The organism is Thauera sp. K11, from assembly GCF_002354895.1.
Lineage (GTDB): Bacteria > Pseudomonadota > Gammaproteobacteria > Burkholderiales > Rhodocyclaceae > Thauera > Thauera sinica.
In genome coordinates this window covers 3,768,971-3,824,309 of the sequence record NZ_CP023439.1, presented here as the reverse complement: position 1 = coordinate 3,824,309, position 55,339 = coordinate 3,768,971, and the positions used below count along the sequence as shown (strand labels likewise).

The 55,339-nt window shown below is 69.5% G+C and carries 54 protein-coding genes and 1 tRNA gene (1 of these 55 only partly in view); 34 read left to right on the top strand and 21 right to left on the bottom strand.

Annotated features, from left to right (window positions below; all coding sequences use genetic code 11):
* The first annotated feature begins 157 nt into the window (after positions 1–157).
* A complete protein-coding gene (locus tag CCZ27_RS16665) occupies positions 158–1,339 on the top strand; it encodes an isovaleryl-CoA dehydrogenase (RefSeq protein ID WP_096450034.1) in 1,182 nt (393 codons plus the stop codon).
* Positions 1,340–1,386: 47 nt separating this feature from the next.
* Here the strand turns inward: CCZ27_RS16665 and CCZ27_RS16660 are convergent, their stop codons facing one another.
* The 3 genes from CCZ27_RS16660 to CCZ27_RS16650 all read right to left on the bottom strand — a co-directional run bounded on the left by CCZ27_RS16660 (position 1,387) and on the right by CCZ27_RS16650 (position 2,567).
* Positions 1,387–1,812, bottom strand: coding sequence for a type II toxin-antitoxin system VapC family toxin (locus tag CCZ27_RS16660; protein ID WP_096450032.1), 426 nt, complete (start codon positions 1,810–1,812; stop codon positions 1,387–1,389).
* A gap of 5 nt (positions 1,813–1,817) precedes the next feature.
* Positions 1,818–2,075, bottom strand: a complete 258-nt coding sequence (locus CCZ27_RS16655; protein ID WP_096452704.1) for a type II toxin-antitoxin system Phd/YefM family antitoxin — start codon at positions 2,073–2,075, stop codon at positions 1,818–1,820.
* 123 nt (positions 2,076–2,198) lie between these two features.
* Positions 2,199–2,567 carry a VOC family protein gene (locus tag CCZ27_RS16650; protein ID WP_096450030.1) on the bottom strand — a complete coding sequence of 123 codons (369 nt, stop codon included), beginning with the start codon at positions 2,565–2,567 and terminating at the stop codon, positions 2,199–2,201.
* A 147-nt stretch (positions 2,568–2,714) separates the two neighbouring features.
* On the opposite strand from CCZ27_RS16650, the gene CCZ27_RS16645 reads away from it, so the two are divergent.
* Positions 2,715–3,431: a helix-turn-helix transcriptional regulator gene (locus CCZ27_RS16645; protein ID WP_096450028.1), complete on the top strand. Its 717-nt coding sequence runs from the start codon at positions 2,715–2,717 to the stop codon at positions 3,429–3,431.
* A 90-nt stretch (positions 3,432–3,521) separates the two neighbouring features.
* Here the strand turns inward: CCZ27_RS16645 and CCZ27_RS16640 are convergent, their stop codons facing one another.
* Complete coding sequence (locus CCZ27_RS16640) at positions 3,522–4,439, bottom strand: LysR family transcriptional regulator (protein WP_096450026.1); 918 nt, start codon at positions 4,437–4,439, stop codon at positions 3,522–3,524.
* A 101-nt stretch (positions 4,440–4,540) separates the two neighbouring features.
* Here CCZ27_RS16640 and CCZ27_RS16635 point away from each other — a divergent pair, with 101 nt between their 5' ends.
* The 3 genes from CCZ27_RS16635 (at position 4,541) to CCZ27_RS16625 (ending at position 7,808) form a co-directional block, all read left to right on the top strand.
* Positions 4,541–5,692 (top strand): ABC transporter substrate-binding protein, encoded by a 1,152-nt coding sequence (locus CCZ27_RS16635; RefSeq protein WP_096450024.1) that lies wholly within the window; start codon positions 4,541–4,543, stop codon positions 5,690–5,692.
* Between the two features lie 128 nt (positions 5,693–5,820).
* On the top strand, positions 5,821–6,843 hold the full coding sequence (locus CCZ27_RS16630; protein WP_096450022.1) for an aromatic ring-hydroxylating dioxygenase subunit alpha: 1,023 nt from the start codon (positions 5,821–5,823) through the stop codon (positions 6,841–6,843).
* The gene (locus tag CCZ27_RS16625; RefSeq protein ID WP_096450020.1) at positions 6,840–7,808 is read left to right on the top strand and encodes a PDR/VanB family oxidoreductase; all 969 of its coding nucleotides are present in this window, start codon (positions 6,840–6,842) and stop codon (positions 7,806–7,808) included. Before CCZ27_RS16630 ends, CCZ27_RS16625 begins: the two co-directional genes overlap by 4 nt.
* A gap of 31 nt (positions 7,809–7,839) precedes the next feature.
* On the opposite strand, the gene CCZ27_RS16620 is transcribed toward CCZ27_RS16625, so the two are convergent.
* Entirely contained in the window at positions 7,840–8,412 is a 573-nt protein-coding gene (locus CCZ27_RS16620; RefSeq protein WP_096450018.1) for a PAS and helix-turn-helix domain-containing protein, read from the bottom strand.
* A 126-nt stretch (positions 8,413–8,538) separates the two neighbouring features.
* On the opposite strand from CCZ27_RS16620, the gene CCZ27_RS16615 reads away from it, so the two are divergent.
* From CCZ27_RS16615 to CCZ27_RS16510, 22 genes are all read left to right on the top strand, one after another.
* Entirely contained in the window at positions 8,539–9,705 is a 1,167-nt protein-coding gene (locus tag CCZ27_RS16615) for an acetyl-CoA acetyltransferase (RefSeq protein ID WP_096450016.1), read from the top strand.
* Positions 9,702–11,228, top strand: coding sequence for a class I adenylate-forming enzyme family protein (locus CCZ27_RS16610; RefSeq protein WP_096450014.1), 1,527 nt, complete (start codon positions 9,702–9,704; stop codon positions 11,226–11,228). The genes CCZ27_RS16615 and CCZ27_RS16610 overlap by 4 nt, the downstream gene beginning before the upstream one ends.
* A gap of 90 nt (positions 11,229–11,318) precedes the next feature.
* Entirely contained in the window at positions 11,319–12,347 is a 1,029-nt protein-coding gene (locus tag CCZ27_RS16605; protein WP_096450012.1) for a TRAP transporter substrate-binding protein, read from the top strand.
* Positions 12,348–12,424: 77 nt separating this feature from the next.
* On the top strand, positions 12,425–14,092 hold the full coding sequence (locus CCZ27_RS16600) for an FAD-dependent oxidoreductase (protein ID WP_096450010.1): 1,668 nt from the start codon (positions 12,425–12,427) through the stop codon (positions 14,090–14,092).
* Positions 14,093–14,103: 11 nt separating this feature from the next.
* A complete protein-coding gene (locus CCZ27_RS16595; RefSeq protein WP_096450008.1) occupies positions 14,104–14,328 on the top strand; it encodes a DUF2783 domain-containing protein in 225 nt (74 codons plus the stop codon).
* 56 nt (positions 14,329–14,384) lie between these two features.
* Positions 14,385–14,930 (top strand): VOC family protein, encoded by a 546-nt coding sequence (locus CCZ27_RS16590; protein ID WP_096450006.1) that lies wholly within the window; start codon positions 14,385–14,387, stop codon positions 14,928–14,930.
* A gap of 63 nt (positions 14,931–14,993) precedes the next feature.
* On the top strand, positions 14,994–16,379 hold the full coding sequence (locus CCZ27_RS16585; protein WP_096450004.1) for an MmgE/PrpD family protein: 1,386 nt from the start codon (positions 14,994–14,996) through the stop codon (positions 16,377–16,379).
* 13 nt (positions 16,380–16,392) lie between these two features.
* Complete coding sequence (locus tag CCZ27_RS16580) at positions 16,393–17,433, top strand: fumarylacetoacetate hydrolase family protein (protein ID WP_096450002.1); 1,041 nt, start codon at positions 16,393–16,395, stop codon at positions 17,431–17,433.
* Complete coding sequence (locus CCZ27_RS16575; RefSeq protein ID WP_096450000.1) at positions 17,426–17,950, top strand: TRAP transporter small permease; 525 nt, start codon at positions 17,426–17,428, stop codon at positions 17,948–17,950. Before CCZ27_RS16580 ends, CCZ27_RS16575 begins: the two co-directional genes overlap by 8 nt.
* The gene (locus CCZ27_RS16570) at positions 17,947–19,272 is read left to right on the top strand and encodes a TRAP transporter large permease (protein ID WP_096449998.1); all 1,326 of its coding nucleotides are present in this window, start codon (positions 17,947–17,949) and stop codon (positions 19,270–19,272) included. Before CCZ27_RS16575 ends, CCZ27_RS16570 begins: the two co-directional genes overlap by 4 nt.
* A gap of 474 nt (positions 19,273–19,746) precedes the next feature.
* Positions 19,747–21,354 (top strand): carboxyl transferase domain-containing protein, encoded by a 1,608-nt coding sequence (locus tag CCZ27_RS16565; RefSeq protein ID WP_096449996.1) that lies wholly within the window; start codon positions 19,747–19,749, stop codon positions 21,352–21,354.
* A gap of 19 nt (positions 21,355–21,373) precedes the next feature.
* A complete protein-coding gene (locus CCZ27_RS16560; protein WP_096449994.1) occupies positions 21,374–22,165 on the top strand; it encodes an enoyl-CoA hydratase/isomerase family protein in 792 nt (263 codons plus the stop codon).
* A 134-nt stretch (positions 22,166–22,299) separates the two neighbouring features.
* Positions 22,300–22,965: a DUF4126 domain-containing protein gene (locus tag CCZ27_RS16555; protein ID WP_096449992.1), complete on the top strand. Its 666-nt coding sequence runs from the start codon at positions 22,300–22,302 to the stop codon at positions 22,963–22,965.
* 24 nt (positions 22,966–22,989) lie between these two features.
* A complete protein-coding gene (locus tag CCZ27_RS16550; RefSeq protein WP_096449990.1) occupies positions 22,990–24,990 on the top strand; it encodes an acetyl/propionyl/methylcrotonyl-CoA carboxylase subunit alpha in 2,001 nt (666 codons plus the stop codon).
* 64 nt (positions 24,991–25,054) lie between these two features.
* Positions 25,055–26,743 carry an AMP-binding protein gene (locus CCZ27_RS16545; protein WP_096449988.1) on the top strand — a complete coding sequence of 563 codons (1,689 nt, stop codon included), beginning with the start codon at positions 25,055–25,057 and terminating at the stop codon, positions 26,741–26,743.
* A 59-nt stretch (positions 26,744–26,802) separates the two neighbouring features.
* The gene (locus CCZ27_RS16540; protein ID WP_096449986.1) at positions 26,803–27,741 is read left to right on the top strand and encodes a hydroxymethylglutaryl-CoA lyase; all 939 of its coding nucleotides are present in this window, start codon (positions 26,803–26,805) and stop codon (positions 27,739–27,741) included.
* Positions 27,742–28,091: 350 nt separating this feature from the next.
* Positions 28,092–28,295 carry a DUF1289 domain-containing protein gene (locus CCZ27_RS16535; protein WP_096449984.1) on the top strand — a complete coding sequence of 68 codons (204 nt, stop codon included), beginning with the start codon at positions 28,092–28,094 and terminating at the stop codon, positions 28,293–28,295.
* Positions 28,292–28,477 carry a DUF1289 domain-containing protein gene (locus tag CCZ27_RS16530; protein ID WP_096449982.1) on the top strand — a complete coding sequence of 62 codons (186 nt, stop codon included), beginning with the start codon at positions 28,292–28,294 and terminating at the stop codon, positions 28,475–28,477. Before CCZ27_RS16535 ends, CCZ27_RS16530 begins: the two co-directional genes overlap by 4 nt.
* On the top strand, positions 28,474–29,454 hold the full coding sequence (locus CCZ27_RS16525; RefSeq protein ID WP_096449980.1) for an MBL fold metallo-hydrolase: 981 nt from the start codon (positions 28,474–28,476) through the stop codon (positions 29,452–29,454). The genes CCZ27_RS16530 and CCZ27_RS16525 overlap by 4 nt, the downstream gene beginning before the upstream one ends.
* A gap of 252 nt (positions 29,455–29,706) precedes the next feature.
* Entirely contained in the window at positions 29,707–30,579 is an 873-nt protein-coding gene (gene rapZ / locus CCZ27_RS16520; protein ID WP_096449978.1) for an RNase adapter RapZ, read from the top strand.
* A gap of 2 nt (positions 30,580–30,581) precedes the next feature.
* Positions 30,582–30,965, top strand: coding sequence for a NusG domain II-containing protein (locus CCZ27_RS16515; protein ID WP_096449976.1), 384 nt, complete (start codon positions 30,582–30,584; stop codon positions 30,963–30,965).
* Positions 30,946–31,491, top strand: coding sequence for a Gx transporter family protein (locus CCZ27_RS16510; RefSeq protein ID WP_198363158.1), 546 nt, complete (start codon positions 30,946–30,948; stop codon positions 31,489–31,491). The genes CCZ27_RS16515 and CCZ27_RS16510 overlap by 20 nt, the downstream gene beginning before the upstream one ends.
* 7 nt (positions 31,492–31,498) lie before the next feature.
* On the opposite strand, the gene CCZ27_RS16505 is transcribed toward CCZ27_RS16510, so the two are convergent.
* On the bottom strand, positions 31,499–32,380 hold the full coding sequence (locus tag CCZ27_RS16505) for a dienelactone hydrolase family protein (RefSeq protein ID WP_096449974.1): 882 nt from the start codon (positions 32,378–32,380) through the stop codon (positions 31,499–31,501).
* A gap of 186 nt (positions 32,381–32,566) precedes the next feature.
* On the opposite strand from CCZ27_RS16505, the gene CCZ27_RS16500 reads away from it, so the two are divergent.
* The 6 genes from CCZ27_RS16500 to CCZ27_RS16475 all read left to right on the top strand — a co-directional run bounded on the left by CCZ27_RS16500 (position 32,567) and on the right by CCZ27_RS16475 (position 42,795).
* Positions 32,567–33,148 (top strand): peroxidase-related enzyme, encoded by a 582-nt coding sequence (locus CCZ27_RS16500; RefSeq protein ID WP_096449972.1) that lies wholly within the window; start codon positions 32,567–32,569, stop codon positions 33,146–33,148.
* A 10-nt stretch (positions 33,149–33,158) separates the two neighbouring features.
* Positions 33,159–35,951 (top strand): AMP-binding protein, encoded by a 2,793-nt coding sequence (locus tag CCZ27_RS16495; protein ID WP_096449970.1) that lies wholly within the window; start codon positions 33,159–33,161, stop codon positions 35,949–35,951.
* A 187-nt stretch (positions 35,952–36,138) separates the two neighbouring features.
* Positions 36,139–37,104: an ABC transporter substrate-binding protein gene (locus CCZ27_RS16490; RefSeq protein WP_198363157.1), complete on the top strand. Its 966-nt coding sequence runs from the start codon at positions 36,139–36,141 to the stop codon at positions 37,102–37,104.
* The gene (locus CCZ27_RS16485; RefSeq protein ID WP_198363156.1) at positions 37,101–38,981 is read left to right on the top strand and encodes an ATP-binding protein; all 1,881 of its coding nucleotides are present in this window, start codon (positions 37,101–37,103) and stop codon (positions 38,979–38,981) included. Before CCZ27_RS16490 ends, CCZ27_RS16485 begins: the two co-directional genes overlap by 4 nt.
* Entirely contained in the window at positions 38,978–39,412 is a 435-nt protein-coding gene (locus CCZ27_RS16480) for a response regulator (protein WP_096449966.1), read from the top strand. The genes CCZ27_RS16485 and CCZ27_RS16480 overlap by 4 nt, the downstream gene beginning before the upstream one ends.
* Positions 39,409–42,795, top strand: coding sequence for an EAL domain-containing protein (locus tag CCZ27_RS16475; protein ID WP_232516449.1), 3,387 nt, complete (start codon positions 39,409–39,411; stop codon positions 42,793–42,795). Before CCZ27_RS16480 ends, CCZ27_RS16475 begins: the two co-directional genes overlap by 4 nt.
* Positions 42,796–42,840: 45 nt before the next feature.
* Here the strand turns inward: CCZ27_RS16475 and CCZ27_RS16470 are convergent, their stop codons facing one another.
* The 15 genes from CCZ27_RS16470 to ybgC form a co-directional block, all read right to left on the bottom strand.
* On the bottom strand, positions 42,841–44,277 hold the full coding sequence (locus CCZ27_RS16470; protein ID WP_096449964.1) for an NAD-dependent succinate-semialdehyde dehydrogenase: 1,437 nt from the start codon (positions 44,275–44,277) through the stop codon (positions 42,841–42,843).
* Positions 44,278–44,375: 98 nt separating this feature from the next.
* Positions 44,376–45,569, bottom strand: a complete 1,194-nt coding sequence (locus CCZ27_RS16465) for an MFS transporter (protein ID WP_096449962.1) — start codon at positions 45,567–45,569, stop codon at positions 44,376–44,378.
* A 44-nt stretch (positions 45,570–45,613) separates the two neighbouring features.
* Positions 45,614–45,883 carry a translation initiation factor IF-1 gene (infA, locus tag CCZ27_RS16460; RefSeq protein ID WP_096449960.1) on the bottom strand — a complete coding sequence of 90 codons (270 nt, stop codon included), beginning with the start codon at positions 45,881–45,883 and terminating at the stop codon, positions 45,614–45,616.
* A 454-nt stretch (positions 45,884–46,337) separates the two neighbouring features.
* Complete coding sequence (locus CCZ27_RS16455) at positions 46,338–46,745, bottom strand: 2Fe-2S iron-sulfur cluster-binding protein (RefSeq protein WP_096449958.1); 408 nt, start codon at positions 46,743–46,745, stop codon at positions 46,338–46,340.
* Between the two features lie 306 nt (positions 46,746–47,051).
* Positions 47,052–47,127, bottom strand: a tRNA-Lys gene (locus CCZ27_RS16450).
* A gap of 76 nt (positions 47,128–47,203) precedes the next feature.
* The gene (locus tag CCZ27_RS16445; protein WP_096449956.1) at positions 47,204–48,310 is read right to left on the bottom strand and encodes a YeeE/YedE family protein; all 1,107 of its coding nucleotides are present in this window, start codon (positions 48,308–48,310) and stop codon (positions 47,204–47,206) included.
* A gap of 40 nt (positions 48,311–48,350) precedes the next feature.
* Positions 48,351–49,031 carry a 7-cyano-7-deazaguanine synthase QueC gene (queC, locus tag CCZ27_RS16440; protein ID WP_096452696.1) on the bottom strand — a complete coding sequence of 227 codons (681 nt, stop codon included), beginning with the start codon at positions 49,029–49,031 and terminating at the stop codon, positions 48,351–48,353.
* 135 nt (positions 49,032–49,166) lie between these two features.
* Positions 49,167–49,865, bottom strand: coding sequence for a 7-carboxy-7-deazaguanine synthase QueE (queE, locus tag CCZ27_RS16435; RefSeq protein WP_096449954.1), 699 nt, complete (start codon positions 49,863–49,865; stop codon positions 49,167–49,169).
* 4 nt (positions 49,866–49,869) lie between these two features.
* Complete coding sequence (ybgF, locus tag CCZ27_RS16430) at positions 49,870–50,622, bottom strand: tol-pal system protein YbgF (protein ID WP_096449951.1); 753 nt, start codon at positions 50,620–50,622, stop codon at positions 49,870–49,872.
* Position 50,623: 1 nt separating this feature from the next.
* Positions 50,624–51,148 (bottom strand): peptidoglycan-associated lipoprotein Pal, encoded by a 525-nt coding sequence (pal, locus tag CCZ27_RS16425; protein WP_096449949.1) that lies wholly within the window; start codon positions 51,146–51,148, stop codon positions 50,624–50,626.
* Positions 51,149–51,197: 49 nt separating this feature from the next.
* Positions 51,198–52,493, bottom strand: a complete 1,296-nt coding sequence (gene tolB / locus CCZ27_RS16420; protein ID WP_096449947.1) for a Tol-Pal system beta propeller repeat protein TolB — start codon at positions 52,491–52,493, stop codon at positions 51,198–51,200.
* 32 nt (positions 52,494–52,525) lie between these two features.
* Positions 52,526–52,849, bottom strand: a complete 324-nt coding sequence (locus tag CCZ27_RS24640) for an energy transducer TonB (RefSeq protein ID WP_232516448.1) — start codon at positions 52,847–52,849, stop codon at positions 52,526–52,528.
* A 505-nt stretch (positions 52,850–53,354) separates the two neighbouring features.
* Positions 53,355–53,768 carry a protein TolR gene (gene tolR, locus CCZ27_RS16410; protein ID WP_096449945.1) on the bottom strand — a complete coding sequence of 138 codons (414 nt, stop codon included), beginning with the start codon at positions 53,766–53,768 and terminating at the stop codon, positions 53,355–53,357.
* Positions 53,769–53,784: 16 nt separating this feature from the next.
* Entirely contained in the window at positions 53,785–54,459 is a 675-nt protein-coding gene (gene tolQ / locus CCZ27_RS16405) for a protein TolQ (RefSeq protein ID WP_096449943.1), read from the bottom strand.
* The gene (ybgC, locus tag CCZ27_RS16400; protein WP_385961350.1) at positions 54,456–54,854 is read right to left on the bottom strand and encodes a tol-pal system-associated acyl-CoA thioesterase; all 399 of its coding nucleotides are present in this window, start codon (positions 54,852–54,854) and stop codon (positions 54,456–54,458) included. Before ybgC ends, tolQ begins: the two co-directional genes overlap by 4 nt.
* Positions 54,855–55,098: 244 nt before the next feature.
* On the opposite strand from ybgC, the gene CCZ27_RS16395 reads away from it, so the two are divergent.
* A protein-coding gene (locus CCZ27_RS16395; RefSeq protein WP_096449939.1) for an STAS domain-containing protein crosses the window boundary here: on the top strand, positions 55,099–55,339 show its start. It continues 941 nt past the right edge of the window; only the first 241 of its 1,182 coding nucleotides appear in the window; the start codon lies at positions 55,099–55,101; the stop codon falls past the right edge of the window.

Sequence of the window (55,339 nt, the reverse complement as noted above, 5' to 3'; positions counted from 1 at the left end):
CCGGAATCCTAGGCCGCGTGGCAGGATTTGCAACTCCGTTGGCACTCGCCGCGCGCAGGTCCCGGCTAATCTGCGCCCATCCGCCGGCATGCGCCGTCCATAATCGTGATGCGCGCCCGGCCATCGCGCCAAGACAAACTGAAGAAGGAGACAAGCCATGAACGTTCCCAGCCTGGACTTCAATCTCGGCGAAACCATCGATGCCCTGCGCGACACGCTGCAGGCTTTCTGCGCGGCGGAGATCGCGCCGCGCGCCGCCGGGATCGACCGTGCGAACGAGTTTCCCGCGGACCTGTGGAAGAAGCTGGGCGATCTCGGCGTTCATGGCATGACGGTGGAGGAGGAGTACGGCGGCACCGCGATGGGCTACCTGGCCCACATCGTGGCGATGGAGGAGATCTCGCGGGCGTCGGCGTCGGTGGGGCTGTCGTATGGCGCCCACTCCAACCTGTGCATCAACCAGATCCGCCGCAACGGCACCGGGGCGCAGAAGCAGAAGTACCTGCCCAAGCTGATCTCGGGCGAGCACGTCGGCGCGCTGGCGATGTCCGAGCCCAACGCCGGGTCGGACGTGGTGAGCATGAAGCTGCGCGCCGACCGCAAGGGTGAGCGCTTCATCCTCAACGGCAGCAAGATGTGGATCACCAACGGCGGCGATGCCGACACGCTGGTCGTCTATGCCAAGACCGACGTCAACGCCGGGCCGAAGGGCATCACCGCCTTCGTCGTCGAAAAGGGCATGAAGGGTTTCACCTGCGGCACGCACCTCGACAAGCTGGGCATGCGCGGTTCCAACACCTTCCCGCTGTTCTTCGACGACGTCGAGGTGCCGGTGGAGAACGTGCTGGGCGGCGAGGCCAACATCGGCCGCGGCGTGCAGGTGCTGATGTCCGGCCTGGACTACGAGCGTGCGGTGCTGTCGGGCGGGCCGCTGGGCATCATGGCCGCGTGCATGGACGTGGTGGTGCCCTACCTGCACGAGCGTAGGCAGTTCGACACGCCGATCGGCGAGTTCCAGTTGATGCAGGGCAAGGTCGCCGACATGTATTCCACCTGGTCCGCCTGCCGCGCCTACGCCTACGCGGTGGGCCAGGCTTGCGACCGCGCCGACCATGCGCGCACGCTGAGGAAGGACGCCGCCGGCGTGATCCTCTACACCGCCGAGAAGGCGACCTGGATGGCCGGCGAAGCCATCCAGACGCTGGGCGGCGTGGGCTATACCAATGAATATGCGGCCGGCCGCCTGTGGCGCGATGCCAAGCTGTACGAGATCGGCGCGGGGACCAGCGAGATCCGCCGCATGCTGATCGGGCGGGAACTGTTTGCGGAGACGATGTAAGGCGGTAGCGGGCGGCGCTCGCCGCCCGCTGCCTGCGATCCTTCCTGTCAGCCGCCTTGGGCGCTTCCGCCCGGTTCGAACGGATTCAAGATTTCCACGCCCAGCGCGCGAAAGTCCGCAACGTTGCGCGTTACCACCGTCAGGCCGTTGGCCCTGGCGGTCGCGGCGATCATGGCATCTTCGTAGAGGGTGTCGGACTTGCGGTGCATCAGTCGCGCCCAGTGCCGGAACGCCGCCGCATCCATCGGCAGCACGTTATAGGCGCCTGCCACCCGCTCCAGCCAGCTTTCGATCTCGGCCGCCTTGGCCGGGTCCTGTTCGCGCGTCATCTCGATGCCGGCCTGGATTTCTCCGATCGTGACCGCGGACAGGAACACATGCGGGTCATCCACCGATTGCAGCCATGCCACCACGCCGCCATGCGGCTTGGGTCGGCGCAGTTCCGAAACCACATTGGTGTCGAGCAGGTACATGCGCATTACCCGAGCGGTTCGACCTTGCGCCGCCGGGCCTGCCCGCGGGGTGGCACGATCGGTTCGGTGCGCGCCTCGCCGGACAACAGCAAAGCCTTGAGTGACGGTCGCGCGGTGGCCTGCAAGCGTCGCCACTCCTGAACCGGTACCAGCACGGCCGCTTCCGCGCCGCGCCGCGTGACCATCTGCGGCCCCTCGGACAGGCAGGCATCGAGGAATTCGCTGAAACGCGCTTTCGCATCCTGTACAGGCCACGTGTGCATGGTCGTCTCCATCAGACTAGTTGAATGACTAGTTTGATTCCGGGGCGGATGGCTGTCAATCGGACGCGGGCACAGCGGAACGGAAGGGGCGGGCCAGGTCATACCGCCCCACCGCAAGCACCCTCAATGCCGGGAATAGAGCCCCACGCGATTTCCCTCGCTGTCCATGACCAGCGCGATATAGCCGATCTCCTCGCCGATCGAGGTCTTCTCCATCACCACCTCGCCGCCGGCCGCCTTCACCCGTTCCAGGGCGAGGTTCAGATCCTCGCCGCCATTCAGATAGACCAGCGTGCCATTGTCGCGCGGCTCCAGTTGCGGCATCTGCACCAGCGCGCCGGACGGCTGCGGCTTCGCATACGGAAAGATCGCCATCGGATGGCCGCCGCAAACCTCGCGGCGCAGCGACACCGCAAACACGCTTTCGTAAAAGCGCACCGCACGCTCGATATCCACGACAGGCAGTTCGAACCAGCAGATCGGATCGTTCATTTTCGGGCTCCTGAAAAGTCTCCGCCGCAGGATGCGACGGACAGGGGCATTGTCGGCACCCCCTCCTGACAACGTGGTGTCAGCAGCCTGGCGGGGTCGGCGCGGCCGTCATGCTAAGGTGGCCCGTCCGTCATCGCTGCCGCCACCATGCGTCCCGCCGACCGCCTGTTCCAGATCATCCTCATGCTGCGCAACGGCCGCGTGTTAACCGCGCGGGCGCTGGCCGAGGCGCTGGAAGTCTCGGAGCGCACCATCTACCGCGACATCGCCGACCTCATCGGTTCCGGTGCACCCATCGACGGCGAGGCCGGCGTCGGCTACCGCCTGCGCCGCGGCTACCAGGTGCCGCCGCTGATGTTCACCGGCGACGAACTCGAAGCCCTGGTCATCGGCGCCAAGCTCGTCCAGTCCTACGCCGACCCCGCCCTGGGCAAGGCCGCCGCGCAGGCCATGGCCCGCATCGAGGCGGTGCTGCCGCGCGCGCTGGAGGAGCGCATCGCCGGCAGCGAGATGCGCTTCTGCGCCCCTGACTTCATGCACCCCGCGCCGCTGCGGGAACCGATGACGCTGCTGCGCGAGGGCATGGAAAAGGGGCTGAAGGTGCAGGTGCGCTACCGCCGCGAGGACGGCGAGGTCTCGCAGCGCACGCTATGGCCGCTGGGGCTGGTGTTCTGGGGGCGGTGCTGGACGCTGGGCGCGTGGTGCGAGCTGCGGCAGGGGTTCCGGACGTTTCGGGTGGATCGGATCGAGGCGGTGGAGATGAGGGCGGAGCGGTTCGATGACCGGTATGGGCATCTGTGGCAGGGGTATCTGGCGGCGGCGAGGGGGGAATCGGTCGGGGGCGAGCCTACGGCAGGGCGTTGAGACAAGCGCGGGGATGACTGCGCTCTGGACAAGTTGGCCGCTTGCCGTCCGGCCGCGCCGGTTTCCTCGTCGACGGAAGTCCGTGTCCGCTCATTCCGGATAGTCGGCAAAGGTCTCCTTCACCAGCCTGCGCAGCCAGATGTTGGCCGAATCGTGGTGAAAGCGCGGATGCCAATGCTGGCGCAGCGAGAACCGCGGCAACTGGGTGGGCGGCTGGACCACCCGCACCGCCTTGGAGCGCGAGAACACGGCGCCGAGTTCCCGCGGTACGGTGGCGATGAGATCGGGCTGCTGCTCCAGCAGCATCGGCAGGACGAGGAAGTGCGACGTGGTCAGGAAGATCCGGCGCCGGATGCCGAGTTCGTCGATCGCACGGTCGTAGACGCTGGCGGTGCCGCCGAGCGATACGACGACGTGGTCCATCGCCTCGAACTGCGCCAGCGTGAGCTGCTCCCCCACCGCAGTGTTGGTGGCAGCGACGATGGTGACGAAGGGGTGTGTGAACAGGTGCTGCTGGAAGAGCCCCGGCGGGATGGCGCGCAGCGACCCGATGGCGAGATCGGCCTCGCCCGATTCGAGCGTCTCGGCGATCCGCGGGGGCGGCACCTGCAGGGTCTGCAGCGTGCAGTGCGGGGCCTCGCGGCGCAGCCGTTCGATGAGCGGCGGCAGGAAGACCAGCTCGCCCATGTCGGTCATGCAGAAGCGGAAGCAGCGCTCGGCCCGCGCCGGGTCGAAGCGCGGCCGTTGCTGGAGATCGTTGCGCACGATCTCCATCATCTGCAACACCGCCGGCGCCAGCGCCTCGGTGCGCGGCGTGGCCTTGAGGCCGGTTGCGGTCTTGATGAAGAGCGGATCGTCGAGCAGGCGGCGCAAGCGGCCGAGCGCATGGCTCACCGCGCTCTGGCTGAGGCCGAGCTGTTCGGCCGCGCGGGTGGTGCTCTGCTCGCGGATCAGCGCGTCGAGCACGGCGACGAGGTTGAGGTCGAAGTCGTTATGCACGTTGTTCATTACCTTAATCGGCGCCATGAGTTGGACTGATTTTGGGGCGGACACTATGGTTGAGGCAACCGTTCGACCGAGACGGTAACGACAACGATGGAGACAAAACGATGATCCGCCGCAGCCCCCGCAGCCTGCTGTTGTCCCTGCTCGCCCTCGCCGCGCCTGCCTTCGCGCAGGTCCATGTCGGGGTCAGCCTTTCCCTCACCGGCCCCGCCGCCTCGCTCGGCACCCCGGCGCGCAACATGGTCGAGCTGCTGCCGCGCGAGGTCGACGGCACCCGCATCGAGTACACCGTGCTCGACGACGCCTCCGATCCCACCAATGCGGTCAAGAACTTCCACAAGCTCACCGAGGAACACAAGGTCGACGTGGTGATCGGCTCCTCGACCACGCCCTCCACCCTGTCGATGGTGGAGCCGGCCGCCCGCGCCGGCGTGCCGCTGGTGAGCGTGGCGAGCGGCACCGCGATCGTGAGCCCGCAGGACGAGACCCGGCGCTGGGCCTTCAAGGCGGTGCAGAACGAGGCGCTGATGGTGCAGGCCACCGTGGCGCACATGCGGGCCACCGGGGTGAAGCGACTGGGCTTCATCGGCTTCAACACCGCTTTCGGCGAAGGCTGGCTCAACGAGGCGCGTGCCCAGGCCGAAGCCCAGGGCATCCAGCTCGTCGCCGTCGAGCGCTACGGCCAGACGGACACCAGCGTGCTGGCACAGGTGCTCAAGCTGATCGCGGCCAAGCCCGACGCGGTCCTGGTGGCCGGCGCCGGCACGCCGGCCGCGCTGCCGCAGAAGACCCTCGTCGAGCGCGGCTTCAAGGGCCGCATCTATCAGACCTACGGCGTTGCCAATCGCGACTTCCTGCGGGTGGCCGGGCGCGATGCGGAAGGCGCGGTCTTCGCCGTCGGTCCGGTGCTGGTCGCCGATCAACTGCCCTCGGGCAATCCGGTGCGCGCGGTCGCGACCGAGGTCACGGCGCGCTACGAGAAGGCATACGGCGCCGGCTCGATGTCGATCTTCGCCGCCAACGCCTGGGATGCCGGCCTGCTGATCCGCGAGGGCCTGAAAGCGGCGCTGGCGAAGGAGAAGCCGGGCACCCCGGCGTTCCGCGCCGCGCTGCGCGACGGCATGGAAGTCACCCGCGGGCTGACCACCAGCCAGGGCGTGATGAACCTCTCTTCCGCCGACCACGTCGGCTACGACGGCCGCGCCGTCGCGCTGGTGGAAATCCGCCAGGGCGCCTGGCGCTACCTCGGCGACTGACGCCACGGCGGGCGCGGCCCGCCTCCCATCCGGACCAGAAAACATCCACGCCCCGGCCGCTCCGACGGCCGCCGGGCGGGACGGTTCGCGTCCATCACCCGCCATCGACCCTCACCGAAGGAACGAACATGTTTCTGAAAAACTGCTGGTACGTCGCCGCCTGGAGCGACGAAGTCACGGACAGTCTCTTTGCCCGCACCCTGCTCGACACCCCCATCCTGCTGTACCGCGACAGCGCCGGGCAGGTGGTGGCACTCGACGATCGCTGCTGTCACCGCACCGCGCCGCTGTCGCTCGGGCGGCGCGAGGGCGACTGCGTGCGCTGCATGTACCACGGGATGAAGTTCGACCCCAGCGGGCGCTGCGTCGAGATCCCGATGCAGGAAACCATCCCGCCGCAGACGCGCGTGCGGGCCTATCCCGTGGTCGAGCGGTCGCGCTGGATCTGGATCTGGATGGGCGATCCGGAACGCGCCGACCCCGCGCTGCTGCCCGACCACCACTGGCTGGACGACCCGGCGTGGCGCAGCCTGTCGGGTTACATGCTGCACCAGGCCAACTACCTGCAGGTGGCCGACAACCTGTGCGACTTCTCGCACTTCTCCTTCGTCCATCCCGAAACGGTCGGCGGCTCGGTGGCCTACGCCAAGTCGCAGCCGCGCATCGAGCGGCTCGACAACGGCGTGCGCATCACCCGCGGGCTGGACAACGACGAGCCGGCCCCGTTCGTGAAGAAGCTGCGCCCGGAGTGGAAGGCGGTGGATCGCTGGAACAATTACGAATTCCTCGTACCCGGCGTCCTGCTGATGGATTCGGGCAGCGTCCCGGTGGGGCGCGGCGGTGCCGGCGGCAGCCGCGAGGGCGCGCTGCAGTTCCGCGGCTGCCAGGCGATCACGCCGGAGACCGCACGCACCACCCACTACTTCTTCGCCCAGCCCCACAACTTCGGCATCGAGGATGCCGAAGTCACCCGCAAGATCCACCAAGTGCTGATCGACGCCTTCGAGGAGGACCGCCACATCATCAGCGGCCAGACGCGCATGCTGGCGTTCGACCCCGATTTCCGCATGGTGCCGCTCGGCGTCGATGCCGCGCTGTCGCATTTCCGCTGGGTGATGAACAAGCGCATCCGCGAGGAGGCCGAGGCATGACCGCCACGCCGTTTCGCGTCCGTGTCACCGAGCGCACCGCCGAGGCGCGCGATGTCGTCACGCTGGAGCTGCGGGCCACCGCCGACGCGCCGCTGCCGGCCTTCACCCCCGGCGCTCACCTCGAACTTGCGCTGCCCAACGGCCTGGTTCGCCACTACTCGCTCTGCAACGACAGCCGCGAGCGCGACCGCTACGTGATCGGCGTCGGCCGCGCCCCGGCGAGCCGTGGCGGCTCGCGCTACGTCCACCAGTCGCTGTCCGTCGGCGACAGCCTGACGGTGACCGCGCTGCGCAACAACTTCCCGCTGGCGGAGGGCGCTCCGGCCTATCGCTTCGTCGCCGGCGGCATCGGCATCACGCCGCTGCTGTCCATGATCCGCCACTGCGAGGCCGTCGGCTCGCCGTGGTCGCTGCTCTACTGCGTGCGCAGCCGTCAGCGCGCGGCCTTCCACGAGGAACTGGCGCAATGGCCAGGGCGCGTGCGCTATCACGTCGACGAGGAAAGCGCCGGCGCTCCGCCCGATCTCGCTGCCGCCCTGGCCACGCCGGCGGGGGGCGAACAGCTTTACTGCTGCGGGCCCGACGGCCTGATGCGCGCGGTGCGCGAGTGCAGCGCGCACTGGCCCGCCGCCAGCGTGCACTTCGAGTGGTTTTCGGCCCCGGCCGAGGCCGGCGGCGGCGAGGCTGTGGCGGACGATCGCGCCTTCGAACTCGTGCTGCGGCGCCAGGGCAGAACGCTGACGGTGCCCGCCGGACGCAGCATCCTCGACACGCTCGAAGAGCACGGCCTCATGGTGCCCTTCGCCTGCCGCGAGGGCCTGTGCCGCACCTGCGAGACCGCGGTGTGCGCCGGCGCGGTCGAGCACCGCGACTGCGTGCTGTCCGCGGCGGAACGCGAGGCCGGCACGTCGATGATGATCTGCGTGTCGCGCGCGCGGGGCGAATCGCTCGAACTGGATCTCTGACCGCCGCGAACCGGCCGCCGCTGGCCGGTGCTCAGCAGAGCCCGACGAGGCGGGCGATCATCTCGGTGTGCGTGCGGACCTGCAATTTGCGCATCAAGCGGGCGCGATGCGCTTCGACCGTCCTCGGGCTGATCGCCAGGTGGCGGGCGATTTCCTTGCTCGTTTCTCCAAGTGAAAGGAACTTGGCGATCTCGCGCTCGCGCGCCGTCAGGTCTGCCGTGACCGGACGCCGTTTGGAGATGTCTTCGAACATCCACACCGCGCAAGCGTAGGGATTGTCCCTGTCGAGGCTGCGGCCCGAGACGTGGCACCAGAACAGGGTGCCGTTGCGGTGCCGCATGATGCGCTCGTCGCTGTAGCAGCCTTCGGCACGCAGCACCGGATAGGCCTGCTCGCCGATGCGCTGGCCCTCCTGCTCCGAGGGGTAGAGCGAGGCGAGCGTGCGGCCGGCCAGTTCATGGGCGTGATAACCAAACATCGCGGCAAAAGCCTCGTTGCAGCGCTGGATCACGCGGCTGCGCGAAACGCACAAACCCACCGGCGCGAGATCGAACGCGAGTTGGAGATCGTCGTGGGTGAGTTGAACGTCGTGCGGTTCGGCCATCGTTGGACGGGGGTTACGTATGACTACGATAGGGTAGGCATACGAATGGAGCAGGGCAAGCGCGGCCGATAAAGTCGTCTCCGAAGTCGCTTCCAAGAAAACACGCGACACGAGGAGACACTCACCATGACCGCTTGCATCGTCGGCTGGTCCCATTCGCCGTTCGGCCGCCTGGACCAGTTCGATCTCGAAAATCTCATCGTCTCGGTCACCCGGGACGCGCTTGACCATGCCCGGCTGCCCGCCGAAGAGGTCGACGCCATCTGGCTGGGCAATCTCAACGGCGGCTTCGTGCCGGACATCTTCTGTTCGTCGATGGTGCTGCAGGCCGACGACGGCCTGCGCTGGAAGCCGGCGACGCGGGTCGAGAACGCCTGCGCGTCGGGTGCCGCCGCGGTGTATTCGGCGATCGATGCGATCGAGGCCGGGCGCGCGCGGATCGCGCTGGTCGTCGGCGCCGAGAAGATGACCGCGGTGTCCGGTGCCGAGATCACCCGCGTGCTGGGCAACGCGTCCTACGTGCGGGAGGAGGCGAGCGCCGGGCTGAGCTTCCCCGGCATCTTCGCGCACATGGCGCAGGCCTACTTCGCCCGCCATGGCGACCATTCCGCCACGCTGGCCCGCATCGCCGCCAAGGGGCACGCCAACGGCGTGCGCAACCCGTGGGCGCAGATGCGCAAGGTTCTCGGTTTCGAGTTCTGCAATACGGTTTCCGAGCGCAATCCGCTGATCGCCGCGCCGCTGCGCAAGACCGATTGCTCGCTGGTGTCCGACGGCGCCGCCGCGCTGATCATCGCCCACGAGTCCGTGGCCAGGGACTTTCCGCGCGCGGTGCGTTTCCGCGCCCGCGCCCACGTCAGCGACTACCTGCCGATGTCGCGCCGCGATCCGGCCGGTTTCGAGGGGCCGCACCGGGCCTGGCGCCAGGCGCTGCATCAGGCCGGGATCGGCGTCGACGACCTGTCGTTCGCCGAGGTGCACGACTGCTTCACGATCGCCGAACTGCTCGCCTACGAGGCCATGGGGCTGGCCGAGCCGGGCCAAGGGGCGCGCGTGATCGAGGACGGCACGGTGTTCGCGGATGGCCGCCTGCCGGTCAACCCGTCCGGCGGCCTCAAGGCCAAGGGCCATCCGATCGGCGCGACCGGCGTCTCCATGCACGTGCTGTCGGCGATGCAGTTGTGCGGCGAAGCCGGCGACATGCAGGTTGCCGGCGCCCGGCTCGCCGGCGTGTTCAACATGGGCGGTTCGGCGGTGACGAGCTACGTCAGCATCCTGGAGCGCGCGCAATGAACGTCGCCCGGCTGCTGGCGCGCAGCGCCCACGTCCATCCCGGCCGTCCCGCGGTGCTCCACGGCGAGCGTGTGCTGTTCGACTACCGCGAACTCGCGGACCGCGCCGCGCGCATCGCCGGCCATCTGCGCGGGCGGACCGGCCTGCAGCCCGGCGACCGCGTGGCGCTCTTCATGCACAACTGCCCGGAATATCTCGAAGTGCTGTACGGCGTGTGGTGGGCAGGGCTGGCGGTGGTACCGATCAACGCCAAGCTGCATGCCCGCGAAGCGGCCTACATCGTCGAGAACTCGGGGGCGGCGGCGCTCTTCGTCAGCGAGGATTTCGCCGCGGAACTGGCCGGTCTGCTGCCCGGCGATGGCGTACGCGAACTGCACATTCCGGGCTCGGCTGCCTACGGCGCGCTGTTCCAGAGTCCGCCGCTCGAACTGCAGCCCCGCGATTCCGATGCGCTGGCATGGCTCTTCTACACCTCGGGGACCACCGGCCGGCCCAAGGGCGTGATGCAGACGCACCGCAACCTGCTGACGATGGCCGCCTGCTACTTCATGGATGTCGATGCGGTCACGCCCGACGACGTGATGGTGTATGCCGCGCCGATGTCGCACGGCGCGGGCCTGTACAACTTCATGCAGGTCATCAAGGCCGCCCGCCACCTGATTCCCGAGTCGGGCGGCTTCGATGCCGACGAACTGATCGCCCTGTCGCAGCGGATCGGCGGGCTGACCCTGTTCGCGGCGCCGACCATGGTGAAACGGCTGGTCGACCGCATCGAAGCCACCGGTGTCGCCCCGTCGGGCTTCAAGACCATCGTCTATGGCGGCGGCCCGATGTACGTCGAGGACATCCGCCGCGCGCTGGATGTCATGGGCGACCGCTTCGTCCAGATCTACGGCCAGGGCGAATCGCCCATGACCATCACCGCGTTGTCGCGCGAGCAACTGGCGGACCGCGCCGATCCACGCTGGCCGCAGCGCATCGCCTCGGTCGGCTGCGCGCAGGCGCTGGTCGAGGTCCGGGTTGCGGACGATGGCGGGAACCCGTTGCCACCGGGGACCACCGGCGAAGTGCTGGTCAGGGGCGAGTCGGTCATGGCCGGCTACTGGGGCAATGCCGACGCCACCGCGAGCGCCCTGCGCGGCGGCTGGCTATGGACCGGCGACCTGGGCGTGATGGACGAGGACGGCTACCTCACGCTCAAGGACCGATCCAAGGACGTGATCATTTCCGGCGGCTCGAACATCTACCCGCGCGAAGTCGAGGAAGTGCTGCTGATGCATCCGGCGGTGTCGGAAGTGTCGGTGATCGGCCGCCCGCATCCGGAGTGGGGCGAAGAGGTGGTCGCCTGCGTCGTATGCCGCCAGGGCCAGCGCGTCACGGCGGCGGAACTCGATGCCCTGTGCATCGCGCACATCGCCCGCTTCAAGCGCCCGAAGGAATACCGCTTTCTCGACGAGATGCCCAAGAACAACTACGGGAAGGTGCTCAAGACCGCGCTGCGGGCGCGGATCAACGAGCAGTAGGCCGTCCGTTTCCCCAACGGAGCCCACATGCCGGCCGACTCGGGCCGGATTCCACACGGCATACGTGCCGAAAACAAGGAGGAGACTTCAATGACAAGGAAAATGGCATCGGCGCTGTTCGTTTCCGCCGTGCTCGCCACCCCGTTGGCGCAGGCGGCCGAGGTCGTGCTCAAGGTTGCCCATTTCTGGCCGCCGGCGGCGATTTCGCAGCGCAAGGTTCTCGAGCCTTGGTGCGAGAAGATCAAGGCCGCTTCGTCCGGACGGATGGAGTGCCAGCTCTATCCGTCGATGCAGCTCGGCGGCACACCGCCGCAGCTCTACCAGCAGGCCGCCGACGGGGTGGCCGACATCGTCTGGACCGTGCCCGGCTATACGGCAGGCCGTTTCCCGTCAGTGGAGGTCTTCGAACTGCCCTTCATGGCCAAGGATGCGGAAAGCACCAGCCGCGCGCTGTGGGCCTACTACGAGAAGTTCGGCCGCAAGGACTTCGCCGCCGTGCATCCGCTGGCGTTCCATGTCCAGGACCCGGGCTACATCCACACCAACAAGCGCCAGATCAAGAATATCGAGGACGTCAAGGGGCTCAAGATCCGCACGCCGACCCGCGTGACGACCAAGATGTTCACCGCGCTCGGCGCCACGCCGGTGTCGATGCCCATGCCATCCCTGCCCGAAGCCCTCTCCAAGGGCGTGGTCGACGGCTACATCCTGACCTGGGAGTCGGTGCCCTCGGTCAAGCTGCATGAGCTGACGCGCTACCACACCGAAACGGACCGCAGCCAGCCCGCGCTCTATACCGCCGTCTTTGCGATGGTGATGAACAAGAAGCGCTACGAGAGTCTGCCGCCCGATCTCAGGAAGGTGATCGACGAGCACAGCGGCGTCGAGTTCTCGGCCTCCATCGGACGGGCCTGGGACGAGGCGGGTCCGCCCGCGCGGCAGATGGCGATCGAGCGCGGCAACGTGCTGAACATGCTTTCCGGGGCCGAGCTGGATGCCTTCAAGAAGGTCGGGGAGCAGGTCTCCCACGACTGGATCGAGGAGATGACCGCCAAGGGTCATCCGGCGCAGGAAATGTACGACACCGCGCGGGCGCTGCTGCGGCAATACGGCCACTGAGCGGCCACCGGGCGACGCCCCGACGACGGCTGCCGTCGCGTTCTGCCGAACGCAGCGGCCGCACACGAGGAGACATCATGCTGAACACATATCAATACCCGAAATTCGAATTCATCCGTCCGCCGGAACTGGACGGAAAGGGGGATGGCCGCTATCCCCTGGTCGTGGTCGGCGCCGGCCCGGTGGGCCTGGCCGCCGCCATCGACCTCGCCATCCAGGGCAAGCCGGTGCTGGTGCTGGACAACGACGACACCGTGTCCATCGGTTCGCGCGGCGTGGCCTATGCCAAGCGCGTGCTGGAGATCTTCGACCGGCTCGGCTGCTGCGAACCGATGATGGAAAAGGGCGTGTCGTGGAACGTCGGCCGCACCTTCTTCCGCGAGGAAGAAGTCTTCAACTTCAACCTCTGCCCGCAGCCGGACCATCACCGGCCGGGCATGATCAACCTGCAGCAGTACTACCTGGAGGAGTACCTGCTGCGGCGTGCCCGCGAACTGCCTAACCTCGAAATCCGTTTCAAGAGCAATGTGATCGGGGTCACGCCGGGGCAGGATAGCGTGGCCGTCCGGGTGGAAACGCCGGATGGCGGCTACTCGCTGACCACCGACTGGCTGGTCGTGGCCGATGGCGCGAAGAGCCCGATCCGCACCATGCTGGGGCTGGACATCGAAGGCAAGATCTTCATGGACCGCTTCCTGATCGCCGACGTGGTGATGAAGGCGGAATACCCCACCGAACGCTGGTTCTGGTTCGATCCGCCCTTCCACCCGAACCAGTCGGTGCTGCTGCACCGCCAGGCCGACAACGTCTGGCGCATCGACTTCCAGCTCGGCTGGCAGGCCGATCCGGAAGAGGAGAAGAAGCCGGAGAACGTCATCCCGCGCATCAAGGCGATGCTGGGTGACGACAGGGAGTTCGAGCTGGAATGGGTCAGCGTCTACACCTTCCAGTGCCGCCGCATGAACCGCTTCAACCACGGCCGCGTGCTGTTCGTCGGCGACGCCGCGCACCAGGTCTCGCCCTTCGGCGGACGCGGGGCGAATTCCGGCATCCAGGACACCGACAACCTGGCGTGGAAGCTCAAGCTGGTGATGGACGGCAAGGCGCCGGCCACGCTGCTCGATACTTATAGCGAGGAGCGCACCTTCGCGGCGGACGAGAACATCATGAACTCGACCCGCTCGACCGATTTCATCACGCCCAAGAGCACGGTCAGCAAGACTTTCCGCAACGCCGTGCTGGGCCTGGCCGAGCACTACGCCTTCGCCCGCGCGCTGGTCAATTCGGGCCGGCTGTCGGTGCCGAGCCTCCTCACCGAATCTCGCCTGAACACGCCAGACAGGGATGCCTTCGCCGGCGACATGGTGCCCGGCGCGCCGATGGACGATGCACCGATCGAGACCGCGGGCGGCCAACCCTGGCTGCTCGGCGTGCTGGGCAACCGCTTCCAGTTGCTCTACTACGTGCCGGATGCCTCGGCGCTCGACGGCGCTACCGTGCAGGCGCTCACCGGTCTGGCCGACGGCGCGATTCCGGTGGAGGCCATCGTCGTCGCCGAACGTGGCAGCGCGCCCGGCGGGCTGAAGACGGTGATCGACAGCAAAGGCTGCATCCGCGAGCGCTACGACCTGAGCCCAGGCAACACCTACCTCGCCCGCCCGGACCAGCACGTCACCGCGCGCTGGCGCACGCTGGACGCCGCCCGCGTGCGCGCAGCCGTCGCCCGCGCCACCTGCAACGCCTGAAGGAGCCCGCCATGGCCTTGAACACCCAGCCCAATTTCGCCGAACCCGGCAAGCGTTACTTCCGCGCCTTCAGCCCCGGCGACGACTTCTACGAACTGCTGATCGACACCCACCGCGACCTCAGCGACGAGCAGAGCGCGATGGTCAACGCCCGCCTGATCCTGCTGCTCGCCAACCACGTCGGCGACATCGCCGTGCTGCACGAAGCGCTGCAGATCGCCCGCGAAGGCGCCTGAACCATTGCGGCGAGCGGCATGCCAGCCGCTCGCCGCCGAACATCTGGAGACAACCCATGCTGGTCAAGAAAATCCACCACATCGCCTACCGCTGCAAGGACGCGCTGGAAACCGCGCGCTGGTACGAAAAGCACCTGGACATGAAGCTGGTGCTGTCCATCGCCGAGGACGCCGTGCCCTCCACCGGCGAACCCGACCCCTACATGCACATCTTTCTCGACGCAGGCGCCGGCAACGTACTCGCCTTCTTCGAGCTGCCCACCAAGCCGCCGATGGACCGCGACCGCAACACGCCGGCCTGGACCCAGCATCTGGCGCTTCAGGTCGAGTCCATGGACACGCTGCTGGCGGCCAAGGAGAAGCTGGAAGCCGGGGGCGTGGAGGTGGTCGGCCCCACCGACCACGCGCTGTTCCAGTCGATCTATTTCTTCGACCCCAACGGCCATCGCCTGGAACTGGCCGCCAACACCGTGCGCCCGGGCATGCAGGCGGCGCTCGACAAGGTCAAGTGGCCGATGCTGGAAGAGTGGTCGCAGACCAGAAAGGCGCCCAAGCACGCGGCCTGGATGCACGACGGCAGCTACCGGGAAATGTTCCGCTGAGTCCCGCTACCCGGTCTGGCCGGTGACGACAAGAACGAGAAGAGGCCGAGGAGATTTCATTTCGTGGAACCTGAACTGAAACTGGCGCATTTCGCCCATGGGCTCGCCTATGAGGCGGTGCCGGAAGAAGCGCTTGCCGTCGTGCGGCGCATGCTGTTGACCGTGCTCGGCACCGCGGTCGCAGGCGCGGCGGAGGAGGGCTGCGAGGCCGTGCGGGCCTTCGTGCGCTCACAACACGGCACGGGGCCGGCCACGGTGTTCGTCTATGGCGACCGGGTTTCGGCCAGCGGCGCGGCGCTGGTCAATGGCGTCATGTGCCGGGCGCTGGACTACTGCGATGCGATGGCGCCGGGCCTGCACATCGGTTCGTCGCTGATTCCGGCCGCGCTCGCCGCGGCGGAACTCAAGGGCGGGTGTTCCGGGCGGGATTTCCTTGCCGCGCTCGTCGTGGGCGCCGAGACCGCCGCGCGCATGAACCTCACCGAGGCGGCCTACGATGGTGCCGATCCCACCGGCGTGGCCGCCGTCTTCGGTGCCGCCGCCGCGGCCGCGCGCCTGCTCGGCCTGGGCCCGCAGCAGACGCTGCACGCATTGGCGCTGGCCTTCAACCGGGCCGCCGGCAGCTTCCAGAGCAACGTCGACGGTTCGCTCGCCGTCCGCCTGATCCAAGGCTGGGTTGCCGAGTCGGGTGTGGTCTGCGCGCAGCTTGCCCAACTCGGCATCACCGGCCCCCGGCATTTCCTGTCGGGCGTGTACGGCTACGCCCATCTGTTCGCCAAGGGACAGCGGCGGCCGGAGGCGTTCGTCGAGGGCTTGGGGGAGCGCTACCTGCTGATGAACACGATGTTCAAGAAATACCCGAGCTGCGGCCTGACCCAGGGCGTAACCGAACTGGCCTTGCGGGTGAAGCGCGAGTTGGGCGTGGCGCCGGAGGACATCCGTCGGGTGCGGATCGGGTTGCCGCCGTATGCCTACAAGCTGGTCGGGCACCCGTTCGAGATCGGCGACAACCCGCGCGTGAATGCGCAGTTCAGCGCGCACTACTGCGTTGCGAATGCCTTCGTCCGCGGCCATCCGCAACTGGCGCACTTCACCGAATCCAGTATCCGCGAGCCGGCGGTGTGCGCGCTCGCGGAGCGTGTCGAGGTGGTGGCGGACGAGGCCATGGGCGAACGCCACCACACCGCGGTGGACCTGCACGTCGAAACCGCCGATGGCCGCTGCCACGACGCCACGCTCGAGATCGCACCGGGTTTTCCGGGCAATGCGCTGGCGGACGAGGCGCACCTGGCGCGCTTCCGGGACTGCATGGACTACGCCGCGATCCCGCTCTCCGCCCGCCAGGCGGAGCGGCTGATCGAGCGGGTGGCGGCCCTGCATGCGCTGGACGACGTGCGCGTCCTGCTGGGGGACATGGTGAGTGAAGGCACCGCCGCCGCCAATCCATAACGAGGAGACACCAATGAAACTGGCAACACTGAAACAAGGCGGGCGTGACGGCACACTCGTCGTCGTCAGCCGCGATCTCGGCCGCTGCTGCCCGGTGCCGCACATCGCGCCGACGCTGCAGGCGGCGCTGGACGACTGGGACGAACTCGCCCCGAGCCTGCGGGCCATGTACGAGCGGCTGAACGCCGGCGAAGTCGAGGATGCGCAGCCGTTCTCGGCCGCGGCATGCCAGGCGCCGCTGCCGCGCGCCTACCAGTGGCTGGACGGCTCGGCCTACATGAACCATGTGGAACTCGTGCGCAAGGCGCGTGGCGCCGACCTGCCGCCGTCCATGTACACCGACCCCATCATCTACCAGGGCGGTTCGGACAGCTTCATCGGGCCGTGCGACGACATCGTCGCCGCCGAGGAGTGGGGCATCGATTTCGAGGCCGAAGTGGCCGCGATCATCGGCGACGTACCCATGGGCGCCACCGCGGCGGAGGCGGCCGGCGCCATCCGCCTGCTGATGCTGGTCAACGACGTCTCGCTGCGCAACCTGATCCCGGCCGAACTGGCCAAGGGGTTCGGCTTCGTCCAGAGCAAACCCGCGTCGGCCTTCAGCCCGGTCGCGGTGACACCAGACGAACTCGGCGCGGCCTGGCATGACACCCGGATGCACCTGCCGCTGCGGGTGGCGCTCAACGGCCAGCCCTTCGGCATGCCGAACGCCGGCGTGGATGCCACCTTCGATTTCGGCATGCTCGCTGCCCACGTCGCGAAGACGCGCGAACTGGAAGCCGGGACCATCGTCGGCACCGGCACCGTGTCGAACAAGCAGGGCGGCTTGTGGGGGTCGTCGATCGCCAATGGCGGCGTCGGCTACTGCTGCATCGTCGAATTGCGCACCTACGAGACGCTGGAGCAGGGCAAGCCGAGCACCGGCTACATGCGGGCGGGCGACACCGTGCGCATCGAGGTGCTCGATGGCGACGGTCGGAGCGTGTTCGGCGCGATCGAGCAGAAGGTCGTAGTCCCGGCCCTGGCACCCCAATCCGGAGGCGCTCATGGCTGAGTCCCTGGAACACCCTCTCATCGTGGCTTCCGGTCCGTTCGGCAGGACCGTGGAAGCAGCCTGCGCCAGCCTGGCGATGCTCGGCGGCGCGATCTTTCTCATCGAAGCCATCATGTCGGTGGTGAGTGTGGTCGGGCGTGCGCTCTTCAACTTGCCCGTGCCGGGTGACTACGAACTGGTGCAGATGATGTCGGCGATGGGCATCGCCATGTGCCTGCCCTACTGCCAGCTCAGAAAAGGCCACGTGTTCGTCGATTTCTTCACCCTGTGGGCGCCGGCAGCGCTGAAACGCTTGCTCGATTCGCTCGCCGCGCTGCTGCTGGCCGCGTCGGCCTTCTTCCTCGCCTGGCGGGTGTGGGATGGCATGCTCGAAATGCGTGAATACGGCGAAACCTCGATGGTGATCGCGCTGCCGATCTGGTGGGGCTATGTGCCAGTGGTGCCGTCCTTCGTGCTGTTGGGCGTTGCGGCGCTGCAGACCTTCGTGTGCGAAGTGACAGGGGAGGGCGAAGCATGAGCGGCACGACGATTGGCCTGACCATGGGCGTGGTGATGATGGGCATGCTGGCGCTGCGGGTGCAGATCGGCATCGCCATGTTCCTCGCCGGCGCCATCGGCTACGTGTGGGCATCGGGCTGGGACCCCCTGCTCGCCTACCTCAAGAACGCGCCCTACGGCCGCTTCTCGCTGTACGACCTGTCGGTCGTCCCGCTCTTCCTCCTGATGGGCCAGTTCGCCACTCACGGCGGCCTGTCGCGCGCACTGTTCCGTGCCGGCAACGCCTTCATCGGCCACTGGAAGGGCGGCATGGCGATGGCGGGCGTGGGCGCCTGCGCCGGCTTCGGCGCGATCTGCGGTTCGTCGCTGGCGACCGCGGCGACGATGTCGCACGTGGTGATGCCGGAACTGAAACGCCATCAGTACAAGCCGGGCCTGGCCGGCGGCGCGCTGGCCGCGGGCGGTACGCTCGGCATCCTGATTCCGCCCTCGGTGCCGCTGGTGATCTACGCCATCCTGGCCGAGCAGAACATCGCCAAGCTCTTCGTCGCGGCCTTCGTGCCCGGCGTGCTGGCGGCGCTGGGCTACATGGTGGTGATCGCCATCGTCACCCGGCTCGACCCGGCAGCGGGCGGCCCCGGCAGCCCCAGGCACACTTGGGCCGAGCGCCTCTCAACGGTGATCGACACCTGGCCGGTGATGCTGATCTTCGCGGTGGTGATCGGCGGCATCTACGGCGGGCTGTTCACCCCGACCGAGGCCGCGGCGGTGGGCGTGGTCGCGACTGGCGTCACCGCCTGGAAGTCGGGCGGGTTGAAGGGCGAAGGGCTCATGGATTGCATCTACGGCACCGCGACCGGTACCGGCATGATGTTCCTGATCCTGCTCGGCGCCGACATGCTCAACGCTTTCATGGCCGTGAGCCAGATGCCGGTCGAAGCGGCGAAATGGGTGGATGGCATGGGCTTGGGTCCCTTCACGGTGCTGATCGCCATCATCGTCGTCTACCTGCTGCTCGGCTGCGTGATGGACAGCCTGTCGATGATTCTGCTGACCATTCCCATCTTCCTGCCCATCGTGCTGGGCATGGACTACTGGGGCCTGAGCACGGAGGACAAAGCGATCTGGTTCGGCATAATCGCGCTGGTGGTGATGGAGGTCGGCCTGATCACACCGCCGGTGGGGATGAATGTCTACATCATCAGCTCGATGAACAAGGACATCCCCATGTCCACCATCTTCCGCGGCGTGGTGCCGTTCCTGGTTTCGGACCTGCTGCGTATTGTCGTTCTGGTGCTGTTCCCGAGTATTTCGCTGTTCGTGCTGCGCTGGATCGGTTAGCGCGGCGGGCTGCTCCGAAGGCGTGGCATTCACGGATGCCACGCCACCGGTGAGCCGTCGCAAAGACAGCGGCGCCGATGGCCTGGCAATCGTCTTTCTCCAAGGCCGATGCCCCTCCCAACACGGTGGACTGCTCCTGCGATGAGTAGGCTGCCCTGCGGGTTGCGCTCCTCGATTGCCCGCATACGGACCAAAATGCTCATGAACCCTGCACTTGCCGCTTTGTTTCTGTCGTTGCTTCTCGGTGTGCAACCGGTGAATGGGTGTGACGGTACAGCGCTCCACTTGGCATCAGGTTTAACGTCCTCTTCATTTCCCCCTGGCGCATTTTGCAACCCTCTTGGCACCCCATGCGGCCCACAACCGTCTAGTCTTCCCCATCCGTAAGCGGACGCGCACACTCGCATCCGCAGGCGGCAGTTCCCGCGCCCTCAGGCCGGAACCGCCGCCCAAACCAACAAGGGACGGGGAGACATGAGCACCATCAAGTCCAGCATCAACACCCGCTCGGCGGACTTCCAGGCGAACGCCGCCAGCCTGCGCAGCCTGGTCGAGGATCTGCGCGCCAGGGCGGCCGAGGTGGCGCTCGGCGGCGGCGAGGCGGCGCGGGCCAAGCACTCTGCGCGCGGCAAGCTGCTGCCGCGCGACCGCGTCGATCATCTGCTCGATCCGGGCACGCCTTTCCTCGAGATCGGGCAACTCGCCGCGCACGGCATGTACGACGACGAGGCACCGTCGGCGGGCGTCGTCACCGGCATCGGCCGCGTGCAGGGCGTGGAGTGCATGATCGTGGCCAACGATGCCACGGTGAAGGGCGGCACCTACTACCCGATGACGGTCAAGAAGCACCTGCGCGCGCAGGAGATCGCCGAGCAGAACAACCTGCCTTGCGTCTATCTGGTGGATTCCGGCGGCGCCTTCCTGCCGCGGCAGGACGAGGTGTTCCCGGACCGTGACCACTTCGGCCGCATCTTCTTCAACCAGGCCAACATGTCGGCCAAGGGCATTCCGCAGATCGCGGTGGTGATGGGCTCGTGCACCGCCGGCGGCGCCTATGTGCCGGCGATGTCGGACGAGACGGTGATCGTCAAGAACCAGGGCACCATCTTCCTCGGCGGCCCGCCGCTGGTGAAGGCGGCCACCGGCGAGGTGGTGAGCGCCGAAGACCTCGGCGGCGGCGACGTGCATACGCGGCTGTCCGGCGTGGCCGACCATCTCGCCGAGAACGACACGCACGCGCTGTCGATCGCGCGGCGCATCGTCGCCAACCTCAACCGCGTGAAGCCGGTCGGCGTCGCCCTCGGTGCGGGCGAGGAGCCGGTCTACGATCCCGAAGAGATCTACGGCATCGTCCCCACCGACACCCGCAAGCCCTACGACGTGCGCGAGATCATCGCGCGCGTGGTCGACGGCTCGCGCTTCGACGAATTCAAGGCGCGCTACGGCACCACGCTGGTCACCGGCTTCGCCCAGCTCCACGGTTACCCGGTGGGCATCGTCGCCAACAACGGCATCCTGTTCGGCGAGTCGGCGCAGAAGGGCGCGCATTTCATCGAACTGTGCGGCCAGCGCGGCATTCCGCTGCTCTTCCTGCAGAACATCACCGGCTTCATGGTCGGCCGCAAGTACGAGAACGGCGGCATCGCCAAGGACGGCGCCAAGATGGTGACCGCGGTCGCCACCGTGCAGGTGCCCAAGATCACCACGCTGATCGGCGGCTCCTTCGGCGCCGGCAACTACGGCATGTGCGGCCGTGCCTACAGTCCCCGCTTCCTGTGGATGTGGCCCAATGCGCGCATCAGCGTGATGGGCGGCGAACAGGCGGCGAGCGTGCTCGCCACCGTGCGCCGCGACGGCATCGAGGCCAGGGGCGGCGCCTGGAGCAAGGACGAGGAAGAAGCCTTCAAGGCGCCGATCCGCGACCAGTACGAGGCGCAGGGCCACCCCTACTACGCCACCGCGCGGCTGTGGGACGACGGCGTGGTCGATCCGGCGCAGACGCGCCGCGTGCTCGGCCTGTCGCTGTCGGCGGCGCTCAACGCACCCATCCCGCAGACCCGCTTCGGCGTGTTCCGCATGTGAGCGCCGGGAGAAACACACGATGAGCTACGAGACCCTGGAAATCCTGCGCGACGGCGGCGTGGCGACGGTGTGGATGAACCGGCCGGACGTGCACAATGCCTTCAACGCGCAACTGATCGCCGACCTCACCGCCGCCTGCCGTGCGCTCGACGCCGACGACACGGTGCGCGTCGTGGTGCTGGCCGGGCGCGGCAAGAGCTTTTCCGCCGGCGCCGACCTCAACTGGATGAAGGCCGCCGGCGAGGCGAGCGAGGCCGAGAACTTCGCCGACGCGATGAAGCTCGCCGGCATGCTGCGCACCCTGGCCGGGATGGGCAAGCCCACCATTGCGCGCGTGCACGGCGCGGCGCTGGGCGGCGGCATGGGACTGGCGAGCGCCTGCGACATCTGCGTGGTGGGCGACAAGGCGGTGTTCGCGACCTCGGAAGTGAAGTTCGGCATCATCCCGTCGGCGATCAGCCCCTATGTGATCCGCGCCATCGGCGAACGCCACGCCTATCGCTACTTCCAGACCGCCGAACGCATCGGCGCGGTACGCGCCGGCCAGATCGGCCTCGCGCACGAGGTGGTGGCGACCGAGGAGATCGACGCCAAGGTGGCGGAAATCGTAGACGCGCTGCTGCAGGGCGGCCCGAAGGCGCAGGCCGCGGCCAAGGACCTCATCCGCGCGGTGGCGAACCGGCCGCTGGGCGACGCGGTGGTGGAAGACACCGCACGCCGCATCGCCGCCCTGCGCGCCACGCCGGAGGCCAGGGAAGGGCTGGACGCGTTCTTGTCGAAGCGGTTGGCGGCATGGGTGCCGAGGGGCTGAGTTCGCGGTAACCAAGGCAGGAAGGCAGGAAGAAGGGTGGTACCGGATCGAGCCTGCCCCACCGCCGGACCGGATTCGATGCATCGACGTAACGGCCCTGCCTCGTCGGGTGCGCAGCAAGAAGGGAAGACGGCATGGACTTCATCTACGCCTGGAGCAGCAAACTCGATTCCCTGAGTCCGCTGCTCGACTGGAGCGGCATCCCGCTCGATCTCGCCTCGCTGGCGGCGCTCGCGGCGGGGCTGGGATGGGCGAGCGGGCTGCGGCTGTATGCGCTGGTGTTCGTGCTCGGCGCGCTGGGACGCTTCGGCGGCGTGCATCTGCCGGGCGACCTCGCGGTGCTCACGCATCCGCTGGTGCTGGGACTGTCGGGGCTGATGCTGTCCGTCGAGTTCTTCGCCGACAAGCTGCCCTGGCTGGATTCGCTGTGGGACGCGGTGCATACCTTCATCCGCATCCCGGCGGGCGCCGCGCTCGCCGCCGCGGTGATGGGCGACATGGGCGGCGCGGCGCAGGTGGCCGCGGCGCTGGCCGGCGGCACGCTGGCGGCGGGCACGCACTTCGCCAAGGCGGGCGCGCGCATGGCGATCAACGCCTCGCCCGAGCCGGTGACCAACGTCTCCGCCTCGCTCGGCGAGGACGCGCTGTTCGCCGGCGGGCTGTGGATGCTGCTGCACCAGCCGCTGTGGTTCCTCGGGGCACTGGCGGCCTTCCTGCTGCTGGCCCTGGCGGTGATCGTGCTGATGTGGCGCTTCATCGGACGACTGTTCCGGCCGCGGACGCGGTCCGGAGCGACATGAGACAAGAGAGAGGCTGGAGACGACATGTTTGACAAGATCCTGATCGCGAACCGCGGTGAAATCGCCTGCCGCGTCATCAAGACCGCCCGCCGCATGGGCATCAGGACCGTGGCGGTGTATTCCGACGCCGACGCCGACGCCCGCCACGTGCGCCTTGCCGACGAGGCGGTGCTGATCGGCCCGGCGGCGGCGCGCGAAAGCTACCTGGTGGTCGACAAGATCATCGCCGCGGCCAAGGCCACCGGCGCGCAGGCCATCCACCCCGGCTACGGCTTCTTGTCCGAGAACGAGGACTTCTGCGACGCCTGCGAGCGCGAAGGCATCGTCTTCATCGGCCCGCCGGTGTCGGCGATCCGCGCCATGGGCTCGAAGTCCGAGGCGAAGAAGCTGATGGAGGCGGCCGGCGTGCCGCTGACCCCCGGCTACCACGGCGACGACCAGACGCCCGCCTTCCTGCACCGGCAGGCCGACGCCATCGGCTACCCGGTGCTGATCAAGGCCGCGGCCGGCGGCGGCGGCAAGGGCATGCGCCTGGTGGAGCGGTCCGAGGACTTCATCGACCTGCTCGCCTCCTGCAAGCGCGAGGCGGTCTCCAGCTTCGGCAACGATCACGTGCTGGTGGAGAAATACATCACCCGCCCGCGCCACATCGAGATCCAGGTATTCGGCGACACCCACGGCAACGTGGTGTACCTGTTCGAGCGCGACTGCTCGGTGCAGCGCCGCCACCAGAAGGTGCTGGAAGAGGCGCCCGCGCCCGGCATGACGGCCGGGCGCCGCGCGGCGATGGGCAAGGCGGCGGTCGAGGCGGCGAAGGCGGTGGGCTACGTCGGCGCCGGCACGGTGGAGTTCATCGCCAACCAGGACGGCTCGTTCTACTTCATGGAGATGAACACCCGCCTGCAGGTCGAGCACCCCGTCACCGAGATGATCACCGGCCTGGATCTCGTCGAGTGGCAGTTGCGCGTGGCGTCCGGCGAAAGGCTGCCGCTCGCGCAGGAGCAGTTGCAGATCCGCGGCCACGCGCTGGAAGCGCGCATCTATGCCGAAGATCCGGCGAAGGGCTTCCTGCCGTCGACGGGCCGCCTGGTCCACCTCGCGCCGCCGGCCGAGAACCTGCACGTGCGCGTCGACACCGGCGTGGAAGAAGGCGACGGGATCAGCCCGCACTACGACCCGATGATCGCCAAGCTCATCGTCTGGGACATCGACCGCGACCGCGCGCTCGCCCGCATGCTGCAGGCGCTGGCCGACTACCGCGTGGTCGGCGTGGCCAACAACATCGAGTTCCTGTCGCGCCTGACCGCCTGCCCGGCGTTCGCCGCCGCCGACCTCGACACCGGCCTGATCGAACGCGAAAGGGACTACCTCTTCCCCGAGGACGAGGCGGTGCCCGGCGACGTGTGGCTGGTCGCCGCGCTCGCCGAACTGGTGCGCGAAGGCCGGCGCGCGGAAGAGGCTGCGCGCAGCCATCGCGATCCGCTGTCGCCCTGGCATGCGCGCGACGGCTGGCGCCTGAACGCGACCGCGCGGCGCGAACTGGTGTTCCGCCTCGGCGAGGCGCAGCAGGCGGTCGGCGTGGACTACCTGCCCGGCCGCTACCGCCTGACGGTAGGCGCGCGCAGCGTGCAGGCGCGCGGCGAACTCAATCCGCGCGGCCTGCTGCGCGTCGAACTGGACGGCCTGCGCATGGACGCCACGGTGATCGTCGGCGCCGAGAAGCGCTACGTCTTTCTGCAGGGGCGGGCCTGGCCGCTGACGCGCGTCGATCCGCTGCTGCACACCGGCGAGGGCGCGGGGGCCGAGGGCGGGCTGCTGGCGCCGATGCCGGGCAAGGTCATCGCGCTGGTCGCGGCCGAAGGCGCCGCGGTGGAGAAGGGCGCGCCGCTGCTGATCCTGGAGGCGATGAAGATGGAGCACACCATCACCGCCCCGGCCGCCGGCACGGTGAAGTCCTTCCGCTTCGGCGTCGGCGACCAGGTGGGCGACGGCGCCGAACTGGTGGAATTCGAGGCGAAAGCCTGAGAGCGGCCCGAGCCGCCTGCGGCAAGACGAGACGACGAAGAGCGCAAGAAAGGAGACGAAGGAGATGGGCAACCCGAGCTACGTGCATGGCGCATCCGACAAGCTGCTGATCGGCCAGACCATAGGCCGTTTCTTCGACGAAGCCTGCGCCCGCCACGCGGAGCGCGATGCGCTGGTGGTGCGCCACCAGGACGTGCGCCTGAGCTACGTCGCGCTGAAGCACAAGGTCGATGCGCTGGCCTGCGGCCTGATGCGCCTCGGCCTGGAGCCGGGCGAGCGCGTCGGCATCTGGTCGCAGAACAACGCGGAATGGGCGCTGACGCAGTTCGCCACCGCCAAGGCCGGGCTGGTGCTGGTGAACATCAACCCGGCCTATCGCCGTGCGGAACTGGAATACGCGCTGAACAAGGTCGGCTGCCGCGCGCTGGTCCTGTCGCCGTCGTTCAAGACCAGCGACTACCTGGAGATGATCGGCGACCTCGCCCCCGAACTCGGCCACTGCGAGCCCGGCCTGCTGCGCAGCCATGCGCTGCCGGCGCTGGAATTCGTCATCCGCATGGGCGCCGGGCGCACGCCGGGCATGCTGAACCTCGACGACCTGCTCGCGGCGCCCACGCGCGACGAACTGACCGCGCTGGCATTGCGCGGCGAGAAGCTGCAGTTCGACGACCCGATCAACATCCAGTTCACCTCCGGCACCACCGGCCACCCCAAGGGCGCGACGCTGTCGCACCACAACATCCTCAACAACGGCTACTTCGTCGGCGAGGCGATCCGCCTGGTGCCCGGCGACCGCCTGTGCATCCCGGTGCCGCTGTACCACTGCTTCGGCATGGTGATGGGCAACCTCGGCTGCCTGACGCACGGCGCCACGATGGTGTACCCGGCCGAGGCGTTCGATCCGCTGTCGGTGCTGGAAGCGGTGTCGGACGAGAAATGCACCGCGCTGTACGGCGTGCCGACCATGTTCATCGCCGCGCTCGACCATCCGCGCTTCGCCGGATTCGACATCGCCAGCCTGCGCACCGGCATCATGGCCGGCAGCCCGTGCCCGATCGAGGTCATGAAGCGCGTCATCGAACGCATGAACATGCGCGAAGTGACGATCGCCTACGGCATGACCGAAACCTCGCCGGTGAGCTTCCAGAGCGGCACCGACGACCCTATCGACCGCCGCGTGTCCACGGTGGGCCGCATCCAGCCGCACCTGGAAGTGAAGATCGTCGACAACGAGGGCCGCATCGTGCCGCGCGGCATGCCGGGCGAACTGTGCACCCGCGGCTACTCGGTCATGCTCGGCTACTGGGGCGACGAGGCGAGGACGAAGGAAGCGATCGACGCCGCCGGCTGGATGCACACCGGCGACCTCGCGGTGATCGACGAAGCCGGCTACTGCAACATCGTCGGCCGCATCAAGGACATGGTGATCCGCGGCGGCGAGAACATCTATCCGCGCGAGATCGAGGAATTCCTCTACTCCCACCCCGGGATCCTCGACGTGCAGGTGGTCGGCGTGCCCGACGAGAAATACGGCGAGGAACTGTGCGCGTGGATCATCCCGCGCGAGGAAGGCGCGCTCACCGAGGCCGACGTGCGCGCCTTCTGCCAGGGCCAGATCGCGCACTACAAGATCCCGCGCCACATCCGCTTCGTCGACAGCTTCCCGATGACGGTGACGGGAAAGATCCAGAAGTTCATGATCCGGGAGAAAATGAAGCAGGAACTGGGGCTGCAGGAGTCCAGGACCGCCTGAGCCCGCGGGATGCGGCCGCGCCGGCGGCCGTGATCGTCACTCGGAATGGAGCATCGTCCATGACCACTTCAAACCTGCCGTCCTCCGTGCGCATCGTCGAGGTCGGCCCGCGCGACGGCTTGCAGAACGAAAAGCAGGTGGTGCCGACCGACATCAAGGTCGAACTGATCGAGCGCCTCGCCGAAGCGGGGCTGGCGACCATCGAGGCCACCTCCTTCGTGTCGCCGAAATGGGTGCCGCAGATGGGCGACAGCACCGAGGTGCTGCTCCGCGTGCTGGCGCAGCCGGCGCCCGGAGTCTCCTATCCGGTGCTCACACCCAACCTCAAGGGCTTCGAAGCGGCGCTCGCCGCCGGCGCGCAGGAGGTGGCGGTGTTCGCTGCCGCGTCGGAATCCTTCAGCCGCAAGAACATCAACTGCTCGATCGCCGAATCGCTCGAACGCTTCCGCCCCGTCACCGCGGCCGCGCGGGAGGCGGGCGTGAAGGTGCGCGGCTACATCTCGTGCGTCGCCGGCTGTCCCTACGAGGGCGAGGTGGCGCCGCGGAAGGTGGCCGGGGTCGCCGCCACGCTGCGCGACATGGGCTGCTACGAGATCTCGCTCGGCGACACCATCGGCACCGGCAACCCCTTGAGCATCCGCCGCATGCTGGAAGCGGTCATGCAGGAAGTCCCGGCCGCGCAACTGGCCGGCCACTACCACGACACCTACGGCATGGCCGCGGCCAACGTCTTCGCCTCGCTCGACATGGGCGTGGCGGTGTTCGACGCCTCGGTCGGCGGTCTCGGCGGCTGCCCGTATGCGGCCGGCGCATCCGGCAACGTCGCCACCGAGGATCTGGTGTGGCTGCTGCACGGCATGGGCATCGCCACCGGCATCGACCTCGACCGCCTGGTCGACACCGCCGCCTGGATCAGCGCGCAGCTCGGCCGCGAGCCGGCTTCACGCGTCGCGCGCGCGGTGCTGGCCAAGCGCGCGCAGGCTGCGTGCGTGAACTGAACGGGATGAGTGCCTGGAGGCTGGATGCCGGCTGCAGGTGCGAGCTTCACCAGTCGAGTGTCGCCGGGATGGTCCGAAGTCCCCGACGTCGCATGGGGTCTCCAATGCGGCGATGGAGTCCGCAACACGGCAGGTCTGGCGGCGGGGGATGCGCGGAGCGGACGAGCACTGTCCGAGTCCCGAGCGAAGCGAGGTCGAGTTGCGCAGGACGCGGAGCGCATCCCCCGCCGCCAGACCGGATCCAGAGCAACCATGCCAAAGCACGCGCAATCCCTCCACACGACCGGCGCACGGCCATGCGCCAGCCGGCCCCGCGATTACAATGGCCGTCCCCGACGAGAGCCACGGAAATGAGCGTCCCTTCCCCCTGCATCAACATCTGCCGCATGAGCGCGGAAACCGGCCTGTGCGAAGGCTGCCAGCGCACGATGGACGAGATCGCATGCTGGAGCCGCAGCTCCGACGCCGAGCGGCGCGCCATCCTCGCGCTCGTCGCGCGGCGGCGGGAACGGCTCCCGGCCGCGCGCGCCACGGCAGAGGGAGCGGCGCGATGAGCGGCGATGCACTGTGCGTGGGCGTGTGCATGATCGACTGGGACTCCGGCGTCTGCATGGGCTGCGGACGCACCGCGGACGAAATCAACGGCGTGCCCGTCCCGCCGCCCACGGACGAAGCGGCGCCGGCCGCGCCGCTGCCGCCCAACGTGGCGGCGGAAGTCGGCGAGGGCAGCGATTGAGCGCCGCGCTGCGCTTCCCGCCCGGCCTGCAGGTGTTCGAGCGCGGCTGGCTGTCGGCCAACAACATCCTGCTGCTCGACGGCGACGAGGCGACGCTGATCGACAGCGGCTACGTCAGCCACGCGCCGCAGACGCTGGCGCTGCTGCGCGGCGCGCTCGGCGGGCGGCGCCTCGCGCGCCTCATCAACACCCATTCCCATTCCGACCACATCGGCGGCAACGCCGCGGTGCAGCGCGAATTCGGCTGCACGATCACCGTGCCCGAAGGCATGGCCGCGGCGGTGGCGGACTGGGACGAAGCGGCGCTGCTGCTGTCCACCGCGGCGCAGACGGGCGAGCGCTTCGCCGCCGACGCCACGCTGGCCGCGGGCGACGTCTTCGCCGCCGGCGGACTGCAATGGCAGGCGCTGGCGGCGCCGGGCCACGACATGGATGCGCTCGTCTACTACAACGCCGAGCGCCGCATCCTGATCTCGGGCGATGCGCTGTGGCGCGACGGCTTCGGCATCCTGTTCGCCGACGTGCTGGGCAGCGGCGACGGCGTGGGCGCCGCGCGGCGCACGCTGGAGGCGATCGGCCGCCTCGCCGTGGATGCGGTGATCCCCGGCCACGGCGCGCCGTTCTCCGATTTCGACGATGCGCTCGAACGCGCCTTCGCGCGGCTGCGCGCCTTCGAGGACGACGGCGCGCGCATGGCGCGCAATGCGATCCGCGCCTGCCTCACCTTCCACCTGCTCGATGCGCGCAGCATCGCGCTCGACGAACTGCCGCGCCACCTGGCGGAAACGCCGCTGTACCGCGAGGCGAACGCCCGCTTCCTTGGCCTCGCGCCGGATGCGCTGGCGGCCTGGCTGGTGGGTGAACTCGAGCGCGCCGGCGTGGCGCATCGGGAGCACGGCGCGCTGGTCGCGTCGGCGGGGAGCAGCCTGCCGCCGGCGCAGGCCGGCGCGCCCCGGCCCGCGGGCGGAGCAGCCTGAACCTGCCGGCGGCCGGTCCGTACCCGACGCCCGGCTGCGGGCGGCGGTTCGGAGCGGCATCGGATGGGCCGCAGGGAACGCGCGGCGCTTTTCCCGTCTAAGCGGGTTGGGCGTCTCCGAGCGCTGCGAGCATGGGGCCGGCGCGGCGGGGCGGTTATCCGAAACCGGCAACGCGGGCCGGCGCCGCGCCGGCCGCCGGGGCTGCGCTATAGTGGCGGCGGCAAATTCGGCTTCTTTCGTCGGTTGGGGAACATGCAGATCGTACTCATCAGCGGCCTTTCGGGCTCGGGCAAGAGCATTGCGCTGAACGTGCTGGAGGACGCCGGCTACTACGTCGTGGACAATCTGCCGGCAACGCTGCTGCCGCAGCTCGTGTCCCACCTGCGCGGCGTCGGCTACGGGCGGGTGGCGGTGGCGGTGGACATGCGCTCGGGGGTCAGCATCGCGGCCCTGCCGGTCCAGGTCGAGGCGCTGCGCGGCATCGTCGACGACCTGCGCTTCATCTTCCTGGAGGCGCGCGACGACGCGCTGATCGCGCGCTTCTCCGAAACGCGCCGCCGCCACCCGCTGGCCGAGGAGGGCGTGTCGCTGGAGGAGGCGATCCGCCGCGAGCGCGAGGCGCTGGACGAGATCGCCGAACTCGGCCACCGCATCGACACCAGCGACTTGCACCCCAACACCCTGCGCGCCTGGGTGAAGGACTTCATCCACGTGGAGGCGAGCGAGGGACTCACACTGATGTTCCAGTCCTTCGGCTTCAAGTACGGCATCCCGCTCGACGCCGACCTGGTGTTCGACGTGCGCTGCCTGCCCAATCCCTATTACGACCTGAACCTGCGCCCGCTTACCGGCAAGGACCAGTTGGTGATCGACTTCCTGAAGCGCATCCCCGAAGTGGGCCGCATGGCGGAGGACATCCGCAGCTTCGTGGCCAACTGGCTGCCGGCCTACGTGCGCGACAACCGCAGCTACCTGACGGTGGCCATCGGCTGTACCGGCGGCCAGCACCGTTCGGTCTATCTGGCCGAATGGCTGGCGGGGAAGTTCGAGGACAAGGTGCGGGTGATCGTGCGCCACCGCTCGGCGGCGCGGCGCGCGGTGGACCAGACGGCTTCGCGCCAGTGAGGATGAGCCCCGGCGCATGGCGGCACCTGCTGCGTCCGGGGGACGTGCTGGTGGCGCTGGCCGGGCTGGGCGTGTGCGTGCATGCAGCCGTCCTGCTGTGGCAGGGCGGCGCGCCGGACGGCGCGGTGGTGAGGGCGGGAGGCAAGGTGTTCGCCGAACTCGGCCTGTCGCGCCGGCAGGTCGTCGATGTGCCGGGGCCGCTGGGCATCACGCGCATCGAGATCGAGCCGGGCCGCGCGCGCGTCGCCTCCGACCCCGGGCCGCGGCAGTACTGCGTGCGCCAGGGCTGGCTGAGCCGCGCCGGCGCGGTGGCGATCTGCGCGCCCAACCAGGTCAGCCTGACGCTGACGGGGCGCGGGGCGGACTATGACGCGCTCAACTATTGAACTCGTTCCCACCGCAGAGGACCACCGCATCGCCCGCCACGCGGCGGCGGCCATCGCGCTGACGGTGGCCGAGGCGGCGATCCCGCTGCCCTTGCCCGGCGTCAAGCCGGGGCTGGCCAACATCGTCACGCTGGTGGTGCTGGCGCGCTGGGGCTGGCGCGAGGCGGCGTGGGTGGCGCTGCTGCGCGTGTTCGCCGGCAGCCTGCTGCTCGGCCAGTTCCTCGCGCCCGGCTTCTTCCTGAGCCTGTCGGGGGCGCTCGCCAGCCTCGTCGCGCTGGGCGCGTCCATGCATCTGCCGGCGCGCTGGTTCGGCCCGGTGAGCCATAGCATCCTGGCTGCGTTCGCGCACATCGGCGCGCAGTTGCTGGTGGCGCGGCTGTGGCTGGTGCCGCACGACGGCGTGTTCTACCTCGTGCCGGTGTTCGCCATGGCGGCGGTGGTGTTCGGCCTGGCCAACGGCCTGGTGGCGGCGCGCCTGCTCGCCGAACTGCGGGCCGCGGGGCCGCAGGGGCCTGCGGCGGGCTGAGGGCCGTTCAGCCGAGGTGGGCCGGGAGCCACTGCAGCAGCCGGCGCCAGCCGTCCTCCGCCTCGGCCGGGCGGTAGCTGGGGCGGTAGTCGGCATGGAAGGCGTGCGGCGCATCGGGATAGACGACGATCTCGCTGTGGTTGCCGGCCTTGGCCAGCGCGGCGCGCATCGCCTCCACGTCCTTCAGCGGAATGCCCTGGTCCTGGCCGCCGTAGAGGCCCAGCACCGGCGCGTGCAGGCGCGCGGCGACGTCCAGCGGGTGGCGGGGCGTCATGTTGGTGGGCGAGCCGTCGAGGCGGCCGTACCAGGCCACGCCCGTCTTCAGCCTGGGGTTGTGGGCGGCGTACAGCCAGACGATGCGGCCGCCCCAGCAGAAGCCGGTGATGGCGAGCCGGTCCGGGTCGCCGCCTTTTTCCGGGGCCCAGCCGGCGCAGGCGTCGAGATCGGCCATGACCTGCGCATCGGGGATGCGCGACACGACGTTCTCCACCAGGGCCGGGATGCTCTCGTATTTGGACGGATCGCCGACGCGGAAGTACAGCTCCGGCGCGATCGCCAGGTAGCCCGCCTTCGCCAGGCGCCGGCATACGTCGCGGATGTGCTCATGCACGCCGAAGATCTCCTGCACCACCAGAACCACCGGCACGGCGCCGTTCGCGGCCGACGCGGCCGGCCGCGCGAAATACAGCGGCAGGCTGCCGCCCGCCACCGCGATCGTGGCGTCGCCCGCCTCCAGTCCCTCCGCATCGGTCGTGATCACCGTCTGTGCCTGCACGGGCTGCACCGCCAGCGCGAAACCGGCGGCGGCGACGGTGGTGACGAAGGTGCGCCTGTCCATGTGGGCGGCGGGGAGCAGGCTGTCGATCTCGGGGTGGGCGACGGTGTTCATGAGGGTCTCCGGTGGGGGCGGGTTCTTCTTGGCCGGGCGTCGAACGGCGCGACGATGTGACGCGCCGGCCAGGACGAATGTTCCGCAAGCGGCGCGGCGATTGCAAGGACGGCGGCAACGTGGTGTATTCGGGCATCGGGCCCGGCGCTGCGCCGCGGTCCGCACGACAAGGACCAGGAGACCCTCATGACCGAGCGCGCCATCAGCCGCTTCCCGCTACCTCCACTCGATTCGCTGCCGCAGGACGTGCGCGGGCGCATTCTCGCCGTGCAGGAAAAGGCGGGGTTCGTGCCCAACATCTTTCTGGCGCTCGCGCACCGGCCGGCGGAGTTCCACGCCTTCTTCGACTACCACGATGCGCTGATGGAAAAGGACGCCGGCCTCACCAAGGCCGAGCGCGAGATGATCGTCGTCGCCACCTCCGGGGCCAACGAGTGCCTGTACTGCGTGGTGGCCCACGGCGCGATCCTGCGCATCCGCGCGAAGAATCCGCGCCTGGCCGACCAGCTTGCGACCAACCACCGCAAGGCCGAGATCACGCCGCGCCAGCGCGCGATGCTCGACTATGCGATGAAGGTCGCGCTGCGCGCGCAGGAGATCGGCGACGAGGACCATGCCGCGCTGCGGGCGCACGGCTTCGACGACGATGCGATCTGGGACATCGGCGCCATCGCCGCCTTCTTCGGCATGAGCAACCGCATCGTGAACTTCGCCAGCATCGCGCCCAACGACGAGTTCTATCTGATGGGACGCCTGCCCAGGACCTGAGCGGGGCGCCATGAGCACGCCGCAGGGCGGGGCGGTCGAGGCCGAGGTGCTGCGCATCGTCGGCGAACTCGTCGGCGAGCTGCGCGCCGGACGGCCGGCCGCGGCGGCGCTGGACAGCCACCTCGAGCGCGACCTGGGCCTGGACAGCCTGGCGCGGGTGGAGCTTCTCGCCCGCCTCGAACGCAGCGCCGGCGTCAGGCTGCCGCCCGACACGCTGGCCGCCGCCGAGACGCCGCGCCAGTTGGCGCAGGCGCTGCACGACGCGCATCCGGACATCGCCGCGGCCGTCCCCGAACCCGTCGCGGCGGCGCCGGCCCGAGAGCACGTCGAGGCGCCGGCGGCGGCCACGCTCGTCGAGGTGCTGCAATGGCATGCGCAGCACTGGCGGCAGCGTGTCCATGTGCGCCTGCTGCATGACGATGCCGAGGTGGCGGCGCTCAGCTACGGTGCCCTGCTCGACTCCGGCCTGCAGATGGCGGCGGGCCTGCGGCGCACCGGGCTGCAGCCCGGCGACGCGGTGGCGATCATGCTGCCGACCGGGCTCGAGTTCTTCGCCGGCTTCTTCGGCGCGCTGCTGGCGGGCGGCGTACCGGTGCCGATGTACCCGCCGACGCGGCCGTCGCAACTGGAGGACCATCTGCGCCGCCAGGCCGGCATCCTGGCCAGTTGCGGCGCCCCGGTCCTGCTCACGGTGGCGGAGGCGCGCCTGGCGGCCGGCGTGCTGCGCGCGCAGACGCCGACGCTGCGCCACGTCGTCACGCCGCCGGAACTGCAGGAGGATGGCGCTGCGGGGACGGCCGCGCCGGCATCGGCAGGCGGACTCGCGCTGCTGCAATACACCTCGGGCAGCACCGGCAACCCCAAGGGCGTGATGCTGACCCACGCCAACCTGCTCGCCAACATCCGCGCCTGGAGCGGCGCGATCGCGCTCGCTCCCGGGGACGTGTGCGTGAGCTGGCTGCCGCTGTACCACGACATGGGCCTCATCGGGACCTGGCTCGGCAGCCTGTACAACGGCAATCCCCTGGTGCTGATGCCGCCGCTGGATTTCCTGTCGCGTCCGGTCAACTGGCTGCGCGCGATCCACCGTTACCGCGGCACCATCACCGCGGCGCCGAACTTCGCTTTCGAACTGGTGGTGCGCCATGCCGCCCGGGCCGAACTCGCGGGGCTGGACCTGTCGTGCTGGCGGCTGGCGATCAACGGCGCGGAACCGGTGAGCCCGGACACGATGGAGCGCTTTTGCGCGCACCTCGCCCCGGCCGGTTTCAGGCGCGAGGCGATGACGCCGCTCTACGGCCTGGCCGAGAACGCGGTCGGGCTCACGGTGCCCGCCCCCGGCCGCGGCCCCCTCATCGACAGGGTGCGGCGCGACACCTTCCTGCGCCGCGCGCTGGCGGTGCCCGCGGCGGACGTCGGCGATGCGGACGCGATCCGTTTCGTCGGCTGCGGGCGGCCGCTGCCCGGGCACGCGCTGCGCGTGGTGGATGCCGGCGGGACGCCGCTGCCGGAGCGGCAGGTGGGGCGCATCGAATTCCAGGGGCCCTCGGCCACCGCCGGGTACTACCGCAACCCGGAGGAGACCGCGCGCCTCTTCGACGGCGACTGGCTCGACACCGGCGACCTCGGCTACCTCGCCGGCGGCGAGCTGTTCGTCACCGGCCGCGTCAAGGACATGATCATCCGCGGCGGGCGCAACCTCTATCCCTACGAACTGGAGGAGGCGATCGGTGCGCTGCCCGGCGTGCGCCGCGGCTGCGTCGCGGTGTTCGGCGCGCTCGACCGGGCGACGGCGGGCGAGCGCCTGGTCGCGGTGGTCGAGACGCGCGAGGACGCGGACGAGGCGCGCCGCACGCTGGTGCGCGCCGTCGAGGACCTGGCGCTGGAACGCCTCGGCCTGCCGCTCGACGAGGTCGTGCTGGCACCGCCGCACAGCGTGCTGAAGACGTCCAGCGGCAAGATCCGCCGCGCCGCGACGCGCGATCTCTACCTCGCCGGCGCGCTGGGCAGTCGCCGCGGCGTGCGCATGCAGATGCTGCGCCTTGCCGCCGCGGGCCTGGCCGCGCAGGGCCGGCACCTGCTGGCGCGCTGCGGTGCGCTGTCGTGGGCCGGCTGGGCATGGGCGATGCTGCTGGTGCTGGCGCCGCCGGTGTGGCTGGCGGTGGTGGCACTGCGCCGTCCCGCGCGGGGCTGGCGCATCGCCCGGCACGGGGCGCGGGCCTATGCGCGGCTGATCGGCGTGCCGGTCGAGGTGGAAGGCACGGTCAACCTGCCGCCGCAGGTGCCGTGCGTGGTGGCGGCCAACCATGCGAGCTATGTCGATGGCCTGGTGGCGGTCGCGGCGCTGGCGCGGCCCTTCACCTTCGTCGCCAAGCGCGAGCTGGGCGAGCATCCGATCGCCGGCCCCTTCCTGCGCGGCCTCGGCGCCGCCTTCGTGGAGCGCTTCTCCCTGGCCGACAGCGTCGGGGCCGCGCGCGAACTTGGCGAACGTGCCCGCGCCGGGGAGTCGCTGTTCTTCTTCCCGGAGGGGACCTTCGTCCGCCGCGCCGGGCTGCGCGAGTTTCGCCTCGGCGCCTTCCTGACAGCCGCGGAGGCCGGCCTCGAGGTGGTGCCGCTGGCGATCCGCGGCACGCGCGCGGTGCTGCCCGACGAAACCTGGATGCCGCGGCGGGCGGCGATCACCGTGCATCTGGACGAACCGCTGGCAGCCTCGGGGCGCACCTGGCAGGCGGCCGTTGCCCTGCGGGATGCGGTGCGCGCCCGGATACTCGCCCGCTGCGGCGAACCGGATCTGGCCGGCTGAAGGTGCAACGGCCCGCCCCAAGGGGTGCCGGCACGCTCGATGGACGGGCGATGGCGGTACGGCATGGCACCATGGCGGGCGAGGCGCATGCCCCGCAGCCGCCGGAGACGGCGTCCGTCCCCGGCCGGGCGCCGCCATGCGAAACGATGGAATCTGGCAGCCGTGCTGCCCGGGAGTGCCTGGAAGGATGATGCGACTGTGCGTTTGTCTCGTCTGCATGCTGTTGCTGCTGTCCGGTTGCGGCGAGCCGCCGCGCGCCGTGCTCCGCGTCGGCGTCAGCCCCTGGGTGGGCTACGACCCCCTGGTGCTTGCCGGTGAACTGGGGCTGGTCGATGCGCGGCGCGTGCGCGTGGTCGAGGTCGGTTCCAGCAGCGAAAGCCTGCGCGGCCTGCGCAACGGCGTGCTGGAGGCCGCCGCGCTCACGCTGGACGAGGCCCTGCGGCTTGCGGACGAGGGCATGGCGATCCGCATCGTGGCCCTGCTGAGCCTGTCGGACGGTGCCGACGCGGTGGTGGCCCGGCCGCCCGTCGCCACGCCTGCCGACCTGCGTGGCAAGCGCATCGCGGTGGAGGATTCCGCCGTCGGCGCGCTGGTGCTGGCGCGTGTGCTGCAGGCCGGAAAGCTCGAACGCGGCGACGTGTCGGTGCTGCGGGTGGAGGCGTCGCGGCAGCGCATCGCGGCCGGCTCCGGCAACGTCGATGCGGTGGTCGCCTACGAGCCGATCGCCAGCCTGTTGCGGGCCGACGGTGCGCGCACGATCTTCGACAGCCGCCGGATGCCCGGCGAGATCGTCGGCCTGCTGGTGGTGTGCGAGGGCGTGCTGGCCGAGCGCGGCGACGACGTGGTCGAACTGCTGGCCGGCTGGGAGCGCGGGCTGGCCGCCCTGCGCGCGGATACCGCCGGGCACGCGGCGCTGCTCGCGCCCGGCATCGATCTCACGGCGGAGCAATACCACGCGATCCTGGGCGGACTCACCTTCCTGACGCTGGGCGACAGCGTGGCCAGCTTCGAGGGCCGGGCGCCGGCGATCGCCGCGGCCGGCCGCAGGACGGCCGAAAGCCTGCGGGAAATGGGCCTGATCCACGGCAGCGGGGACTGGTCCGCCCTCCTTGCCGCGGAGCCCGCGCGGCAGGCGCTCGGAGGTGCGCGGTGATCCGCCGCCTGCTCTACCTGCTGCCGGCCCGCTACCTCGTGCCGCTGGGCATGGCGGTGCTGGCCCTCGTGCTGATCGCGTTCACCGCCTGGCAGCAGCGGCAGGAGCAGCGCGCGGCGATCGACGCCGAGCAGCGCAGCAGCCTGCGCGGCCGGCTGCATGTCGAGCAGAGGCGGCTGCAGGTCCAGCTCGGGCTCGGCAACCGCATGCAGGCGCGCAGGCTGGTCTCGGAATGGGGGCGCAGGCCCGAGATCACGCATGCCTACCTGGTGGACCCGGAACTGCGCGTCTTCGCATCGATGCGCAGGGCGAGCATCGGCAAGCCGCTCGGCGAAGCGCTGGGCGGCGAGGCGCCCGCGATACGCACCGCGCTGCTCGACGCGGCGCGGCGGCCGGACCTGGGCGTGCATGTCCAGGCCCCTGATGCGCCGGGGCTGGCGCTGGTCGGCCGGGCGGCCGTCGTGCCCGACTACCGCCTCATCGTCTACAGCGACCTCGAGCCCCTCCTGGCCATGCGCACGCATGAGGGCCGCGGCGAGATCTGGCGCGTGTCGGCACTCATCCTGGGCCTGGCCGTCCTCGTCGCCGCCGTCCTGCACCTGCTGTGGTTCCGCCGCGCCCGCCGCCTGGTGACGGCGCTGCGCGCCATCGGCTCCGGCGACCTGGGGACGCGCGCCGGCCTGGCCGGGCGGGACGAGTTCGCCGAGATCGGCGCGGCGGTCGACCAGATGGCCGGCAGCCTGCAGTTCCGCCACACGCGGCTCGAGCAACTGACCTCGATCCTGGCGCGCTCGCCGGTGGTGGCGATGGAGTGGGAGAACAGCCCGGGCTGGCCGGTGAGGATGGTCAGCGACGCCATCTCGCAGTGGGGCTACACGGTCGATCGGGTGCTGGCCGGCGATTTCATCTTCGCCGACCTGATCCATCCCGGCGACCGTCCGCGCATCCAGGACGAGGTCGCCCGCCATCTCGCCGAAGGGCCGGACGACTACCGGCAGGAATACCGCCTGAAGACCGCCGACGGGCGCTGGGTCTGGGTGGACGACCGGACCTGGCTGACGCGCGACGCCGGCGGCCGCGTGCTGACGATACATGGCGTGCTGCTCGACATCACCGCGCAGCGCACCGCGGAGGACGAACTGCGCCGCATCAACGCCGGGCTCGAGGCGCGCGTGGCCGAGCGCACCGCGCAGTTGAAGGCGGCCAATCTCGAACTGGAGGCGTTTTCCTATTCGGTATCGCACGACCTCAAGGCGCCCCTGCGTGGCATCGACGGCTACAGCCAGATCCTGCTGCAGGACTACGGTGGCCGCTTCGACGACGACGGCCGCGTGCTGCTTCGCAACGTCCGCCGCGGCGTGGCGCAGATGCATGGACTGATCGAGGATCTGCTCGCCTATTCGCGCACGGAGCGGCGCGCCTTCGAGGCGCAGCCGCTCGGCCTGCGCGAACTGGTGGGCGACGTGCTGGAGTCGCTGCGGCCCGAGCTCGAGCGCTGCGGCGCGGTGGTCGACGACCGCCTGCCGCCGCTGTCGGTCGTCGCCGACCGTGACGGTTTGAACATGGTCGTGCGAAATCTGCTTGATAACGCGCTGAAGTTCAGCCTTAATGCCGCCCCACCGCGCATCTGCCTCGGGGCGCAGGCCGAGGGCGCGCGCGTGGTGCTGTCGGTGCGCGACAACGGTGTCGGCTTCGACATGAAATACCATGACCGAATCTTCGAGATATTCCAGCGTCTGCACCGTGCGGAAGACTATCCCGGTACCGGCGTCGGGCTCGCGCTGGTGCGCAAGGCCGTGCAGCGCATGGGCGGACGGGTCTGGGCCGAGAGCGCCCCGGGGCAGGGCGCCTGCTTCTACGTGGAACTGCGCAAATGACGAACACGCTGGCGTCGCCGCCCATCCTGCTGGTCGAGGACGATCCGGTCGATCTCGACCTCACCCTGCGTGCCTTCGGAGGCAGGCGCTGCGGCCATCCGATCGAGGTGGCGCGCGACGGCGAGGAGGCCCTGTCCTACATCGCACGCTGGGATGCGGGCGAGCGCCTGCCGCTGTTCGTGCTGCTCGACATCAAGCTGCCGAAGATCAACGGGCTCGAAGTGCTGCGCGAATTCAAGGCGCATCCGCAATACCGGCGCATCCCGGTCGTCATCCTGACCTCGTCGGGCGAGGATAGCGACCTGCGTTCCGCCTACGACCTCGGCGCGAATTCCTACATCGTCAAGCCGGTCGATTTCGGCCGTTTCGGCGAGGCCATCGGGCAGGTGGAGAACTACTGGTGCGCGCTCAACCATGGAGTGCAGAAATGATGGCGGCAGGGCAGGCGATGCGGGTGCTGTACGTCGAGGACAGCGCCGCCGACGCGGACCTCGCCCGGCGCGCCCTGGTGCGCGCGGCGCCGGACGCCGAACTGGCCGTCGCGCCGTCGCTCGCCGAGGGGCTGCGGTACCTCGGCGGTGCGCCGGTGCCCGACGTCCTGCTCGTCGATCTGAAGCTGCCGGACGGCAGCGGGCTGGACCTGCTCGCCGGCGTGCGCGCACGCTCCCTGCCCGTGGCGGTGGTGGTGCTGACCGGCCTGGGCGACGAGGAGGCCGCGGTGTCGGCGCTGAAGGCGGGCGCCGACGACTACCTCGTGAAGCGCGACGACTACCTCGCGCGCCTTCCGCGCCTGCTGGCCGACGCCCTGGCCCGCTTCCGTGCGCAGCAGCAGCGCAGGGGGGAACCGCTCAGGGTGCTCCATGCCGAGCGCAACGCGGCCGATGCCGATCTGATGCGGCGCCATCTCGAGGCCCACGCGCCGCACATCCGGCTCGAGGCGGTCGGCAGCGCCGGCGAGGTCCTGGAACGGCTGCCTGCCGCATCCGGCCAGCCCTGCGCCTACGACGTGCTGCTGCTGGACTTCCGCCTGCCCGGCATGGACGGCCTGGAGCTGGCGCGTACGCTGCGGCACGAACGCGGGCTGGACCTGCCCATCGTGCTGACCATCGCCGGGCACGGCAGCGAAGAGGTCGTGGCGCAGGCGGTGAGCCTGGGCGTGGACGACTACCTGACCAAGCACGAGGGCTACCTGTACGAGATTCCGGCCACGCTGGAGAAGGTGCAGCGCCAGGCGGCGCTGGTGCGCGAGCGCGCCGAACTGCGGACCACCGCCGCGCGGCTGTCGCGGCTGCTGATGGCGAGCCCGTCCGTCCTCTACAGCATGAAGTTCGACGGCGGGCACGCCGTCCCGGTGTGGGTCAGCGAGAACGTCGTCCGCCTCACCGGCTTTTCGGTCGAGGAGGCGCTGGCCCCCGGCTGGTGGTGCGGCAACCTCGATCCGCGCGGCTCGGGGGTCGCCGCCGACTGGCTGCAGCGGCTCCTCGAGACCGGCACCCTGCGGCAGGAGTACTGCTTCCGCTGCAAGGACGGAAGCCCGATCTGGCTGCTCGACGAGCTTCATCTGCTGCGCGCGCCGGACGGCCGCCCGCTGGAGATCGCCGGCACATGGACCGACGTCACGCTGCGCAAGCAGGCAGAGCTGCTGCGGGTGGCGCGCGCGGACGTGCTCGACCAGGTCGTCGCGGCGCGGCCGCTGCACGAGATCATGGAGAGCATCGTGCGCCGGCTGGAGTCGATCGCGCCGCAGATGCGCGTGTCGGTGCTGCTCCTGGACGGCAAGACACAGTGCCTGGACGTGGTCGCGGCCCCCAGCCTGCCGGCCTTCTACAACGAGGCGATCCAGGGGCTCGAGATCGGCGACGGCCGCGGCTCCTGCGGCACCGCCGCGTGGCGCGGCGAGACGGTGGTGGTCGAGGATGTGGACACCCACCCCTACTGGACGTCCTACCGCGCCCTGGCACGGGAGGCGGGCCTGCGCGCATGCTGGTCGGTGCCGTTCAAGGATGCCGGCGGGCGCGTGCTGGGTACCTTCGCCGCCTATTTCGGCGAGCCGCGCGGGCCGCAGGGCGCGGAACTCGAGCTGCTGCAGGAATTCGCCCGCATCGCCGGGCTGGCCGTGCAGCGGGTGCGCGCCGAAGCCGCGCTGCGGCAATCGTCCGCGGTGTTCGAGAGCACGCGCGACGGCGTCGTCATCACCACGCTGGAACCGCGCATCGTCGCGGTCAATCCGGCCTACACCGAGATCACCGGGTACACGCCGGACGAGGTGCTGGGCCGCGACCCGAACTTCGTGAAGTCCGGCCGCCACGGGCGGCAGTTCTACCGCGAGATGTGGGCGAGCCTGAACGAACTCGGCTACTGGCAGGGCGAGATCTGGAACCGGCGCAAGAACGGCGAGGTGTATCCGCAGTGGCTGACCATCAGCACGGTGCGCGACGAGGGCGGGCAGGCCAGCCAGTACGTCGGCGTGATGACCGACCTGACCCAGCTCAGGCGCTCCGAGCAGCAACTGGAACGCCTGTCCCACTACGATCCGCTCACCAACCTGCCGAACCGGCTGCTGGTGCAGTCCCGGCTGGAGCATGCGATCGAGCAGGCCCGCCGCCATCACGACGGCGCGGCGGTGCTCTTCCTGGACCTCGACCGCTTCAAGAACGTCAACGACGGCCTCGGGCATCCGGCGGGCGACGAACTGCTGCGCGCGGTCGCGGGGCGCCTGCGCGGCGGCCTGCGCGACGAGGACACGCTGGCGCGCGCGGGCGGCGACGAATTCATCGTCGTGCTCGAGGACCTGCAGTCGCCCGACGAGGCGGCCAGCGTCGCGCAGAAGCTGATCAACCTGGTGCAGCAGCCGTTCGTGCTGTCGGGCGGGCAGGAGGTGATCGTCAGCGCCAGCATCGGCGTGGCGCTGTACCCGGACGACGGCGAGACCGTCACCGAACTCAACCAGCATGCCGACGTCGCGCTCTACCAGGCCAAGGAGCTGGGGCGCAACACGTTCTGCTTCCATTCCGCGGCGCTGACGAGCCGCGTGAACGACCATCTGCAACTGGAAATGCGGCTGCACCGGGCACTCGAGCGCGGCGAACTGCTGCTGCACTACCAGCCGCTGGTCGGCCTGGAGCCGGGGCAGCCGATCCGCGCCGAGGCCCTGCTGCGCTGGCAGCCGCCGGACGAGGCGATGGTCCCGCCGGCCCGCTTCATTCCGCTGGCCGAGGAAACCGGGCTCATCGTGCCGATCGGCGACTGGGTGCTGCGCGCGGCCTGCCGCCAGGCCAAGGCATGGCTCGACGCCGGCCTGCATTTCGGCGGCGTGTCGGTGAATCTTTCGGTACGCCAGTTCCGCCAGAAGGACATCGTCGACGAGGTGGCCGACGTGCTTGCGGCGACGGGCCTGCCGGCGCGCTACCTGGAACTGGAGATCACCGAGTCGGCGCTGATGGAAGGCGTGGAACGGGCGGTGGCGACGCTGGATGCGCTGCGCAGGCTGGGCGTGAGCCTGGCCATCGACGACTTCGGCACCGGCTACTCGTCGCTCGCCTACCTGAAGCGACTGCCGCTCGACAAGCTGAAGATCGACCAGAGCTTCGTGCGCGGCCTGCCGGACGACGGCAACGACCACGCGATCGTCACCGCGACGATCGCGATGGCGCGCAGCCTGGGGTTTTCCACCGTGGCGGAAGGGGTCGAGACCGAGGCCCAACTCGAGGTGCTGCGCAAGCTGGGCTGCAGCGCCTACCAGGGCTACCTGTTCAGCCCGCCGCTGGCGCCGGACGCCTTCGCGCGGCATGCCCTCCTGCTGGTGGCCGGATGAGCCGGCGGCGATGCGCCGGGCGTGGCGCATCGCCGCGCTGCGGCATCACACGTTGGCGATCGACACCGCGCGCGTGTTGAGGTAGGCGTCGAGCGCTTCCGGCCCGCCCTCGGTGCCGTAGCCCGAATCCTTCACGCCGCCGAAGGGCATCTCGGCCGACGGCAGCGCCGGCTGGTTCACCCACAGCATGCCGACCTCGACGCGCTGCGACAGCAGGTGCGCGTTCTTCAGCGAGCGGGTGTAGGCGTAGCCGGCCAGGCCGTACGACAGGCGGTTGGCCTCGGCGATGGCCTCGTCCAGCGCGCCGAAGCGGCGGATCGCGGCGACCGGACCGAAGGGCTCGTCGTTGAACACCCTGGCGTCCAGCGGCACGTTGGTCAGCACCGTCGGCGCGAAGAAGTTCCCGGCGCTGCCCAGGCGTTCGCCGCCGGCCGCGACGGTGGCGCCGCGCTGCACCGCATCCTGCAGGAAATCGGTCATGGCGCTGATGCGGCGCGGATTGGCCAGCGGTCCCATCTGCGTGCCTTCGGCAAGGCCGTCGCCCACCTTCAGCGAGGCGGCGTGCCTGGCCAGGGCGGCGGCGAACTGGTCATGCACGCTTTCGTGCACCAGGAAGCGGGTGGGCGAGATGCACACCTGGCCGGCGTTGCGGAACTTGGCCGCGCCGGCCGCCTTCACCGCCAGCTCGACGTCGGCGTCCTCGCACACGATCACCGGCGCGTGGCCGCCCAGTTCCATCGTCACCCGCTTCATGTGCTGGCCGGCCATCGCGGCGAGCTGCTTGCCGACCGCGGTGGAGCCGGTGAACGTCACCTTGCGGATCACCGGATGCGGGATCAGGTAGGAAGAGATCTCCGCCGGGGTGCCGTACACCAGGCCGACCACGCCGGCGGGTACGCCGGCATCGACGAAGGCGCGGATCAGCGCGGCCGGCGCGGCGGGGGTCTCCTCGGCGGCTTTCACCAGGATGGAGCAGCCGGTGGCGAGCGCGGCCGCCGTCTTGCGCACCACCTGGTTGATCGGGAAGTTCCACGGCGTGAAGGCCGCCACCGGGCCGACCGGGTCCTTCAGCACCAGTTGGCGGGTGGTCAGGCTGCGCGACGGCACGATGCGGCCATACACGCGCATGCCCTCATCGGCGAACCATTCGATGATGTCGGCCGCCGCCAGGGTCTCCAGGCGGGCCTCGACCAGCGGCTTGCCCTGTTCCTGCGTGAGCAGCGCGGCGATGGCATCGGCGCGCTCGCGCATCAGGCCGGCGGCGCGACGCATGATTCTCTGGCGTTCCAGCGCGGGGACGTCGCGCCAGGTCTCGAAACCCTTCTGCGCGGCGGCCAGCGCGCGATCCAGGTCGGCGACGCTGGCGTGGGCGACACGGCCGATCTCGGCGCCGGTGGCCGGGTTGTGCACGGCCAGCGTGCGCCCGTCCGCGGCGTCCTGCCATTGGCCGTCGATCAGAAGCTGGGTGTTGGGATAGGTCATGGGATGCGTGCTCCGGTGAGGCGTGAGGGAATCTCGATTTTCTGCCAAGCGATGCGGCACGGTCCAGCCCTGCCGGCCGTCGCCGTCCGCGGCGCGCATCAGCGGCCGGCGGATCGCCAGTGCAGCGCCGGCACGCCAGCGAGGGCCAGGCAGGCCAGCGCGGCGCCGCCCAGGAAGGTCGCCTGCGAGCCCCAGGCATCCCACAGCGCGCCGGCCAGCACGCTCGCCGCGAGCAGCGCCACGCCGCTCACGAGGTTGAAGATGCCGAAGGCGGTGCCGCGCAGCGTGGCGGGCGCGGCATCGGCCACCAGGGTGGCGAGCAGCCCCTGCGTCATGCCCATGTGCAGGCCCCACAGCACGACGCCGAGCGCGAGTCCGGCCAGCCCATCCACCAGCGCCAGGGCGAGGTCGGCGGCCACGAGCAGCGCGAAGCCCGGCGCGAGCAGCTTGCCGCGGTCCATGCGGTCGGCGAGCACGCCCACCGGATAGGACGACAGCGAATACACCACGTTCATCGCTACCAGCACCGCAGGGACCCACGCCAGGCCGAGGCCGAGTTCCTGCGCGCGCAGCACCAGGAAAGCCTCACTGAATCGCGCCAGCGTGAAGACGGCGGAGACGGCGACGACACTCCAGTAGGCGCGCGGCAACCGCGCGAGTTCGGCACGCGACAGGGGCTGCCGGAAGTGCTGCGGCCCCGCGGGCCGGGGGGCATCGCGCACGGCGAACACGATCAGGGCGAAGGCGCCGAAGGCCGGCACCACGGCGACCCAGAACACGAAAGGAATGTCGCCGCCGCTCCATGCCATCAGGACCATCGCCAGCAATGGACCGATGAAGGCGCCGGCGGTGTCGAGCGACTGGCGCAGGCCGAAGGCGGCCCCGCGCAGCGCTGGCGGGGCGAGGTCGGCGATCAGCGCGTCGCGCGGGGCACCGCGTATGCCCTTGCCGACGCGATCCACGAAACGGGCGGCGACCACCCAGCCCACCGAGCCGGCGAGCGGGAAGACCGGCTTGGTGAAGGCGGCCAGGCCATAGCCGGCGGCCGCGAGCAGCTTGCGGCGGCCGAGCCGGTCCGACAACGCGCCGGAGAACACCTTGGTGATGGCCGCGGTGGCCTCGGCGATGCCCTCGATGAGGCCGACTGCAAGCGTCGAGGCACCGAGCGAGACGACCAGATAGACGGGCAGCAGCGCATGGATCATCTCGGACGAGATGTCCATCAGCATGGACACGAAACCCAGCGCCCAGATGCCGCCGGGCAGGCGGCGGGACGGTTGCGGTACGGCCATGCCGCGATCCTCGCCCAGCGTCGGTGCGGCGCAGCCGTCCCGGCTTACTGGCGGCGCTGATGCACCGGCGCCGACGCGGCGTTGGCCGGCCGGCCCGGCAGGTGGCGGAAGGTGATGCGGCCCTTGCTCAGATCGTACGGCGACATCTCGAGCGACACGCTGTCGCCGGCGATGATGCGGATGTGGTTCTTCTTGAGCTTGCCGCCGGCGTAGGCGATGAGGTTGTGACCGTTGTCGAGGGTGACGCGGTAGCGGCCGTCGGGCAGCACTTCGGTGACGGCGCCATGCATTTCGATGAGTTCTTCCTTGGCCATGTTCGGGCTCCTTATGGTTGTGCCCGTCGCCGGCGCCGGGTGTGGGCGACGGGAAGGGCGGGCCTGTCTCCGCCGCGACAGGCTGGGCGGACCGCCATCCGGCGCGGGTGGCGCCGGGCGCGTCCGGCCGGATCGGCTCGATAATCGGCGGGCCGGGCGACGGGATGCTGCGATGGCGCGCCTGCACGCAAATGAGGCAGGCGCGAGCGGCGCGCGACAGCAGGATGAGCGCGCCACATGACGGCCGGTCGCGGCATCGGGACTGGGCGACCGGTACGGACCACGGCTGCAGTGCAGCCGCGGCAAGCGGAAAGAAAATAGCCGGAGCGGACTCCGGCTATCTCCTGTGTTCTCGTGCGCACCGGATTCTTGCCGGAACGCCGGGTTGGGGCAGGTAGGTTTCGGGACAGTCCGAATCCGGCCACATCCGTTGTTTTGTTTCACATGATACGTTTCACGGTGCTTCTTGTCCATCGCCCGGCTGCGAAGCAACGCCCGCCGGCTGCGGTGCGGATGCCGGCGCGGGTGCGGCGCGCCGGGCCGGCAGCGCATAGAGCTCGAACTTCTTCACCATCTTGCCCAGTACCGTGAGCGCGACGTCGCTCTGCGGGAACACGCGGCAGGCGAGCACGACGCCGCTGGCTTCCTCCTCGTGCGTGACGTAGGCACGGCTCATCTTGATGGTCCGGAACTCGCCCGCGTCGATCTGCACCTTGCAGACCCCGCACCCGCCACCGCGGCAGCCGACGGGGATGCCCTTGCGTGAAAGTTGCTCCATCCCCTTCAGGAGGTTGTCTTCTTCCGAGCAGACAAATTCTTCCCCGGTGTTCGAGATCGAAACCGTGAACGAGCGCGAGCCCATGATGAAGTCTCCCTATCGTTGCGCACCGGTCGGCGCCGGTGTCCTGTACGGATTCTAAGCCCGGCGGCGATGCGGCGAAAACGCGCAGGCGGGTCCGGCGTCGCGCGAGAGCCCATGCGAGAGCGAAGGCTTGGGAGACGGACCCGCCCCTGTGCCGGATGATCCGTCCCCGACACGGTACGCTTACCTAGCGCCGTCGCATCTGGCGCGCCATGCCGAAACGGTCGCGTCTTGGTCACAGCCTGGGGCGGAAAAGCGAACGCCACCGGAAAGGTGGCGTCAAGTGCTTGATTATTATTCTTTTTATGGTAGGCCGTGCTGGATTCGAACCAGCGACCAACGGATTAAAAGTCCGCTGCTCTACCAGCTGAGCTAACGACCCGAAAAGAGAGGCCGGATTCTAGTCGGCCGGGTGAGGAGGTGTCAAGGATGCGCCCGCCGGGGCGATCGCCCGGTGTTCAGCCCGTGCGCCGGGCCGCGCGGTACTGCAGTTTCAGGCTCGCGCAGGCGCCGAGAATGATGGAGGCGGTCGTCAGCACGGAGCCGAGCGCCAGGGTGGAGAGGCCGCTGATGCCCTGGCCGATGGTGCAGCCGAGCGCGGTGACGCCGCCGAAGCCCATCAGCACGGCGCCGGCGATGTGGCGTGCCAGATCGCCGGCGCCGTGGAAGCTCTCGATGCGGAAACTGCGGCTGGTCGCGGCATGGAGTGCAGCGCCGGCGACGACGCCGAGCGCGCTGGCGATGCCGAAGGTGACCACGCGGCTGGCGTCGCTCCAGGCCATGAGCAGGTCGAGCGCATGGGCCAGCGGCGCGACGAAGGTCAGGGATTCGGCGCGGTTGCTGTTGGTGGCGAGAAAGGCTTCTTCCAGCGTGTCGGGATGTTCGGCGAGATGGCCGAGGTGGCCGGTGACGTACCAGCCGGCGACGACCAGTGCCCCGGTGGCGAAGCCGCCGAGCAGGATGTCGGTGCACCAGGCTTCGCGCCGGTGCAGCGCGGCGGCGAACAGCACGATGGCGACGGTGCCGGCGGCAAGGGCCAGTGCCGTGTCGGGCGCGAGTCCCGCGGCGGCGAGGAAGGCGGGGATGTCCTGGCCGTGCGGCAGCGTGATCGCCGCGGTATCGAGCAGGCGGACGCGGCCGACGGCGAACAGGCCTCGCATGGTCATCAGCGCGCTGATGGCGAAGAAGGCGAACACGACCACCGACTTGAGGTTGCCGCCGCCGAGGCGGATCAGCGTCCTCGCCCCGCAGCCCGACGCCAGCGTCATGCCCACACCGAAGGCCGCGCCGCCGGCGACGTGCGACAGCCAGGCCAGCCGGTTGCCGGTGTAGATCGTCTTCGATGCGTCGAAGAGGCCGGCGAACTGCAGCGCGGCGCTGCCCGCGACGGCGGTGGCGATGGCCAGCATCCACATCCGCATCCGGCCCCATTCGCCCATGAGCACGACGTCGGAGACCGCGCCCATGGTGCAGAAGCGGGTCCTGCCGCCGACGAAGCCGAAGGCGGCGCCGATGGCGAATGCGAGCCAGACGACGGTGCCGGTGATGGCCTGGATGTCCTGCATGATTGCCTCGCGGCGAAGGGCCCGGTCGGGGCGGTGCTGCCTACTTGTAGGGGGTGGGGTCGGGCACGCCGGCTGCGGCGAAGCCTGCGGCGCGCAGGCGGCAAGCCTCGCAGCGGCCGCAGGCCCGTCCCCGCTCGTCGGCCTGGTAGCAGGTGACGGTGAGGCCGTAGTCGACGCCCAGTGCGAGGCCGCGGCGGATGATGTCGGCCTTGGAGAGCGTGATCAGCGGTGCATGGATGCGGATACGGGCGCCTTCGACGCCGATCTTGGTGCCGAGGTTGGCCATGTTCTCGAAGGCTTCGATGAAGGCGGGGCGGCAGTCCGGGTAGCCGGAGTAGTCCACCGCATTGACGCCGACGAAGATGTCGTGCGCGCCTAGCACCTCGGCCCAGGCCAGCGCGATCGACAGCATCACGGTGTTGCGCGCCGGCACGTAGGTCACCGGGATGCCGTCGCCGGCGCCATCTTCCGGCACCGCGATGGAGGCGTCGGTGAGGGCCGAGCCCCCGAACTGGCCGAGGTCGACGCTGGCGGTGCGGTGCGCCGTCGCACCCAGCGCGGCGGCGACGCGCCGCGAGGCGGCGAGTTCGGCGGCGTGGCGCTGGCCGTACGCCACCGACAGCGCATAGGCCTCGAAACCCATGTCGCGCGCGATGGCGAGGCAGGTGGCGGAGTCGAGTCCGCCCGACAGCAGGACGACTGCGCGTTTGGCTTGGGACATCGTGGTCATGGCAAACCTTTCGTTGTGCTTCCCGCGGGGACCGGAACCGGGATGCGGCGGGGCCGGGCGATCTACGCTCCATGCACGCGCCGTGCCCGCGGGGCATCGCCGCCGCCGGAATGGACGGGAAGCCGGTCAGCGCCCGCGGGCGTCGCTCCACAGGATCTTGTGCAATTGCAACTGGAAGCGCACCGGCAGCCGGTCGCGCACGATCCATCCGGCGAGCGTGGCAGGGCCCAGGGCTCCCGCGACCGGCGACAGCAGGACGGTGCAGCGGCGCGCGAGGTCGTGTTCGGCGATCTGCTGCTTCGCCCACGCGTAGTCCGCCTCGTCGGCGAGCACGATCTTGATCTCGTCGTTCGCGTCCAGCAGCGGGATGTTGGCGTAGAGGTTCTTGCCGGCCTCGCCGGAGCCGGGCGCCTTCAGGTCCATGATGCGCGACACGCGCGGGTCGACGGCGCCGACCGCGAGCGCGCCGCTGGTCTCGAGCGACACCGAGTAGCCGGCGTCGCACAGCGCGCCCAGCAAGGACAGGCAGCCCTTCTGCGCCAGCGGTTCGCCGCCGGTGACGCAGACGTGGCGCAGGCCGTGGTCCGCCACCTCGGCGAGCACGGATTCGAGCGTACGCGTTTCGCCTCCATGGAAGGCGTAGGCGGTGTCGCACCAGGTGCAGCGCAACGGACAGCCGGTGAGGCGCACGAACACGGTGGGCAGGCCGACCCGGGTCGATTCGCCCTGCAGCGAGGCGAAGATCTCGGTGATGCGCAGCCTGGCGTCCGGTGGGGCGGCGCCGGCAAGGGGGGCAGCGGCGTCTGCCGCGGCAGTGTCGTGCATGCGGTCAGCGCGTCCCCAGGCGCTGCTTGGCGATCTTTGCCGCGTTGCTCTGCGGATAGCGATCGACCAGTTGCTGCAGCGTGCGCTGCGAGGTCTTCGCGTCGCCCATCGCCTGCTGGCTGTTGGCCAGGCCCAGCATCGCGTCGGGCGCGTTCGGGTCGCCGGGCCACTTGTTGAGCACGGAGTTGAAGTGCTTGGTCGCCGAAGCGACGTCCTTGGCCTGCAGGGCGGAGTTGCCCGCCCAGAAGTGGGCACCGGGCGCAAAGCTGCCGGACGGGTAGCGGGCGAGGAGGTTTTCGAACGCGCCGAGCGCTTCCTTGTTCTTGCCCTGCTTGAGCAGGTTCAGCGCGGCTTCGTAGTCGGCCGATTCCGCTCCGGGATCGGCGGGCGCGGCGGCGGGGGCGGTGCCGGGCGCCGTGGCGGCTGCAGGCGCGGATGCCGCGGCGGCTGCGGATTCGATCTTGCGCAGGCGGCTGTCGAGGTCGACGTAGAAGTCGCGCTGGCGTGCGCCGAGGTTCTCGACTTCGTTCATCAGCACTTCGAGCTGGCCGCGCAGGCGGGCCACCTCGGCACGCAACTGCTCGTTCTGGTTCGCAAGCTCGAGTTGGCCGCGGCTCGTGGTGTCGATGCGGCCTTCGAGCTCCTGACGCATTTCGGTGATCTGGCGCCGGGCCTCGGTGTCATCGAACAGACCCGCCTGGGCGGGTCCGGCCGATGACACTGCGAGCAGCGCTGCCAGCGGCAGGAGGCGCTTCATGTCAGAACTCGCCGGAGTACAGCATGTCGCCGCGACGGTTCTGGGCGAAGCAAGACTCGGACGCTTCCTCGCAGCGCGGCTTCTCCTCGCCGAGGCTGACGGATTCGGTCTGGCCTTCCTTGGCACCCAGCAGCAGCAGCGCCTGCTTGACCGCGTCGGCACGCTTCTGGCCCAGCGCCAGGTTGTATTCGCGGCTGCCGCGCTCGTCGGTGTTGCCCTGGATGAGCATCTTCATCTGCGGGTTCTGCACCAGGAAACGGGCATGGGCTTCGATCAGCGGCTTGGCTTCGGACTTGATGACGAAGCTGTCGAAGTCGAAATACACGCTGCGCTTGGACAGGATGTTGTTCGGATCGGTCAGTGCGGCGATGCCGGAGCCGGACGGGCTGCCGGCGTTCACCGTGGCGACGCCGGGACCGCCGCCGGTGCGGTCTTCGACCTTGGCACCAGTAGTGGCTTCAGGACCGGTGCTCGAGCACGCGGCCAGCAGCACGGACAGGAGGATGGGCAGAGCGAGCTTCTTCATGGATGCAACTCCAACTTGTTTTGGTGATGACAGGGGGGGAACAACCAACTTACCGGACCTGCGGACCCCAGGCGGGTTCGCGGACGTCGGCAGCCTGCACCGTCAGGCGCTGTTTCACCCGCCCATCCGACGACACCGCGGCGAGCACGCCCCGTCCGCCGCTTTCGGTGGCGTAGAGGATCATGCGGCCGTTGGGGGCGAAACTGGGGGATTCGTCACGAGCCGAATCGGTGAGGATCGTGGTCTGCTTCGAGGCGAGGTCCTGCACGGCGACCTGGAAGCGACCGTTGTTGCGGGTGATGAAGGCGAGCTGGCGGCCGTCGGGCGACGGGCGCGGCGTCACGTTGTAGCCGCCGTCGAAGGTGATGCGCTGGGCCGTGCCGCCGGTGGCGGACACGCGGTAGATCTGCGGGCTGCCGCCGCGGTCCGAGGTGAAGTAGATGTTGCCGTCGGCGGCCCAGGCGGGCTCGGTGTCGATGCCCGACGAACTGGCCAGGCGGCGCACGCCCGAACCGTCGGCATTGAGGGCGTAGAGCTGCGACAGGCCGTCCTTGGTCAGCACCACCGCGAGCTGGTTGCCGTCCGGCGACCAGGCGGGCGCCGAGTTCGAGCCCTTGAAGTTGGCGACCACGCGGCGCTGGCCGGTGGCGAGCGTGTGCACGTACACGATCGGCTTCTTCTGCTCGAACGACACGTAGGCCAGGCGCTGGCCGTCGGGCGACCACGCGGGCGAGATGATCGGCTCGCGGGAGCGCAGCGCGGTGGCGGCGTTCATGCCGTCGGCGTCGGCGACCTGCAGCTCGTAGTTGGTGCCGCTCTTGACCACGTAGGCGATGCGGGTGGAGAAGTAGCCGGGCTGGCCGGTGAGCTTCTCATAGACGAAATCGGCGATGCGGTGGCCGGTGGCGCGGTTCTGCGCCGGCGCCATCGGCAAGGCCATCGCTCCCAGTTCGGCCTGTTTCTGGGTGTCGAACAGGCGGAAGCTGACCTGGTAGCGGCCGTCGCCCTGCGGCACGAAGGAGCCGGTCAGCACCGCGTCGGCGCCGCGGGCGCGGATGCCGGCGAGGTCGGGTACCACGGATTCGGGCAGGGGCTGCGGCCCGATGCTGATCAGGCTGAAGAGGCCGCTGCGCTCGAGGTCGGCGCGCACCACGTCGGTGACGCCGCGCGGCAACTGGCTCTCGTTCTCGAAGATGGGGATGACCACCGGGTAGCGCGAGGCGCCGGCACCGACGATCTCGATCGACAGTTGCGCGTGGGCCGTCAGCGACAGGCTGGCGAGGACGGCAAGGATGAAGAGGCGGAGGGCGGCGGGCATCTGCGTGACGGCGTGGGCGCGAGGCATCGAATTATATCCATGAAATCCTAGGGTTGGCTTCAGTCCTCGAGCGGCCGGAAGCGCAGTTCGAGGGTGCGCTGGAACAGATCGCGCTGTTCGGGCAGCGGCAACGGGCTGGAGCGGCGGATCGAGCGTTCGATCGCGTCGTCGAGCGCCGGGAGGCCGGACGAGCGCTTGAGCCGGATGGCGAGCACTTCGCCGGACGGAAGCTGATCGACCTCGAACACCGCTTCGGGGTTCCCGCTCAGCCCGGGCGGGCGCAGCAGGTTGCCGCGCACCTTTTGCTGGATGGCGAGCTTGTACTTGTCGAAGTCGCCCTGCGAGCGTGCGGCGGACGCGCGCGCGGCATCGGCCTTGAGCATGTTTGCGAGGCGGGCGTCCTCTTCCCGCCTGGTCTGCTCTTCGCGGCGGGCGGCTTCGGCGCGCTTGCGCTCCTGCTCCAGTTGCTGCTTCAGATAGTCTTCCGGGGGCGGTTGGGCCGGCTTGGGCGGCTCCGCCTTGGCCTCGGGCTTCCTGGGTTCGGGCTTTTGCTCGGGTTTCTTCTGTTCCGGCTTCGGCTCGGGTTTCTTCTCCGGCGCCTTGGTCGCGATCTCGGGCTTGGGCTGCGCCTTGGGTTCGGGCGGAGGTTCGGGCCTGGGCTGCGGTCTTGGCTGCTCGGCTGGCCGGGGGGCGGCTTGGGCGTTTCGGCCGGCGTGGCGGCGCGCTGCGGCGCGCTTGCCAGTTCCACCTCGAGCGAGGCGGGCGGCTGGCTCTGCCAGCGGATGCCGAAGAACAGGAACAGCGCGAGGCCGAGGTGGACCGCCACCGTCAGTGCGGCCGAGGCCCTCTTGCCAGGGGGCTCGCGGCGCGGGGGTGCTGCGCGCTCGTTCATCGGCCCGTGCTGCCGCCCTGGGTCTGCAGGCTGATCTTGGTGACGCCGGCGCCGCGCGCGGCCTCGAGCACGTCGATGACCGTCTGGTATTCCAGCTTGCGGTCGGCGGCCACGAGGAAGGGCTGTTCCGGGTTCTTCGCCAGCGCGCTGCGGATCTCGCGCTGCAGTTCGAGTTCGGTCACCGGCCGCGACGAGGCGCTCGACGACATGTGCAGCCCGTACTTGCGGTCGGGCTTGACCTCGATGACGATCGCTTCGGCGGGCGGGGCCGACACGGTGTCGGCCGAGGGCACGTTGATCGTGCCGGGCTGGATCATCGGCGCGGTGACCATGAAGATGACGAGGAGCACCAGCATCACGTCGATGTAGGGCACGACGTTGATCTGGTTCATCAGGCGGCGCTGGCGCATGGTCGTCTTCCGCCGCTCAGCGCAGGTTGCGCTGCAGGATGTTCGAGAACTCCTCCATGAAGCTCTCGAAGCGGATGCCGATGCGGTCGATGTCGTGGGCGAAGCGGTTGTAGGCGACCACCGCCGGGATCGCCGCGAACAGGCCGATCGCCGTGGCCACCAGCGCCTCGGCGATGCCCGGCGCCACCTGGTTGAGGGTGGCGGCGCTGACGTTGGACAGGCCGCGGAAGGCGTTCATGATGCCCCACACGGTGCCCAGCAGGCCGATGTAGGGCGACACGGAACCGACCGAGGCGAGGAAGGCGAGATGGGCTTCGAGGTCGTCCACCTCGCGCTGGTAGGTCGCGCGCATCGCGCGGCGCGAGCCGTCGATGGTGGCGCTGTGATCGTGGCTCTTGTTGCGCAGCTTGGAGAATTCTCGGTAGCCGGCCTCGAAGATCCGTTCCATGCCGCCCGTCTGGTGGCGCGACGAGGTCGCCGCGTCGAACAGCTTGTTGAGGTCCGCCCCGCTCCAGAAATCGCGCTCGAAGTTGTCGGTCTCGGCGCGGGCGGCGCGGATCTGGAACCACTTGCGGAAGATCCAGTACCAGGACACCAGCGACAGCGTGGCGAGCAGCGCCATGACGAGCTGGACGAGGACGCTGGCCTGGCTGATCAGGCTGATGATCGAAAGGTCGTGGGAGACGGTCATGCTGGGATCGCGTACGTTTGAAATCGTTGTTGCATTGCAGCGGGAATGGCCACCGGCCGCTGGCGGCGCCAGTCGACGCAGGCGAGTACGACATGTGCGACGAACAGGCGTTCGTCGTCGCGCATGATTTCCTGGCGGAAGTCGAGGCTCGCCCGGCGCAGGCCGGCCAGCGACGACACGACGGTCAGGCCGTCGTCCAGGCGCGCGGGCGAGAGGTAGTCGGCCCTCACCGAACGCACCACGAAACCCACGCCCTCGGCGGCCAGCAGCGCCTGCTGCTCGAAGCCCAGGGCGCGCAGCCATTCGGTGCGCGCCCGCTCGCAGAAGCGCAGGTAGTTGGCGTAGTAGACCACCCCGGCGGCGTCGGTATCTTCGTAATAGACGCGCACGGGCATGCGGAACCCGTTGCCGGTTCCGCACGCGGCAGCCGGCAACGTCGGACTGCGGCCAGGGTCGTCGATGTGCATCGCAGCATTCTAGCCGAGCTTGGCCGTCCGCAGCATGGACGGAGCCCATCGCGCAAACTTTTCAGGATGTAAGGACTTGCGGCGGGCGGCGCGCAAGGTCGATTCGACAAGTGCTATCCTCGGGGCAGCATTGTCATCGGGCTCAGACGAGCCGATTCGGAAGGACTTCAGAGTGGTACTTTCCTTCTTCGGCAAGAAGCCGCCCACGGGCCCGTCCCAGCGAGGAACGGGCACAGGCGCGGACGATCGTGCCGATGAGTCGCAGCCGCCCCGCACCGAGCTGTCGTCGCTTAACTTCGGCGGCATCGATGCCAGCCATGCGCTCGCCCAGGTCGCGCGCATGGTGGAAGTGCAGGAGAGCGAAACCGGGGTGGGGGCCGCCGCCGAGGAGGCCGCCGTGCTGTACGCGAACG

Bases quoted from the DNA above. Each gene is read 5' to 3' on its own strand.
- CCZ27_RS16665 (WP_096450034.1), top strand. From the start codon at position 158: ATGAACGTTCCCAGCCTGGACTTCAATCTCGGCGAAACCATCGATGCC.
- CCZ27_RS16660 (WP_096450032.1), bottom strand. From the start codon at position 1,812: ATGTACCTGCTCGACACCAATGTGGTTTCGGAACTGCGCCGACCCAAG.
- CCZ27_RS16655 (WP_096452704.1), bottom strand. From the start codon at position 2,075: ATGCACACGTGGCCTGTACAGGATGCGAAAGCGCGTTTCAGCGAATTC.
- CCZ27_RS16650 (WP_096450030.1), bottom strand. From the start codon at position 2,567: ATGAACGATCCGATCTGCTGGTTCGAACTGCCTGTCGTGGATATCGAG.
- CCZ27_RS16645 (WP_096450028.1), top strand. From the start codon at position 2,715: ATGCGTCCCGCCGACCGCCTGTTCCAGATCATCCTCATGCTGCGCAAC.
- CCZ27_RS16640 (WP_096450026.1), bottom strand. From the start codon at position 4,439: ATGAACAACGTGCATAACGACTTCGACCTCAACCTCGTCGCCGTGCTC.
- CCZ27_RS16635 (WP_096450024.1), top strand. From the start codon at position 4,541: ATGATCCGCCGCAGCCCCCGCAGCCTGCTGTTGTCCCTGCTCGCCCTC.
- CCZ27_RS16630 (WP_096450022.1), top strand. From the start codon at position 5,821: ATGTTTCTGAAAAACTGCTGGTACGTCGCCGCCTGGAGCGACGAAGTC.
- CCZ27_RS16625 (WP_096450020.1), top strand. From the start codon at position 6,840: ATGACCGCCACGCCGTTTCGCGTCCGTGTCACCGAGCGCACCGCCGAG.
- CCZ27_RS16620 (WP_096450018.1), bottom strand. From the start codon at position 8,412: ATGGCCGAACCGCACGACGTTCAACTCACCCACGACGATCTCCAACTC.
- CCZ27_RS16615 (WP_096450016.1), top strand. From the start codon at position 8,539: ATGACCGCTTGCATCGTCGGCTGGTCCCATTCGCCGTTCGGCCGCCTG.
- CCZ27_RS16610 (WP_096450014.1), top strand. From the start codon at position 9,702: ATGAACGTCGCCCGGCTGCTGGCGCGCAGCGCCCACGTCCATCCCGGC.
- CCZ27_RS16605 (WP_096450012.1), top strand. From the start codon at position 11,319: ATGACAAGGAAAATGGCATCGGCGCTGTTCGTTTCCGCCGTGCTCGCC.
- CCZ27_RS16600 (WP_096450010.1), top strand. From the start codon at position 12,425: ATGCTGAACACATATCAATACCCGAAATTCGAATTCATCCGTCCGCCG.
- CCZ27_RS16595 (WP_096450008.1), top strand. From the start codon at position 14,104: ATGGCCTTGAACACCCAGCCCAATTTCGCCGAACCCGGCAAGCGTTAC.
- CCZ27_RS16590 (WP_096450006.1), top strand. From the start codon at position 14,385: ATGCTGGTCAAGAAAATCCACCACATCGCCTACCGCTGCAAGGACGCG.
- CCZ27_RS16580 (WP_096450002.1), top strand. From the start codon at position 16,393: ATGAAACTGGCAACACTGAAACAAGGCGGGCGTGACGGCACACTCGTC.
- CCZ27_RS16575 (WP_096450000.1), top strand. From the start codon at position 17,426: ATGGCTGAGTCCCTGGAACACCCTCTCATCGTGGCTTCCGGTCCGTTC.
- CCZ27_RS16570 (WP_096449998.1), top strand. From the start codon at position 17,947: ATGAGCGGCACGACGATTGGCCTGACCATGGGCGTGGTGATGATGGGC.
- CCZ27_RS16565 (WP_096449996.1), top strand. From the start codon at position 19,747: ATGAGCACCATCAAGTCCAGCATCAACACCCGCTCGGCGGACTTCCAG.
- CCZ27_RS16560 (WP_096449994.1), top strand. From the start codon at position 21,374: ATGAGCTACGAGACCCTGGAAATCCTGCGCGACGGCGGCGTGGCGACG.
- CCZ27_RS16555 (WP_096449992.1), top strand. From the start codon at position 22,300: ATGGACTTCATCTACGCCTGGAGCAGCAAACTCGATTCCCTGAGTCCG.
- CCZ27_RS16550 (WP_096449990.1), top strand. From the start codon at position 22,990: ATGTTTGACAAGATCCTGATCGCGAACCGCGGTGAAATCGCCTGCCGC.
- CCZ27_RS16545 (WP_096449988.1), top strand. From the start codon at position 25,055: ATGGGCAACCCGAGCTACGTGCATGGCGCATCCGACAAGCTGCTGATC.
- CCZ27_RS16540 (WP_096449986.1), top strand. From the start codon at position 26,803: ATGACCACTTCAAACCTGCCGTCCTCCGTGCGCATCGTCGAGGTCGGC.
- CCZ27_RS16535 (WP_096449984.1), top strand. From the start codon at position 28,092: ATGAGCGTCCCTTCCCCCTGCATCAACATCTGCCGCATGAGCGCGGAA.
- CCZ27_RS16530 (WP_096449982.1), top strand. From the start codon at position 28,292: ATGAGCGGCGATGCACTGTGCGTGGGCGTGTGCATGATCGACTGGGAC.
- rapZ (WP_096449978.1), top strand. From the start codon at position 29,707: ATGCAGATCGTACTCATCAGCGGCCTTTCGGGCTCGGGCAAGAGCATT.
- CCZ27_RS16515 (WP_096449976.1), top strand. From the start codon at position 30,582: ATGAGCCCCGGCGCATGGCGGCACCTGCTGCGTCCGGGGGACGTGCTG.
- CCZ27_RS16510 (WP_198363158.1), top strand. From the start codon at position 30,946: ATGACGCGCTCAACTATTGAACTCGTTCCCACCGCAGAGGACCACCGC.
- CCZ27_RS16505 (WP_096449974.1), bottom strand. From the start codon at position 32,380: ATGAACACCGTCGCCCACCCCGAGATCGACAGCCTGCTCCCCGCCGCC.
- CCZ27_RS16500 (WP_096449972.1), top strand. From the start codon at position 32,567: ATGACCGAGCGCGCCATCAGCCGCTTCCCGCTACCTCCACTCGATTCG.
- CCZ27_RS16495 (WP_096449970.1), top strand. From the start codon at position 33,159: ATGAGCACGCCGCAGGGCGGGGCGGTCGAGGCCGAGGTGCTGCGCATC.
- CCZ27_RS16490 (WP_198363157.1), top strand. From the start codon at position 36,139: ATGATGCGACTGTGCGTTTGTCTCGTCTGCATGCTGTTGCTGCTGTCC.
- CCZ27_RS16480 (WP_096449966.1), top strand. From the start codon at position 38,978: ATGACGAACACGCTGGCGTCGCCGCCCATCCTGCTGGTCGAGGACGAT.
- CCZ27_RS16475 (WP_232516449.1), top strand. From the start codon at position 39,409: ATGATGGCGGCAGGGCAGGCGATGCGGGTGCTGTACGTCGAGGACAGC.
- CCZ27_RS16470 (WP_096449964.1), bottom strand. From the start codon at position 44,277: ATGACCTATCCCAACACCCAGCTTCTGATCGACGGCCAATGGCAGGAC.
- CCZ27_RS16465 (WP_096449962.1), bottom strand. From the start codon at position 45,569: ATGGCCGTACCGCAACCGTCCCGCCGCCTGCCCGGCGGCATCTGGGCG.
- infA (WP_096449960.1), bottom strand. From the start codon at position 45,883: ATGGCCAAGGAAGAACTCATCGAAATGCATGGCGCCGTCACCGAAGTG.
- CCZ27_RS16455 (WP_096449958.1), bottom strand. From the start codon at position 46,745: ATGGGCTCGCGCTCGTTCACGGTTTCGATCTCGAACACCGGGGAAGAA.
- CCZ27_RS16445 (WP_096449956.1), bottom strand. From the start codon at position 48,310: ATGCAGGACATCCAGGCCATCACCGGCACCGTCGTCTGGCTCGCATTC.
- queC (WP_096452696.1), bottom strand. From the start codon at position 49,031: ATGTCCCAAGCCAAACGCGCAGTCGTCCTGCTGTCGGGCGGACTCGAC.
- queE (WP_096449954.1), bottom strand. From the start codon at position 49,865: ATGCACGACACTGCCGCGGCAGACGCCGCTGCCCCCCTTGCCGGCGCC.
- ybgF (WP_096449951.1), bottom strand. From the start codon at position 50,622: ATGAAGCGCCTCCTGCCGCTGGCAGCGCTGCTCGCAGTGTCATCGGCC.
- pal (WP_096449949.1), bottom strand. From the start codon at position 51,148: ATGAAGAAGCTCGCTCTGCCCATCCTCCTGTCCGTGCTGCTGGCCGCG.
- tolB (WP_096449947.1), bottom strand. From the start codon at position 52,493: ATGCCTCGCGCCCACGCCGTCACGCAGATGCCCGCCGCCCTCCGCCTC.
- CCZ27_RS24640 (WP_232516448.1), bottom strand. From the start codon at position 52,849: ATGCTCAAGGCCGATGCCGCGCGCGCGTCCGCCGCACGCTCGCAGGGC.
- tolR (WP_096449945.1), bottom strand. From the start codon at position 53,768: ATGCGCCAGCGCCGCCTGATGAACCAGATCAACGTCGTGCCCTACATC.
- tolQ (WP_096449943.1), bottom strand. From the start codon at position 54,459: ATGACCGTCTCCCACGACCTTTCGATCATCAGCCTGATCAGCCAGGCC.
- ybgC (WP_385961350.1), bottom strand. From the start codon at position 54,854: ATGCCCGTGCGCGTCTATTACGAAGATACCGACGCCGCCGGGGTGGTC.